We start from the raw sequence: 57,671 nt of genomic DNA, 5'->3' as shown, positions 1-57,671 counted from the left end.
TCGGCTTGGCTCGCGCAGCCGACGATGCTTCAGTGACTCGCACGGGAGTGATCGCAGGCACGCCGCAGTACATGTCACCCGAACAAGCCGACGCTCGGCAGATCGACGCCCGCAGCGATTTGTTCAGTCTCGGTAGCGTGCTTTATGCGATGGCTACTGGCCGCCCACCTTTTCGCGGCGACCACAGCTTTGAAGTGCTCAAACGCATCGTCAACGAGCCTGCACGCCCCATGCGAGAGATCGAAGCGTCAGTTCCCGAATGGTTCGAGCAACTGGTCGCTCGCCTGCACTGCAAATTCCCCAACGACCGTTTTGATTCCGCCGAGCAAGTGGCCGATCTACTCGAAGACTGCCTCGCCCACGTCCAGCAACCAACCACAACCCCGCTCCCCGAAGCCGTCACGAATCCCGTAGCGGAAGTCGTCAAGAGTTTCGGCTCTCGCAGTGCAAACCCCGCATCCGAAAGTCTTGACGACTTCCGCTACCCACCGATCGGCAAACTGATTGCCGCTGCCGCCTTCGGATTCTCGCTGATCTTCGCAGGCGTGTTGATCGTGCTGGAATTGAACAAAGGCACGCTGAAGATCGAGTCGGACGTTGATGACGTGCCGATTCGTATCCTACAGGCTGAGAAAGTCGTGGAAGAACTGACGGTCTCCAAGCAAACACAAACAGTGCGGGTTGCTGCAGGAAAGTACGTCGTCGAGGTTGATGGTGACATTGAGAATATCGAGGTACTCGGTGGAGAAGTCGTTCTCAATCGTCGCGGTGTTGGGACGGTTAAAATCGTCCAATCGCCGAGAAGCAACGAGAATCTATTTATCGGAGATGAATCGCGACTCATCCAACGTTTACAAGGAAAATGGCGTGTGGTTCGAATCGTCGATCCGGAGGGGGCCGATTACCAACCGCAGAAGATATCGGGATGGACGATCGAGGGCCACACGATGACCACCTTTGGCGAACAAATGCAGGTGGAAATTCCATTCAGGTTAGATGAAACTCAATCGCCCGCTCAGTTCGACCTACCAATAGCAGACGAGTCAAATAGTGACATCATCGGACTCATTGACGTTACCGGAGATAGGCTGAAGGTGATCAACTCAGAAAACACAGGCGGCAAATCGGAGCCAATCCGTCCGGTGAAACTCGAACCTGCATTAGGATTTCGCTACGTTGAAATGGAACGGGTCATTGAGGCAATAGATGATGAACCGAAGGTAACGAAAACTTCAAGCAAAGATACAAAGTCAGATACTGTCGTAATGTTGCCAGATGAAGACGGGGTCTATTGGTCCGATCGTACACTCGATGGTTGGCGGGCTGGTGTCAGGGTTGTCCAGTCGCCAACAAGCAAACAACGTACGCTGGTCATTCAACCCATGCTTCGCAATCTGACTGACCAGGAACAGACCGTCAATTTGTCAATCTGCGGTCGAGGCAAACTGTCGTACGAGATCACAACCGACAATCGCCTCCGATCCGATGTTTTGGGTGGTTCGCGAATCGAAGATCATGTTGCAAAGTCGAACGAACATTTACAGCCAGAACGTTGGCAGGCAACGTTTGACTTTACAGGCTTGGAGCCGGGCAATTACTCGCTCTCCCTCGGCTCTCCATTTTCGGTGCCAGTTGAAGGGGAGGTTGGTAGGCGGCGCGGTGTTCCCCTCGGGGTGACTCTACCGGTTCACATACCGGAGGCGCAAATTGCGGATGATCCCCTTGCCAACCTTCCCATACGTTGGGGCAAGCCGGTCAGTGGACTGCGGGTTGGGATTCTGTTTCTGGGCGCGACCGAAGACAATGTAAAATCTTTTCGTCATGGCGATCTTGTCCAAGCTGAGTTGTTTGTTCAGAACATTTCTCGGAAGAACATTCCCTGTCAATTTTTGAAACCACACCCGTTGGATGGCTGGGGACTGAACATCGAAGACAACGATGGTAAAACTCTGCGTCCAAACCAGAAACACATATCGATGTACAGTCCACGGCAATTCTTTAGCGCAGAACTGGCAGCAGGCGAGATTCAACCCATCACCGGCAATCTCACTCGGTTTAAGAGCGAGAACGAAGACGAGAATGGAGCAGATTCCAAACTGGAACACGCTCGGTTTCGCATCGAGGTCAAAACTCCGACAGAGCCGCAGGTTCGTCCGCCGTATACCTATGCTCTGCCCAAAGGTCTCTACAAGACAAGTGCTTTTTTGAATTTCAAGCGAACTGACATACCCGATGCCCTCATCCCAATAACGACCGGTGAGATACAATTTCGTGTGGGAACAGAGAAGGTGGCAGTCACCAAAAGCAATCCTGACCGCAACACGCAAACATCCAAACCGGGCGAACAAAACGTGTCGGACACCTTAAGCCAAGCACAAGGCAGATGGATTGTGGAGACTTTGAACGAAGCAGGCGAAGAATGTCTGGTCAATTCCCCTGAAGAGTTGATTTGCGAAATCGAAGGCAACATCCTGCGATATAAAGTTGGCACCAAGGATTTGCCGGGCCCGATTCTGCTGGTCGATATCAAAGATAGCGATCCGTCACCGACAGAAGCTAACGGGCCAATGCCTGTAGATTTTGTCTATTTTCCTAACGGCGATTCTGAGACAAATCATGGAATCATCGCCTGCGATGACGACACGCTGTCGATTTGCATGGCAACCGAACCAGCAAAATCCAAGGAAGACTTTCGCCCAACATTGTTTGTTGCTGGTTCAAAAGTCACGATGTGGAAGTGCCGTCGCGCACCCTTGGATACGGAAAAAACTAAAGTGTCGGACATCGAAAATCTCGAAGCTAATGTGTTAGGTAACTTCAATCCGAACTCCGTTCCACCGACCACCAAGCCGAAACTACTAAAGACCTGGGAAGAAGTAGAAACTCACATCGCGTCACTGGTTAAAAAGCGGGAAAAGATTGTCAATGCGGACGTCGAGCTGAAACTAAAACATAGTGGCAGCTATGTAAGTCAACGACGTTATCACGTTTGGCTCAATGGAAACAACAGGCGTGCCGATTGCCGTGGCATCTCGAGCGATGGCACCGAACATTACACCCACATCATCACCCCAACGTTTAGCTGGTATGGCGATCATCAGGACAGTGATAACTCGCAGCTAAACCGACGTGATCCGAAAGATCCCGTCGGATGGGGAACGCTTGGTTGCGTGATTGACGTTCGCAAGATCGGACTCGTCAACTGGTCCATCGAATCACTCAGTTCCCACAGGTTCGACGACGATCTGTTGCCCGATGGATACACAAATCCTCGTGTTGAAACTGGCGAGCATGAAGGTAACCCGATCACAATCGTGAAAATGGATCGAGCGAGTGAGAAGACTGCCCGCGCATGGACGGAGTTCTGGCTTTCACCAGCTCACGGAAATTTCCCCGTCTACATTGCCAACGGCTGGACACAAAAAGAGGACTTGGGCAAGAAGTACGTGATCTCCCAGCATACGGACTGGAAGTTGATTGACGGAATCTGGTTTCCGACGCGCGTCAAGCATCGTTACCAGTGCGAGAACAGCAAGATCGACAACACTGGAACGTACGAACTGATCGCGGCCGAATTGGGAGTTGCCCCAGCCCCAGAGGTCTTTGATCCATTGGAGGTGAAACACGCGCCCAACAACCCACCTCCACCCGAGTTCATGGACGCCGAGACCGTTTTTAGTCGCACGAAGCAACAATCGGCGATCTGGTTCCAGTCAGGCGAGCATGTCCATTTCGCCATGTACTACCCAGGCACATTCCAAGACGGGGTCACCTACGAAGAATTTGACGTAGATGACAACCCCGAGACACTCTGGCGATTTGATGGAGTACTACATCTTGGCAACAGCGAAGAAGAGTCCGAAACCTACCAACTGCCTGTCGAGTTCGACTATTTCGCACCGGGATTTCAGTTGAAAATTGATGGCAAGAAATATGACCTGGCAAAGGGCCGCGTGTTCGTACTCGACTTCAAAAACAAAGTACAACAGTTGGAAATCCCTATCCCTTCAATCGGAATCCTAGACAAGAAAGAAGCAGTGGAGCAGCTAAAGAATAGAATCGAGAAAGCAAACGTGTCGGACACCGCAAGCCAAAGCCACTCTGCCTACGACGACTTTCTCCAACTGCTTCCTGCCGATGGCACGGCACTCGTGATGCTCAATGACGACTCCGAAGACAGCGAGCGGATGCGGGAAGTGTTTGATTCGCTGAAAGATGACTCTTCGTTGAAACTGGTGCCGGTGGATGCTGAGCAGTGGAAGTCCGTATTTAATGCGAAGGAGCCTTGTTTCCTGCTGTTCAAAGATCGCGAGCTTGTTGGAACTCGCAAAGGATTGATGACGGAAACGCAATTGCGAGCCTTCGCCAGCGAAGCAAATGACTACCTCACGCCGAAAGTGGCCGGAGTCGATCCACGATCCATCGTGAGAGTCCAGTGCAGTATCGGCTGGCCAAAACCGTATCCGTATGAAGCAGCCGTAGTTGCACAATACGAAGGCCGCACTTTGCTGCTTGGGTCGGCCAACGTGGTCAAGTATATGAAGCAGGGTGCGGCCTGCTTGCTGGCGATTCCGGACCAGGATGGAAAAATTCGTCGGTATCCGTTCGATGTCATCTTTGCGGGCCCGGTAAAAATCACCGATGACGGCGAACCGGTTGAACATGGCATGGCGGTCTACTCGGTTAAAGGTGTCCCAAAACTACCGACTGTTCGCCTGGCGACGATTGATGAAACGCCGAAGGTTGGCGAGACCATTCTCGGCGCCAGCTTTCGAGCTCCGTTTCGTGAACCGCCCTATCCGCTGCGTGATTACCAGCGATCCATCTTCTGGCAGCAACAGCAAGTTACCGCTGTGGACCAGGCGTCCTATGGCCCTAGCGACGACGGACCGCCGCTGATAGATCTGGAAAGGTCTGGCGATCAGATAAGAACGTCTCTGTCGTTCAATGCCCAAGGCAAGTTCGTGGGAAACTATGCACTTGGGCACGAACGCATCGGCACGTCACATCGATACAACTCACATGTTTTTGGCCCCGCAACCATCCGTGCCGTCCTGCAAGCTGCAAAAGAAAAAGTGCATGACAAAGAACTGCTCGCGGAACTTGAGAAAGCATTCGGCCCAGCGAAGGCGTCGGACACTCGGAATGGCACTTCCCCTGAAATCGAATTGGGTGTGATTGATGTACCGGATGGCGAAAAACGCATTCTCGTACGAAAACTTCACACTCCCGCACCGGATAGCTGGCAGTATCGAGTTTACCTGCCACCAGACACGCCCTACGAAATCGAGTTCTATCACAACACTGGATCAAAACCGGCGTTCAACGATGGCGAGGTTCAGATCGAATCGATGGCCGTCGAGTCGGGACAATACACAATCACAGCCTCGGTGGCAGAGTCTATCGTTAAACCGAATGAAACATCGGTCGAGTGTTTTATGGTGAGTTTAACGGACAGGGTAAGAGGTATCTCGTTCCTACGATCGGATGTTCGCTTCCTCGAAAACAGTCTAGGCCACTACCAGAATGCCGGTTTTCGCCTGACCAACTTCCCGCACCACAACGAAGAGGCAGACGCCTACCCACCGGGAGCCAGTATCGATCTCTTGCATGTCAAAGATGAATCGACGCCACCGAAGTTGATCAACGGAAAGCCGCGAGAGATCATTATTCGGTTGGTGCCACGCAATATCAAACCGGATGTTGAGGGAGCTAAGAACACCTCGAACACCCCAATGCGACCTCTACCAGAAGAAAAATCGGACACAATGAATCACGACAGCAACGACAATGACTTGGGCAGTTCCTTCAATACGCTCGGTCCACAAGATCGTCGTGTGTGCGAGTTGATCTACCAACTGCGGAACTACTTTTTCATCGCTCGCGATGAACACTGGCCGGAGGTGGTTGGCGAGCTGATTGAAGCGGGAGAAGCTGCGGTGCCGTGGCTGATTCGTGAGCTGGAGGGTACCGATGAAGTCGCGCACATGAGATCGCTGGGGTTCATTCTGTGTCAAATCAACGATCCACGCAGCGTTCCTGCACTCATTCGCGCCGTTGGCCGACCTCGCCGCTGGCGCGATCAAACAACTGATGGGGAATCTCGTGAGGACAGCAAGATAATCAAAGCGTTTCTCGCTTCCGATGACTTTTGGCATTCGCCAATCCTCTGTCCCACTGGCTGTGGACCGACTCTGCCTGAACCGATTCAGGCCGCGTTGGAACGGATCACCGGACACATGCCGCCCAAACATGCGACGGATCGCACGCGAATTGCCTGGGTTTGGAAGCCTGGCGAGTACACGTACAAGACGGTCGAAGTCGACAAAGCGAAAATGTCAGAGTACCGGAAACGACAACGGCACTGGCAGTCGTGATGGGATAAGCATGGAGCGGAATTCCTATCGTCAGCGGAATTGAGCAAGTGGAACGCGGCGCACCAGCCTGAGCAAACGAATGTACCCGGCATGGACGCAGTCAATCGTGTTGGTGCGGAAGCCGGACTGGCATTTTTTCCCAGCGGACTCGATGTGAAATTGGGGCCGATCCAGACGTTGCAGTGGACGCCCTACCTTGAAAGTCCGGCTGCCGTCGACTTTGATCGCGGACGGACATTGATGCTCAACGAAGGCAAAGAACTGGGCGATTCCCGTGAGGACTGGGCAGATCGCTGGCAGATCGACTTTTTCTTGGATGGAGTAACGCATCGTTTGCGTACTTGGTTCGTCGATAACAGTCGCTGGGATTCGATTGATCAGGATGTCGCCAACCCGAGCCCGATTGAGCTGAACGTCGAAGACGATTGCACCGATCGCTACGGATACCGCGATGTGAAGTCGCAGGAACCGGTGACGTATTTGTTTATCACGAACGAAGGAAACAGGGGCATTCTGCGTATCGATCCACCCACCGACGAGCTTGGCTCAAGGACGTGGCGCTATCGGCTGTGGGACAAAGGGTTGTGGGACAGAGACGCAGTGCTCGACGACCTTCCGCTCCCGAAGCAGACAGTCCCCGCCGAGTACACTTCGCTTCGGTGGGGTGAATCGATCAGCGTGACGCTACAGACTTCCGCTCCAGAGGCAGCTTGCATGGTTAGCCTGGGCGACGCTGAGCCAACCGTATTGCCTGAGAGTGCCATCAGCGATGACTGGGACGACGTCCACGCCAATCAAGAGAATCTGTATTTCTACTACAAGGGCGGGAACTACGGTGAAGGTCACCGAAAATGGAAAAACGACGCCGCGAGAAAGCTGTTTTACGACGCCGACATGGTTGCCGCAAACTTCTTTGTCAGCGAATGGAATGCAGCGCGTTCCAAGTCCGTCTACACGAAGCGTCTTGCACCCGAATTAGTCTTCAACAACATCCACTACGACGCAGACGCCGGAGACGGTCCGATTGCCGGATTCTCGCCGGAGATATTTGACACGATCAGCCCAGCAGAAGCCCTCATGCATCGCGATCGAGAAATTGGCCCAGAGAAAACAAGATTCTCGATCGACGCCAGCCAACCCTGCGTCGTCCTGGTCAAACTCAGCGGCAAGCTGGCGATGGTCCACGTCCAAAAGCTCGATGCCGAAACAAACACGGTCACTCTACGATACAAGATCGCAGAGTGAGCACAGCCGACTTGTTCTCATTTCCAAACCGCTAGAAACACGCCAAAATGACCTGTTCTCACTGGCCCAACCGGAGAAGAACGAGTTCGTCTTTAATAAGGATGCATCATGCGATTTAGGCGATACCTAAGGTTTCGATTGCGAACACTACTCGCTCTCCCGATCGTCTTCAGTCTAGGTTGGTATTGGTGTGATGCACCAAACAGAGCGATCCGTCACTTGCATGACGCGCTGGCAAGTGGTGATTTGCAAGCCGCCAACGCTCTCATCGCGAACGCGAGATTTGTTTGCGACGGCACCATTGTCCGCTTGGAACGCTCACCTTCATGGCCGTGTGACGCGCAGGGGCATTTTGTTGAACCAACACACCTGCCCGTTGACGACTACGAAGAAGCATGGACCGTTGATGCAACGCATTTTAGCGAACTCTGCAACCAGACGCAGGTCGTGGTCGCGTATCGCTCACGATATGATTGGTTGTTGCGTCGGCGTACGGCGATGTTCTACACACCACGACCGCTTTCGCCGGATGACGAAGAATTGATGGCCATGACGCTGACAGGTGCTGCCTTTCACGTTACGGGAAGCCGTATATACATATATCCTCAGTAGTCTGAAACAACGACGAACCATCGGTTGCATCTGAGCCAGGCTTGCAAGCGTTTTGGCAATGGACAATCAACGCTCCCGGCCCGCTAAACCGAACCTTATCCGAACAGGAGCTTCCGTGATGCGATACACCATACGACGTCTCCTTTACTTCATCGCAATCGTTGCTATTACGTTGGCGATCTATCGTTCGATCCTTTTTGACGTGAAGCGATGCAACATGGTGGTTGGTATTTTCGGGCCTTCGTTTGAGCACAAAGGCGTGGTCTACGATCGGGAAGTCCTTCACTCTCAGGTTAAGTCATCGCTCCCGGATATGGAGTACCAGTCTATTCCCAAGCCGGCATGGGCAGAGGGCATAGAAATCAGCGGATCCAATGGCTCGACTCCAGCACGATCCGATTGGTTTGTTATCGAGCGTGCGGGAGTTCGCAACTACCTGCATTTGACTTCGGCACACGACGGGCTCGCGATTGACGTATGGATCAACGAGGGAGTAATGTACCACCAGCGAAAGAAGAACCCGGACCAAGTGTTACCGCGTGAACTGACGCTTTCAAATGAGCTGGTTTCAGTGCTGCACGCGGAGTGGAACCAATGGTGCAACGCACATCGCGAAGATCGGATAACTAAGCGGTGAACCGAAGCCGCCAATCTCGCGTTTTTTGGATGAAGACAAGGTGTCGGACACCTTAGATCACTCCCACCACCTGAAGTATTTGACGCTCAGATTGGTATTCCACGAACGCCCGCCACCCGCTGAACTGAATTCATTATCCGACTGAACCTCTTATGCGCACCAAAAATATTTCACTGCTTGGCCTACTCGCCGTCGTCACTTGCGCCGCGATTGGGATCTCGCATGTCATTACATCGCTTCGACTTTCACGTGCTAATGCAGAACTCGCGACATTGCGTCTGCGGCTTGAACTGATACCCGTTGACGATGCGGCCTTTATTGCCGCGCGGCGTCTCCCTTCATCTGATGAAAACGTTCGCAGATGGTCGGTTCGGTTGCCCGACGCCAGCTCAAAAATGCTTTACGCCAACTGGGGCTCTTCGCCGCTCATTGACATTCGTGACAACAGCTCGCAGTCCACACGCGCCTTCCAGCTTGCCCCAGATCCGGCAACACATGAGACTTCGATTCTTTTTCGTTTTGAACGCAACCCCAATGATCCAAAATGGGGCACACTCAAGATTGAGACTGGAGCAGGTGCGTCAATCATCACGATCGACTCTGACACCACAGCATTACTGATGGGTGACATACCTTCTCGCTCTGAAGCGGTCGGCGACAACCCAGTCACTCGTGGAGCAATGTCGCCAATCACGCTTTTCGCAATCGAGTCGACTGCCAACTCAAAGTTAGCGTTCTGCTTATGGTTGGATCAACCGATCCCACAGGACGGAGGATAAGCGGAGCGCTTAGCGGGGGTCAGACTTGGTGTTCGGTTTTCAGCGAGGCTGCTTTGGGGTGTGACTTGGGTTTCGGGTTTGGTTAGTACCTGAATCCCGCATCTCACGAAGTCTCTCCGCAGTGACTGAACCACGAAACACACGAATGACACGAATATCAACACCTGATCTTTTTCGTGTGATTCGTGTCTTTCGTGGTGAAAATTGAGACTCGGAAAAAGGTTCCAGGACTCGAAAATCAAACTGGGTCCGCGTTCCTTTTCTTTCCCCTCGTATGAATAGCCTTTCGCTTTGAACAGACTATTCGGATTCTCTTGATGGTCCCGAAAAAAACTTGTCCATCGTCGCGTTGGCTAACGGATCGGGGCTCTCAATGGGTTTCGCAGGTCCGCAGAGGCTTGGACGACGGGAACTTCGACTAAAATTTCGGTCGGCGCGCTAGGTTTTGTGGGTGGACTCAGTCTACTTGATAGACGCCACCTCAAAACGAAGTCGAATATGCATCCCAGCCCACCAGAAACACGCGCCAGCTTGATCTTGCGATTGCAGGACGCTGATGACGTGGCTGCGTGGGAAGAATTTGTCAGCATCTATTCGCCAGTCATCTTTCGGGTGGCCGTCAGTCGTGGATTTCAGGCCGCTGACGCACAAGATATTGTGCAGGAAGTCCTGCTCTGTGTCGCTCGCTCGGTTTCGCAATGGCTGGAGCGGACAGATCGTGGCAGCTTTCGAGCCTGGCTGCTGCGAGTCGCCAGAAATCAAGCGTTCGATCTGATCAACGATCGAGCGACGAAATCGCTTGGAACTGGCGGTCAAGAAGCGGAACAGCTGCTTGCCAGCGTACCGGCAAATTCAGACCTGTCTTCCGTGCTGGACCTTGAGTACGAGCGAGCTGTCTTTCAGTGGGCAGCCGATCAAGTCCGAGGCTTGGTGGCCGACCACACATGGCAGGCCTTTTGGCTCACTCGAATCGAAGGCTTGTCGGTCGAGGAAGCGGCGAGCAAGCTGAATCTACGTCCTGGCAACATCTACTTTGCACGGAAATCGGAAAGGTTCCAGGAATCGTTGATCCCGCCGGGGCAAGCCCGAAGCGGAAAACCAAGGATGAACGAGGGAGAGGGACGCGTTGAGTCAGCGATGGTAGCTGCCAGTTGTTTGCTCCGCCGGGGCAAGCCCGGACGGAAGCATTCGCGCTAAGTATCATCGACGCGACAGTAGCCGCCTGCAGCGTTTTCGCTCACACAGCACGTTTGTCGTGCACTTGAACGGGCGACTGAACGCGTCCTTGCGAAGCCGCGGCGGGCAACAGTAGCAGGGGTTGTAGCGACTGCGGGTAGCCTGAACGTCCGGTAACACCAACTATGTAGCGAAGGATTACGGGTAAAGCGGATCGTGTCGATTCCGCTACTGTTTGAAAACCGGTCGCTTCGACGGGGAAAAAAGTCTGGTTTTCATCCAAGCTCATACGACTAACAGCAATCCCCGAAACAGAAGCACTACCGCGATTGAGTTGTGTACTGGAAGGAGCAGGTCACAGGCTTGGCACACTATCTTGTCCCTCCATAAAACGGGCATAACGCCCCAGAAGTCGAGAATCGATCCAGGCTGTATGTTTGGAGTTGGCGATGCGTGGTTGATCAAACGTCAGGCTCAATGAGACTGCAGGTTCTTGCGATTTCACTGTACCGAACCGGTTGAGATTGCCTCCAAAAAACTTTAATCGACACAACCGAACGATGTGATCGTCCCTGCGTGGCAATGCTCTTCGATGGATCACAGCTCGCGACCAAAAAAGCTCTTCTAGATGGACAGAATCTCCAGGTCGCTCGCAAACGCCGCGTCTGCAAGGACCTTCTGGATTGCAAGTAGGCAGTGCTGGACATTGTCGACGCGAATGCGGTTGTCGTAGAAGGTTGTTCGCACCCCCCCAGCAACGCGATGTTTCTGACTGATGTAGAACATATCGGTCGAATTAGAGAATGTAAGCTGTTGCACGCTTCGAAGCCCCAATTTGATCGAACGTAGGTACTTCCAATAGCGTTTCGCGTCTCCTGCCGATCGGGCTAGTTGGCACGCGTCGACCAGGCCTTCAAGATAAACGCCTGTCGCAGAAGCGTGTGGCGGACCGTACCGCTTGTTCGGCGCATAAAACCGACCCACGCAATCGAGAGGAACGTTCTTCTCTTGCTGAACCGTAATCAGCCAGTCATTCATCTCAAACACAAATGCCTGGATGTCGTCGGCCGGGTGCAGCCGAAGATACTGGCAGTATGCTTGTGTGTGCCATGGAACAAACGCCGGGTTGCGATTGGCAAGATGCCAATCACGGTAGTAGGCAAACGATTTCAGAAACCGTTCGCGTAGGGTCGTGCTCGCCACGCAAACTCAAGCAGCCCAACACGTTGCCGCGATCCACGAAACAGAGAACCGGCCCCGAATGAGTTGTGTACAGGGAGGGCGGAACCGAAATACCACGATATCAAAGACAAACTTGACAGTCGCACGAGAAAGCTCAACGAAGCGCTTGTTGAGGGTCAGTTTGACACAGAGAAGATTCAGCAACGAGCGGAGAAAGTGTTGGAATCGGAGAACGAACTGAAGCTTTATCAGGTCCGAGTGCGCGTCAGCCTCCTGTCTGAAGTTACCGCCCAACAGCGTCAGGGGGCAAGAAACTTCGCGAGCGAAAAGCGCGAAGAAGCTCGGTGGCGCGGCGACGTGATGCAAGATGGAGAATTTGACACATTGCTTCCGAAGCCTTTTTGGTTGCGTAGTCGGGCAAGCGAGTTGGGAATAGAAGCGGAAACAAGAAGCCGAATCGAACGAACCTATCAGGCGGCAGAACCGGAGTACCATGAACTGAGACGAAAGGTGAAGCCTCTGGTAGAGCCGCTTCTTGAAGTTCTGCTAGCCGACACGCTTGACGAAGAGAAAATTGTCAAACGCATGGCCGCTTTACTGGAGGCAGAGGCAAAGCTGAAATTATTCCAAGTTCGAGTTCGCACAAGTCTTCTGTCGCAAATGTCAGAGCAACAACGTCAGTTGGCACGATCGCTTGCGAAACAAAAACCAGAAGCCGACTGGCGGAAGGTGATGTCTGAAAAGGTGGAACGCGTTCGCCAGCTCAGCAAACGTATGAGCGATCGCCGATCGGTTTCAGAAATCGAGGAGCGTATGAAGAGCGTCGAAAATGAGATTGGGACAGGCAACATTTTGGAGGCCGCGCGGGCACTTGACCAGGTCATTCGCGAATTGGAAGAGCAATTGCACGAAGCCAACGCGTCACAAGAACCTCCCGAGAGCACGCAGAATGCGGCAGTCAGACTCTCCGAAAAGGAACTTCTACCGCCAACGCACCGCAACGTTTCCTACGGCAGACACCCGCGACACGTTCTTGACTTTTGGCAGGCGCAGTCAGTGGAACCCACCCCGCTGGCCGTCTACTTTCATGGCGGAGGTTTCATCGCCTTCGATAAGGGCAAGATCGTCGAGAAATGGCCGGCGACCGTGAAGGCATTACTGGATGCCAAGATTTCTGTAGCGGCCGTAAACTACCGACTGATTCAGCATGAACCATTGCCGGCAGCGTTTCACGACAGCCGACGCGCGTTGCAGTTCTTGCGCACCAAAGCGAGTGATTGGAACATCGATGATGAGCGAGTTGCCGCTTGGGGTGGATCAGCAGGAGCTCAGATTGCTATGAACCTCGCCTTTCACGATGAAATGGCCGATCCCCAGAGTGACGACCCAATTGAACGGCAATCGACGCGACTCAGTTGCGTGGCAACACGAGACGGGCAAACCAGTCGCGACTACCAGTGGTGGATCGATCACATCCCAGGCTATGACAAACCACATCGTGATTTTCAGGCGATGTTTGGCGTCGACACTCGTGATGCATTCGTCGCGAGGATGCATGACGTTTCTGCACTATCGCAAATCACGAATGACGATCCGCCAATCTACATGGAGTACGAAATGAGTCCCGACGCGCCGGTAGCTCAATTGGCAATGCCGAGAAACGGGAACGCTTTGTCGAGCGCGTCCATGAGTCCCGGTGGGTTGGGAATCACGAGGTTCACATCGTTTTCGTCGACGTTTGAATCCATGGAATCCAAAATGGCTTGGACGGGTTTTTGCATTTCGGGACCTGCTCTTGAGATTGCCTGCGCACCGACGTTTTTGAGCGTGATCAGTTGGCTGTCGAGCACGGTTTCGATTCGGTGCGCGGTTTCTGCATCTTCGCTGCGGAACGAAAGCCACAGCAGCGTGTCGCCCGAAAAATCGACGCCCAATCGAACGACCGATGTTTCCTTGACAATCAGGATGGCAGGGTGGGCCACGACGGAATTCGACATCGCTTCATAGTCGATCAAGTGACGGACACCGTCGAGGTCGAACGCCATTCGGATCGCGGCCGTGGGCATCTGAGGCCAGGCAACGGCTAGCTTATCTTTGACGAACTCTCGATTCGGCGATGTCAAAAAGCCTTGCGTGCCGATCTCGATCGTGTCCTGCGAATAACGATGCACCAACATATTGGTGGGAGCCTTTTGGTTCGGTGGTACCGCGAAGAACTGTTGACCGGCGATCGTCGTGGGAACACCTCGACTCTTCGCTTGCTCGAATGCCTTCTCAGCAAGCTCGGCTGACTTGAACTGAATTTGAATGAACATCTCCATCGGCAACGTCTCTGTTTCTGCCATGTTCTTCAGGCTCTGAAGATCGGTCGGAGCGCTGACCGCACCATGAATTCGGCTGAGTTCGCTAAGCTCGATCTTGCCCGCCGGAATCGTCTTCGTCAGCGCATTCTTGGCGAATCCCTCGGGCTCTTGAAGCATGCCGCTCTCGCGGAGTCGTTCCGGGTCGACTTCAAAGACCAAAACGGCCGCGGGGTTCGCAGGAGCCTGTGCCAGAATCGAAGGCGCGGTGCCCGCTGAAAGTAAACAAACACTAAGCAGCAACAAAACGGATCTGCGCATCTCAATCTCTCGAATTAGAAACGGGTGGAGACAATGCTCCGGCAGGTACGGGACAGCGACCACACACGGACGCTTAGACGATTAGGGCCCGTGCGGTCCAAAACAGAGCGCAGAATCCCCGTATTTCCCGAGAAACCCGCAATTCCCCGCAATCTTTTTCGGGTTAGTCCACCTGCGACACTGAGATCTCACCCGGCGATGGTCTACCGTCAGCCCATGGCGGCGGCATTCAAGCAGCGTTCCTGTGCCGCGAACCCGTCACGAGAATACGTGATCAGGTCAAAGGGACCCAAGTCAAACGAGCCAGCTACGAATGGCACTACTCAGAGTTGTCCTGGGCTGTCCTGGGTTTTGCCGGGTTGTTCAGACTTGTTCTGGCGATTCGATCCTGACGATCCATGGAGGCCTGCAGAGTCGGTATCCTATGCCGTGAATGGATGTCCGACTTCTTCATCACTGCCCTAGCTCATGCCTGCCATCAAAAAACTGCTTGTCGCGAATCGTTCCGAAATTGCCATCCGTGTCTTTCGGAGTGCCAGTGAAATAGGGATCCGCACGGTGGCGATCTATTCGCACGAGGATCGCTACGCGTTGCATCGGTTCAAAGCCGATGAGGCTTACAAGATCGGAAAGCAGGGCGAGCCGATTCGAGCGTACCTGGATATCGAATCCATTGTGCGACTGGCCAAGGAAGTGGGCGTGGATGCCATTCATCCAGGTTACGGATTCCTTTCGGAGCGAGCCGGGTTTGCGAAGGCGTGTGCGGAAGCCGGCATCAAGTTCATTGGTCCGTCCGTCGAGTCTTTGCAGGGGCTCGGTGACAAGACGTCCGCGCGTGCGATTGCGATCCGAGCAGGCGTGCCGATCCTGGGGGGAACCGAAGGTGCGGTAGATGATTTGGCCGAAGCGCAAGCGGCGGCTGAGAAAGTGGGTTTCCCGGTCATGATCAAAGCCTCGCACGGCGGTGGCGGACGCGGCATGCGAGTCGTCCGAAAAGCAGAAGAGTTTGCTCATGCGTTTGAGAGCGCTCGCAATGAAGCACTGACGGCATTCGGCAATGCCGAAGTGTTTATCGAGAAATTCATCGCTCGTGCCAAACACATCGAGGTCCAATTGCTCGGTGATGAACACGGCAACTTGGTGCATCTTTTTGAAAGAGACTGTTCGGTGCAGCGACGGCACCAGAAAGTCATCGAACTGGCACCGGCACCCGACCTTAGCGAACCGCTGCGGCAAGGCATGCTGGAGGCGGCTTTGAAGATCGGCCGCGAGTCGAACTATAGCTGCGCCGGAACGGTTGAGTTCTTGGTCGATGCGGACGAACAGAAGTTCTATTTCATCGAAGTCAATCCGCGAATCCAGGTCGAGCATACGGTCACCGAAGAGGTGACTGGGATCGACATCGTGAAGTCGCAGATCATGGTGGCGCAGGGGAAAAAACTATCGGACCCCGAGATCGACATCCCGTCTCAGGACTCGATCAAACTGAACGGCTTCGCGCTCCAGTGCCGCGTCACGACGGAGGATCCCGAAAACAATTTCATGCCCGATTATGGTCGTGTCGCCCACTACCGTTCCGCCAGCGGCATGGGGGTTCGACTGGACGCGGGCAGCGCGTTTTCCGGAGCGGTCGTCAATCCGTTCTATGATTCGCTGCTGACGAAAGTCACCGCGCGAGGTCGGAACTTTGAAGGTTCCATCGGCATCATGAAGCGGGCGTTGCGTGAATTCCGTATTCGCGGCGTGAAAACCAACATTCCGTTTCTGTTGAAAACGCTGTCGCATCCCACCTTCACGAGCGGCAACTGTACGACGCGTTTCATTGACGAAACTCCTGAATTGTTTCAGTTTGATGCGAGAAAGAACCGCGCCACCAAGGTGCTGACCTACCTGGCCGAGACGATGGTCAACGGATGCGACTTGGTCAAAGATCGGCCGATGGCGATTCGTCGCGAGCCCGCACCGCTGCCAGCGGTAGATCATTCCCAACCGATCCCGAAGGGTTCACGCGACAAGTTCATCGAACTGGGCGCCGACGGTTTCTCGAAATGGATCCGCGACGAAAAGCGACTTCTGATCACGGACACCACTTTCCGCGATGCTCACCAATCGCTGTTGGCGACTCGGATGCGGACGTATGACCTATTGCAAATCGGTGATGCGTACGCGCGCAACTGCAGCGACCTGTTCAGTTTGGAAATGTGGGGCGGTGCGACGTTTGATACGTCGATGCGATTCTTGAAAGAGTGCCCTTGGCAACGACTCGCTGATTTCCGCGCGAAGGTGCCCAACATTCTGACACAGATGTTGTTGCGAGCATCCAGTGCCCTCGGCTACACCAATTACGCTGACAATGTGGTGGCGGCTTGCGTCAAAGAGGCGGCGCAGTGCGGCATGGATCTGTTCCGGGTCTTCGATGCGCTGAACTATGTGCCCAACATGAAGGTCGCGATGGAAGCGGTGATCGAAAGTGGCATGCTTTGCGAGGCGAGCCTGTGCTACAGCGGCGACCTGACCAATCCGCACCGCAACAAGTACGACATGAAGTACTACGTCGGGCTTGCCAAAGAATTGGAAAGCATGGGCGCTCACATTTTGGCCATCAAGGACATGGCCGGTCTGTGCAAACCCGCAGCCGCATCGGCGCTGGTGAAGACGTTGCGGGAAGAAGTCGGAATTCCCGTTCATTTTCACACCCACGACACGGCTGGCATTCAAGCCGCCTCGATCCTGGAAGGTAGCAAGGTCGGGTTGGACATTGCTGATTGTGCGATGGCCCCGATGTCCGGCGGAACCAGTCAGCCCAACCTGAACACCGTGGCTGAAATGTTGCGGTACGGCGATCGCTGCACGGGACTTGATACCGATTCCATCGACGCAGTGGCGGACTACTGGCGGGCGACCCGCGAGTTCTACACTCCGTTTGAGAGTCAGGTGTTGCCTGCGACCGCTGACTTGTACCAGCACGAAATGCCGGGCGGGCAGTACACGAATTTATTCCAGCAGGCTCGTGCGCTTGGCTTGGCGGATCGTTGGGCGGAAGTCTGTAAGGTGTACGCCGGGGTGAACCAGTTGTTTGGCGACATCATTAAGGTGACGCCGACCAGTAAAGCGGTCGGTGACATGGCATTGTTCATGGTCGCCAACGAACTGACCAATGAAGATGTGCTCAATGCCGATCGAGACATCGCGTTTCCGGCCAGCGTGATCGACTTGATTGGCGGCGGAATGGGACAGCCGCCCGGCGGATTCCCTCAGCGGGTCAAAGATCGTGTTCTGCTGGGGAAAAAGGAGTTCGAGGGCCGCCCTGGCGAAACGCTCCCGCCAGCCGACTTTGATGCCGCCCGCACGAAGGTCAAAGAACTCGTTCAGCGTGACCCGTTGGAACGTGAAGTCGTGCAGTGGTTGTTGTACGAGCGGGTGTTCGAAGACTTTGCCGCGCATCAATTGAAGTATGGCGACGTCAGTATTTTGCCAACGCCGAACTTTTTCTACGGCTTGGAACTGGGCGAAGAAATTGCCATCGACATCGAAGAAGGCAAGACGCTGATCATTCGATTCTTAACGATCGGCAATCCGCACGCCGATGGGACTCGAACCGTTTTCTTTGAACTTAATGGCCAGCCGCGCGAAGTCACCATCACGGATCACAGCTTGGAAACGGATATCGTCAAAGCCGCGAAAGCGGACCCGTCGAACAAGAGTCACGTCGGCAGCACGATGCCTGGCATGGTGGTGGCAGTTGCGGTGAAACCAGGCGACGGAGTCAAGAAGGGCCAGAAGCTCCTAACGCTCGAAGCGATGAAGATGGAAACGATGATCAATGCCGAACAAGACGGCACGGTTTCCGAAGTTCTGATCAAGAGCGGAGCTCAAGTAGAGACAGGCGATTTATTAGTTGTGATCGAGTGATCGGTAAACGTTCGAAGCGGTGGTGCAAAGCAAAGGTTGTCCAACTCGACTTGCCAAACCCGTGTGCACGTAGTGATTCACGCCTAACCACGCGGCATTCAGGCCTGACGCCTTTGATTTATCGTTCAGCCGCAACCCGCGGCTCGCTCGGCTAGGAAAGCTCTCGCCAAACAGCCCCCTTTTTCAACAGGCTGTTAATGGGCTCGGTCAATCGAATCGCTACACTGGTGTTCAAGAGCTTTTACCTAAGACGATGATTGGGAGATGTGGAATGCGAGTCGCGTTGATTGCCGTTTCGGTTTTCGGAATGATGCTTTGCCAAAGGGCGCAATCCGAATCGCCAACCGATGTGACGATGCACCGCGACATCGTCTATGCCGCCGTGGATGGTCAGCAACTTAAGCTAGATCTTTGTGTTCCCAACGTGCAGCATGCACCTCCGCTGGTTGTCTGGATTCATGGCGGCGGATGGAGGGCCGGATCCAGAAGTAGCCCTAGGATTGCTGAAATCGTCGAGTCTGGCTTTGCACTGGCAAGCATCAGCTATCGGTTCACCGACAAGGCGATCTTTCCGGCTCAAATCTACGATTGCAAAGCGGCAATTCGATGGCTGCGAGCTCATGCTACACAGTTCGGATACCGCTCAGACTCGATTGCCGTCGCTGGCAGTTCCGCAGGCGGACATCTGGCATTGCTGTTAGGAGTTTCGGGTGACGTTCCCGATTTAGAAGGAGACGTCGGCGAACACATGGACCAAACGTCACGTGTCCAAGCGGTGATCGACTATTTCGGACCCTCCGACTTTGTTCTTCGCGGAAAGACGCAGCCCGAACGTGCCTACACGGAAAAATCAGGCAGTCTCGCTTTGCTAGGCGGACTTCGCGATGGAAAGGTTTCAGAAGAAGTTGAGCGATGGGCCAGTCCCTCGCAATATGTTTCGGCAGACGATCCGCCGTTGCTGATTTTTCATGGTAACGCTGACTCGACAGTGCTGCTCGATCAAAGCGAACGAATCGCATCACTTTACAAAGACGCGGGCTTAGACGGGCGGCTGGTGGTTTTGAAGAACGCCGGCCACGGCGGCACCGCTTTCTTTCGTGGTCGGCATTTTGAAACAGCAAAGCAGTTTTTGTTGCGACACTGCCCAATGCCAACGGAATGATTCGCACCGTGGCTTATGGGTCGAAACGCATCCCGGTCTGGTCTTGCGCTGGGCGAGCATCGATTGCTTGGCGATCAAATCTGGAGTCAACTGTGCAGCGAAGCGGATGGCCGAGTATCCGTTTCCCGACACGGAAGGCCAGCAAGCTCAGCTATTGCTGCTCCCCGGCCGCGCTGTTTTCTCCACGAATGCTTGTCGAAGAGTCTATGACCCAGTCAAACGAGTCGAAGCCGAATACGTTCTATATCGAGGTCACGGGAGCTGGCCTTCCCGAAGTTGACGGGCTCTTTGTTCCGTCCACCGCACCGGCAACCAAGTCGGAATCGGGAACGGTTTCGAGCCTCGGCTATTGGAATGGCAAGATGGCCTGGGACCGCGCCGACGGTAAGTCTGAACGAAGCCCGGCACTTTCTTACTCCAACACTTATCGGTCCTGGCGACTCTGCCGACTGGACGGTCACTTGGCATATGACGCCACGTGCGACGATGAAATGCCGCCCACTGACACGCCCTGGCACGTCTATAAGAAGGGAGTGGCCCCTGCCCCCAAGGTCGTCGTCCATCACTACGATCCAAGACAACCATGTCCTCCGCCCAACGTGGTGTTTGTGCTCGGCGGGCCGGGTGCCGGAAAGGGAACGATGTGCGAATTGGCCGAGTCGCAACTTGGTTGGACTCATTTTTCTACGGGCGAACTGTTGCGTGCCGAACGCCAATTGGCAGGCCCAGCAGCGGCAACGATCGAAGAAATCATTGCGGCAGGGAAATTGGTTCCCAGCGACATCGTCGTGAAGCTACTTCGCGACGCGATGGAAAACGCCACGCGAACCACTGGCAAGAAGAACTTTCTTTTGGACGGATTTCCAAGATCCATTTCGAATATGGAATCTTGGATCGACGTCTTTGGCCAAGACGCCGAGTTACCAAAGATGCTGTTCTTTGAGTGCCCATTTGATGTCCTAGAAGAACGCGTGTTAGCGAGAGCGAAGTACACCGGGCGAGTGGACGACAACATCGAAAGTTTGAAACTACGGTTCGACACTTTTCGAGCGGAGACATTGCCGACGGTCGAGTTCTTCAAGAGCAAGAACAAATGTGTTGAAGTCGATACAGGGCTAGATCGCCAGGCTGTCTACTCGCTCGTCTGCCAACATCTCGATGAGTACACCGATGATACGTTGGCCTCCAGGCCACTCACCGAGAGAGCTGAGATGCTGCTCGGTATCAGACCGTTCCCCAAGTAGGTGCAGCGGTGACCTCAGCCTGAATTCGTTCGTGCTACCATTTTGTTTGCTCTAGCGCTCCCCGCGCGTCTGTCGCCTCTGATCAATCCGACCGACCCGCATTGCTTCATGACCAAGCCAGCCATTCTCTCCCTTTTGGGTTGCCAGCTTTGCTGCTGTGCGGACGCCGATGAAACGGTGGACGAGTAAAGGGGGACGGGCGAGTTTCTAAATCGGCGCCCGTCCACTTTTTTGCCGACCATTTTTTACGTGATCTCGCTGACGGCAGGATGTGCGAGACGTAACCCAACCGCCGTCGATTATGTGTTGCACTTGGATCCATCGTGGAATCAGGTGGTTGAAGAATAGGAAATCGACCGAGCACACCTCTGCCACGGTCACACAAGTACACTCGCTGGCGCTTCGGCGTTTGTGTAGCGAATGTACGATTTTCACCGAACAACTACTGATCGGGCGTTTCTTTTGTGGTGATCTTGCTGACGTCGATGCCGCGGGTTTTCATGCGCTGCCCCCATTTGGTGCGAGCAACTTTTCGCATGTCGACATCCCTGTCTGACTCGTCAACGATCTCGATTCCGACCAGGGTTTCGACGACGTCTTCCAGCGTCACGACGCCCTCCAGTCCGCCGTGCTCATCGACGACCATCAGGATGTGTTCCCGATTATCCAGCAGTTTCTCCAGCACCGTGCTTAAGCGTGTCTTGTCCAGGACCGCATGGAGTTCTCGTTTTGTGAAGTCTTTCAGTTCGGTTTTGCCGTCGTTGCGAATGTCGTCCATCAACAACTCGTTCTTCAAAATGAAGCCGGTGATATGGTCACGACTTTCGGAATAGATCGGGATTCTTGAGAAGTGAAGTTTCTCATGCTTTTGCAACACTTCGTGGGCGGTCATGTTTTCCTGCAGCGCGAACACGACGGTGCTGGGTGTCATGATGTCTTCCACGCACAAATCGGGAAAGCGAAACAGATTTTGCAGAATCCGCGACTCCTTTTCGTCCAGGTGCCCGCCTTCGGCACCGATGCCTGCCATCGCGGTGAACTCGTCCCGATTAAAACCGTGGTGACTGTGACCGCCGGCCAACCATTTCGTGATCAGCTCCGACACAAAGATGAATGGATACAAAATGAAGTTCAGGAACTTGATAAAACTCGCTGAGATCGGCGCGAGTGCTCGCCAGTAGAGTGCACCGATTGTCTTGGGGATAATCTCTGACACAAACAGGATCAGCAGCGTCAGAACGATCATCGCGATGCCAACCGCACCGTCACCCCAGTACTTCGCCGCATAAGCTCCTGCCCCGCCGGAACCGATGGTGTGCGCGATCGTGTTCAATGTCAGGATCGCGGCCAGTGATCGATCGACGTTGGACTTCACGCTCTTGATTTTCGCAGCGCTGGGCTTGCCTTCTTTTTCCAGGTTGGCGACATACGACGGCGAAATACTGAGCAATACCGCTTCTGCCACCGAGCATAACGAAGAAAACAGCAACGCAATCAACGCGAACACTACGCAAAGGAACAGATCCGTAGGGTCGTAACTGCCACCACTGCTACCCATATCTTCACTGGAAAGCAGCCCGTCACCGGTCTGATCAAGAGCCCGAAATGCCTCGGGCATCGCACTGAATTCGGCACCCTCGATTTGTCCGTCGCCATTGGTGTCGTACGTTTGAAACGCGGCGCTGACTGCAGGCGACGCCGAGGGAGCTCCCACGCCGGACGCCAATGCTGAGTTCCCAGCGAAAGCAAGAAAGAAGGCGGATAGGCAAAGAAAAACAGAAATGCGGGTCATGATCGGGAAACAGATATTAGAGATGAAAAGGAGGATCATCGATTCGGACTGCGAGAAAAAATAGGGTCGGGTTTCTGCTCAGTTGTTCAGGAAGAACTCCTTGGAACTTAAACCACCGATGGACGCAGATAAACACAGATTTCAGTTCGGTATCTTATCCGCGTTCATCTGCGTCCATCGGTGGTTAAGAATCAAGCGACTGAAAAACGAGACACATATCTTGCGCTCGATCCTTAGATCCGTTGGGTACCGCGTGATGAATCGAACGAATCGATCGCTGCGACGACATCAGATCGATGGTCGTGAATCTCGAGCAGCTTTCCGTAGGGTTTGTCTGCGGCCAGGTGTTTTAGCAGCGGGTAGACGGGTTTCTCTTCTGTCCAGTACTGAGTGCCCATGAAAACCATCGGACTGACCACGCCGAAGCTGTTGTAATGGTTCTGGCACGCGTCTTGAAAGACTTCTTGAATCGTGCCCGCACTGCCGGGCGTAAAGATGACTCCGCCAGTCGCGATCGCAAGCAAACCTTCCTCCCGAACACTGTTCGCAAAGTACTTCGCGATCGTAAGAGCGAACCGGGCCGGTGGTTCGTGCCCGTACAACCATGTGGGGATCCCCAGGCTCTGGCAGGCATCGCGATCCTTGACGGGGTACTTTTCGACGACGGCAAAGGCGGCGTCCAGCCAGGGACCGATGGGATCGTAGAGCGGAGCGGCTGTGAGGATCTTTACCGCGTCCAACAGATCGTTCTCGCTGCGCGTGGCGAACCAGGCTCCCAGGTGCGCGGCTTCCATTGCACCGGGGCCACCGCCGGTCGTGACAAGATAGCCCTTCTGAGTCAATTCGCGACCGATCAAAGCGACTTGGGTATACATCGGGTCGCTGCGACGCATCGAGTGTCCACCCATGATGGCAACGATCCGCTTGCCGACAATGAACTCTTGCATGGCATCGGTGATTGCCATGTCATGCAGCCGTCGTGTCAGCGCTTCGACAGCGTCGTCGGGATTCGGGCCAGAGCGTTTGAAGTGTTCATAGATTCGGCCGTCAAGGGTCGCTTGGTACGAATCATGATCGCCCGGTCGATAGGCATCTTGCAGTTCCTCGGGCGTGTAAAGCAGTCCGCGATACTTGGCAAAAGGTGTGTTCGGAATATGGGGGAAGATAATCGCCGATGCATCGAACAGCTTGCCCTGCAACGACTCCGGAATCACGCAGCCCAGCAAGACTGCGTCCCGCAGATCAGCTTTGGCCAACCGATCGGCAAACGCAGTCAGGTCAACGCCTTGAAACACTGCATGACGTAGATCAATGTCCTCGGCCAAGTGACGGGCGAGTTTGTCAGCGGTTTCAAATTCTAAACGCATGATGTTCGGTCAGAGGGCAACGTCAGACGCGATCTGCGGCAGCAAGTTCCAACGCAGGATCGATCAATTGTTTCGCCGTCGATCGCGTCGCAACCGAAGGCGGCGAAGGCCGATCGCGGCTATACCGAAAGCCGTGAACGTTAACGCTGTCGAAGGTTCAGGCACCGCAACGGCAGTCAGTGCAATGTTGTCGAACGCGGTTCGGCTTGGACCTGTAACGTGATACCTTGCCCCCAGTCGAACAGCCACGGTGTCGTAACCGCCAGCGCCGAGATCAAATTCGAAGCTGCCGCTCTGCCATTGGTCGGTTTGACTGAGTGAGAAAAATGAGCCGAGTGGCGTGAGGATCGCGCCCGAAATCACAGGCGTGGGAAGAGCCACCTCCGCCTGGGACGTAGATCCAAAGCTTGTAAAACCGCTGGTCGTTGTCCAAGTGCTTCCCTTGATCCCGTAGATGTTGACGCTCGCGATGCTATCCTGAACTGCGATCGACGAACCAATGTCATCGTTGTAGTATTCGAAATTGAACTGGTATGTTCCGCTCGCCGTTGTTGCATCGAGGAATTGGTACGCGACCGAGTGGGCCCGGTCGGGTTGTGCGAAGCCAGAGAACGTACTCGATCTCATAATGATGTTCGTCGTGTTCGCGCCGAATCCGGTGGAGACCTGATTTAAGCCAGACGACTTGAGCCAGTTTCCTACGGTCGCGTCGGTGCTGCTGTTAATCGTTGAGAAATTGGCAAGCGTGCCATCAAACCCACCATTGACGAGTACCAAATCTGCTCGGCAAACGGTGGAGGAATACAACGTGAAAAAAACGACGGATGCGAAAGTGATAAGTGTGCGAAACAATGAAGACACCGAAGGGGAATAGAGGACGTCGAAAGTGATCCCGGCAGGATAGTGCAACGTCGATTTCGGGGAAAGTGTATTCACTGGATCGAGGATGGAAAGTCTGATCGTCGGGTACCAACTCGGCCTTTTCGCGCGAATTGAGGTTGTCACGCCCGGCCTTTGGGGGTGCCGGGAGTGGTCTTTGGGGGTTGTTTGACGCAATGCTTTTCCGCCCGATGTTCGCTAGATCGAATTGGGCAGGTTTCCGCGACTGGGATGAGTTGCGTTGCGACCCACTCGCCCGCGCTTGTTCGCGTTGTCGGACGACCGCAATCGCCACCGGCATCGTGAACAAGTCGATGCGTTTTTATCGCCGATGCGAGAGCCTGATTTGCCGGACTTCGCGGCCAGCAATTCCAAGCCGCGTTCGCGGGCAGTGCGGCGGCCATCGTCGGCAATCAAGTCGTAGGTGTGGCTGATGCGATCGTGCTTAGAGGGTCTTGCTTCGAGTCCGGTTGGTGTTTGATTCGCATGCGGCGATAATTTGTCGTTGCTTGGCGATTGTCTGGGGGCTGATCGGTTGTGTCATCTGAGTCAGCGCGGCTTGGGCGGCCGTTGGGTCCTGCTTACATTGAAGTTGTATGAGAGCCGTTCGCAAGCACGCTTGATTGCAGTATCGCGACCGCCGCGAGACCAGCACTTCTAGCGGATCGAGCGAGTCGATGTGCTTGCCATGTTGTCCCAATAGCTTGACATAACGAGACAGTACTTCGTCACCGATCAAATGAGTGCCCGCGCCCATCCGGATCGAACGATAGGCGGCACTTGCCGTGGACAGTTGATCGTTTTCGATCGCGTTTTGAAACAAATCAATCGCCGATGGTTTTGGTGCAGGTTCCCTATGTCTTACTTCCGTACTCATTTCTGATGAAGCGGCAGTGGGCGCGGGATTCGAAAACGGCGGTGGCGAGACGACCGCAGCATTGAACGCAGGCGGGTTGAAGACGCTCGGGTTCTCTAGAATCTGTCGAAGGGCATCTTGCCCTGCTTCGCGGCTACCGCTGCCATATGCAGTCGCCAACAATGTTGCCTTTTCGCGTTTGTCGTGGCTTTGGAACATTCGCCCCACAATGGCCAGTGGGTTACGAGGCAGTCGCTTCCATCGCGAAACGATGTCCCATCCTTCGCAATCAACCAAGTTGTGTTTCAGCATATAGAACGCAAACGGAAACCCTACCGACATGCCTAGCAAATGCAGCATCGGCGTCGACATCCTTAACCCGCCAAAGGCCAGCGGGAAAAGTTGTAGGATCAGATAAAACGCCGCGAACCCAAAGACTGGCACGTCAATCGATCGAAAATAGTATCCCAGCCCTAGGATACAGTTCATGTCGTTTTCGGGTGCCCAGCACATTGCGATCGCCATCAAAGCAAAGATGACGCCGGATGCTCCCAAGGCACCGCCCAACGAATCGCCGAACATCATGTACATCGGAATTTGAATGATCGCTCCATCGGCAAGACAGATCCCGAAGTAGAGAGCGGAAAATTTCTGCCAGCCGATTTTGCCTTCGACGATCAAGCCAAAGCACCACAAAAAGATCATGTTGCCGACCAAGTGCATCCAACTGGCATGCATGAAGGCGGACGTGATCCATTGAAGGGGATGGATACGATCGAATTCGAGGATCAGCCAACGGAAGTCGGAGGTTGCGTTCCCCATCACCTCGCCCATTCCCGTCAACCAAAACATCACGCAATTCAACGCGATGACCGTGATCGTTCCCACCGGGCGAAAGTAGATGGGCGCGTCGGTACTGTATGGAAAGAGCATCAATGGGTCCGTGTGATCGTAGGGGAACGATTCACAGACTCACGTAAAAGCTTAACCGCGTGTCTGTAAGTATTTAGGCGTGGTTGCGACGAGGCCAGGGCGCGAAAATATCCTGACTGGCCGAATCTGGATCGAACATGCATGGACCACGTCGACTCTTTGCGGCGTGTCGGGCTTGAGGCCCGGGCTGAATTTTCACTCCTAGCCCGTGAACCTATACAAGCACGACGCACAAGCGTTTGAATCTGATCCGCTCGCTCCCGCTTCGTGCTTGTATTGCCCTCGAAATTGAATTGTTCAATGATTTCGCAACCTCTCCGTGCCGGGCGGATGGTCCATGACGGCAGGCCGCAAAATTGTTGACAATGGAATTCAGGTGAGGAGTTTTGACTTCTTGGGTCATGGATGACGGCGTGGCTCGACCACTTGATAGTCACTCACTTTCTCGAAGGAGACCCAATGTGTCCGATCCCGCTGCCCCTGACTGGGGAAAAGTCATCGAAAAACATGCGGAACGCGTCTTTCGTATCGCGTACCGCATCCTCGGATCGGTTCACGACGCCGAAGATGTTAGCCAAGAGGTCTTCACAGAGGCGATGGCCGTTCACCAATCCGGGCCAGTGCGCTCTTGGACGGGTCTGATGGTTCGTTTGGCAACGGTTCGCTCGATCGATCGACTGCGTCGTGACCGCAGACGGCCGGAACCGTTGCCGAGTATGGATGTTGTTTCATCGGCACAGCAACCGGACCAACAACTCATCGCGACCGAGCTTACGACTTGGCTTCGCGCCGCGATTCGAAGTCTGCCCGATCAGCAGGCTGCAATTTTCAGCCTCGCGTACTTCGAACAACTTTCACGAAACGAGATCGCGGCAGCGCTGGACGTTTCACCTGAAACGGTATCCACAACGCTCTACAAGGCTCGCAATAAACTCTCCAGCCAATTGGCTGTCGTTCAAGGAGACCAGTCATGAATCCAAACACCGATAACCCAAAACATCCAGAACTGGACGGGCAACTCGAAACGGCTGTCTGGGCAGTGCTGAGTGATCCTGTTCCTGCCGACGCCATCGAACGCGTGAAGCAACGGGCCCACAGTGCCGCATCAGTTTCAGTGGCAACGACAGGCCCTCCCATCGATTCACGACGGTATCCGGTCGTCTTACGATTCGCGGTCGCGGCGTCCATCTTGGCCGTGATCGTTAGCGGTTTCGCATTGATCGGGATTCCGCTGGGCAACGCTAACGTTTACGCACAGGCAGTCAAACGTCTGGAGTCGCTGAGGTCGATGGTTTGCCAAGTTCAGTTTTCATCCACGGGAAACCTGAACGAATTGGTTAACACGAACGGTAGCCAGAGGGTCACCTATCTCGCTCCGTCGCGGCATCGCGTCGAAGACGACCGATTGCGGACGGTTCAGATCATTGATCGAAAACAGAACCGCATCGTTCTGTTGCAGGAAGAAACCAAACACGCAATCGTCATGGAAGGCCCTTCGGCGATGGTCTTGGATGCTACATCCCCGGCGCGGGTGGTCGAAGCATTGCTGCACCATTTTCGCGTCGACAGAATCGGGGACGGAAGCGTCAAGTCGCTCGGTACGCAAATGCGAGACGGCGTCACACTGGAAGGATACGAATCAACCCTCGGTGGCGAAATCGTCCGAGCATGGTTCGATGTAGCAACGCTCGCACCGGCGCTCGTTGCGGTCCGGTTTGAAATTCCGGCGCACATGAACGATGGCGAATCGGTGCCGATGTGGCGAATCATGTCCGACATCCAAATGAACGTCGATGTCAACGTGGATCAGTTTTCCACCGCCCTGCCCGACGGTTTCGAGTTGCTGGCTGTTGACGACGTGTCGCAACATCTTTCGCCGGCGACGCTCGACGATGTTGTCGAGATGTTGCGACTGTGCGCTCATGCGAACAAATCGAAGTTTCCGCTTTGGTTGTCCATCGATGATTCAACCGGCACACAGTTGGGAATTCTGAGCAAGTTTGCCGCTTCTCTGGAAAATCAGGTGAACAACGGGACGGAATCCGAAAAGGCTGCGGCACTAAAATCGGCTCAGGAATTTGGTACCGCCATCGGGCGGGCGATCGCGTTTCAACTTTCAATGAAACCAGAGAACGACTGGAACTATTTCGGTGGTGGGGAATTGAACCAATCGAATCGCCCACTGCTTTGGTATGCACCCGAAGCAGACGATCAATACATGATCGTTTACGCGGATTTGACAACCGAGCAGGTCTCTCGCGATGAACTTCCCGCTCAGCCAGACGCGGTTGTGCGACCCGAAGTTTCTCGCAATACGGTGCGAGTTTCCACGCCACAGTTCCAGTTACCTGCCGAAGCCATTGATGACTTCGCCAAGTTGCAAGCGATTCGCGATCGAGGTCTACAAGCCGAAGTTGAATACCTGGATTTGGGAAGAATGCCTGAGTTCATCGAGTCGCAGGTAACGTTTGTGCCAGGCGAAGAAATCGTCATGCAGGTGGTGGAACCAAACTGGAAGCCGGATCGCGACGGAAGCTCCTCGCGATTGGCGTTCTTAAAAGAGTTCACCCACTTGAAAGGACTCAACTTGATGCACCTGTATCTGACGCAAAGCGATCTCGACACGATCGGCAGTCTCGCCAGCCTGCAACGGCTTTCGCTAAGCGGCGTCTATATCTACGATTCATCATCGCGACGAATGATCGGGGATGACCTCGCAAAGCTATCGTCACTCAAGAATCTGGAACTGCTTGATGTAAGTCAGTCGAACTTTGCCGGTGGTTTGAAGCACCTGCAGGGATTGCCCAGATTCCACACGCTGTACCTTAGTTCGTTCGAGCATCTTAATGATGCGTCGGTCGGCGAGCTGAGCGTGTTGCCAAATTTGGAAACTTTGGTCCTCGCGCCGGTCTACGCAACGAACCCGAAGACCACGGTGACCGATGCCGGGCTGGAGAGTCTGAAAGCCCTGTCGCGTTTGAAGACGTTGTATGTTGGCTATCACGGCAAATGGACACTGCCGGTCGACCAGTTGCGAGAACTTCTTCCTGGCGTCGACGTGTGGTCACCAACCGAAGGTGTATCACCGGCGCGATAGCAGCCTCGAGCTACCAGTTTGTTCGTCTTAAGGATCGCCCCATCCAGTGCGACTTGCCACAAAATTCCTCGAAGTGCAACTGTATTCTCTACACTACCCTTCTCCAATTTTCCAACCGACACTCCATCGACCAAACTTGCCACGTCTTATGCTTTCTGGACCGCAACTACTCGCCGACTTGGCATGGGCGATTAACAGTCCAGCGCTGGCATCGGTACAGACCGAACCACTGCCGGTGGAGCACGCTGTGCCGGCGGAAGCATTGGCGACGGAGGGCCTGGTCATTGTGCCGAGCAAAATTGACGTCGATCACTTGGTCGAGTTTTTCCGGTACCAACCGCCGCGCAAAGTCGGTCACTATTTTGAACGATTGATGCACTATTGGTTGGCTCATGTGCGGGGCGTCGAAATTGTCGCTGCCAGCGAGCAAATTCGGCGTGGTAACGATACGCTTGGCGAGGTTGACTTTGTTTTTCGTGATGAAGCGGGGCGACTGAACCACTTGGAAGTCGCCGTGAAGTTTTATCTGTATCAACACGATCAAACGATCCTGGGCAGCCACTTCATTGGTCCCAATCTCCGCGACACGTTCCAGCGGAAGATCGACCGAATCGAGCAGCATCAGTTGCCGATCAGTCGTGGGCCATATTCAGGGATCGAGATTCGGCAGGCGATTGTCAAAGGGGTGGTCTTTTACGAATCGTCCCAGTTTCCGCCGTCGACGCTGCCGGATCGAATGCTGGCGGATCACTTGCGAGGCACCATCATTCGGTCATCTGATTTGGATATTATCCGCCACGATGCCCAGTTCCGATATCGCGTGCTCAATAAGCCGTTTTGGCTTTCGGCTATTGCTGAGGGCGCCGGCACATGGAACTCGCTTTCGACCGGCGAGCAAGTTGTCCATCGAATCGGCCAGAGCGACGCCCGATTCGGTTCACCGGTGCTGCTGGCCAGATTTCAGCTTGATGGAGATCGGGTCCAAGAAGCAGATCGGATTTTCGTGGTCGACGACTGCTGGCCAAACTGACCCCGTCGCCCGACTGCGACGAAGACTCCCGCGATCGCAATCGCGTCACCTTTCGGACGAACGGAATTGTCTATTGCAGCGGCGTAACAGGATCCCACCACTCGCGAACACTATCGGGAACGGTTGCATCCGGTGATGGTTGACCTTCGACGCCAAGTTCAATCAAAACCTTGGTTCCCTCTTGCGTGGGCGCGAAGTGAACTTGGCTGACCGTTGACTTGTCTCCGACCGTCAACTTCATGGTCCCAGACTGGAGTTGGTCCTGGATCGCGATGTCGACGTTCGACAGAATCTTCAATCGCGAAATGATCGCCGCCAACATACGTCGTGGGATCCTCTCGCGTTCCACGGCGACGCCGTCGACCACATAGTGAACGACCACCGCCTCGGTGCGTGGACTTAGGATCACGTGAGTCGCTCGCAATTGAATCGCTTCGGCGATCAATAGGTTGACCAACCGAATCACGGGCGAGTCATTCAGCTGGGGCGCAGGTTTGGGTTGCGACGCCCTTCGTTTGCGCATCGGCGGTTCGATCCAATCATTCGTTGGCTGGATCATGCCGTAAACTTCGTCATCGCTTTGCAGACGTCCCGCAACGATATCGTCTGCCAAGCCGAAGCAGGCATCGGAATCGCCATCCATCATGTCGTCATCATCGGCGGTTTCGGTGAAGTCGATGGCCGTGTCCGTGAACTCTTGCAGCATCGAATCGGCCGATTCACCCTCGACTTGTCCATAGTGCAAATTGATGCTTTGCATGATCGCTTCGGGGGATGCGACCATGACTTGGATGTTTCGATTGAGGATGAATCGCAGCTTTTCGATCGTTTCCAAGTCGGACGGATTGCTGATCAGGACCGTCAACGAATTTCCTGACTGGCTCAGCGGCATCACACCGTTTTCTCTGGCGACCGATTCGGGAATCAGCTCAACGACATTCAATGGAATCGACGTGTGTCGCAGATTCACGTACGGCATCTTGAACGACTCAGCGGTCACTCGGGCGACTTCTTCGCTTGTCGCATACTGCAGACGAACCAACGCGTTGCCGACGTTCGTTGCGGTTGACTTGGCCAGTGCTTCGGCTTCACTGAATTGATCCAAGCTGACGATTCCCTTTTGGACGATCAGGTCATCGAACTGTTTGGGTAACGCAAAGCCGCTCGTGGATGGGCCCTTCGATACGTAGGATCCCGTGGACGGTTGTCGGACAGTCGCAGGCTTCGGGAACGCGACCAAGCGGTTGCGGGCAATCGGCGCCGCGGCGGATGATTGCCATCCTTCGGGTGATTCAACGGGTTGGGTGATCGAATGCGGATGTCGGTTGGCGTTCACGCGCTCGGTATCGTCGACGGCCACGAACGCAGTGAAGCGAGAGAGAACGTTCGTTTCAAGCGAACATCGGGTGATTGCATTTTGTAGCAAGCGGTCCGGTGCAGCGGACGCGGCAAATTGGTCTTCGAGTTCTCGTAGACGGGCTCGTCCCCAAAGCGAATGCAAGACGCTGGTTTCGTTGCCGCCCGTGGTGACTGGCATGGGATCGAGAATCTGACTCCACGGTTGGCCATTGGTCTGCGTCCCGTGGATGGCGATGCGAGGCGATCCAGATCCGGTCGTTCGGCCATAGAATGAAACGGGGCGCCCGGAGTACAGAACGTCCTGGCCGTTGGGCGTCAGTTGAGAAATATCGCCGTCGATCGCTTCGAAACGCAAGTCTGTGATCGATGGAGATCCCATTTCGAGTCCGAATCGTTGCAGGATTTCGTCCAGTCGTTTTTCCGATTCGACCAGCTCGTAGGTTCCGTTGGTGAACTTTGTCAAACGTTTCAAGACGCCGCCATTGACTGCCCGGTCGACGCCAAGGCAATAAATTCGTGGACATCGTTGCTTGGGGATTTGCCCAAGCAAACGCAAAACAGAGTCCTCGCCCGTGATCTGTCCGTCCGTCACCAGAACCAAAGCTGCGGACCGTGGGTTGGAATCAAATTCATTCGACGGAGAAGCGAACGGCTGAATCGCTTGTTCCATCGCCCACCCCATTTCTGTTCCGCCCCGAGCTTCTATTTTCGCAAGCCAACGCACTGCTCGATATCGGTTGGCGTCGGTGGCCGGTTGCAGTTGAATCGGCGTTCCTGCAAGTGGCGTCTCGATCCGATTGTCAAACGCCAGTACCTGAAATCGATCTTGCGGCGACAGTGTGTCGATCAGGCGACTGATGCCTCGTCGGGCGGCGTCCATTTTCCAGCCCGACATGCTGCCGCTGCGATCTAACAGGAACACGATGTCACGTGGCGATGATGACGCTTTCGCGGGCGGCGAGACTTGAACCGCGAACGTCGCGTTGGATTCGTCATGCATCAACGAAGCGGTCGTTTGCGACGTGTTCAACGAACCGCGAAGGATGAAATCACGGTCCACCTTTTCGCCAGGCTGGATTCTTAGGCTTGCCGATCGTGCGGTGCCCCCGTCATCGGATTGTGTTTGGACGGCAACAGCATGCAGGCTGCTTCGCAGTCGCGTCGGCCAATCGGGAGCATCCGAAAGAGCACCCAAATCGATGTCGACGGAGAGTGACAAATCCACGGGGCTAGGAAAACCGGGCAACCAAGTTGGTGGCGTCACGGTCGACGCATCGGGCACTTGGTCGGTATCCGCCGCGACGCCGGAGCCCACGCTGCGGCCCGGCATCGGAAAGCCGGATGTGTAGCGAGGTGCCACGACAAGGGGTAACCGCAAGGTCCATTCGCCATGAGCAACGGTTAGGTTTCCGATCGTTTCGATGCGAACCTGGATCGCTTCGCCGGGCGGAATGTTTCCAACCTTCATCGAGAAGGTTTCACCGCGATTTTGTTCAAGCAAGGCGGCGCGGTAACCATCGTGGATCGCACGTCGGTAATCGGATCTCGCTTGACCTCGCTCCTTCAATTGCGCACGCACCAAACGGTCGGCGACCCAGATCTCGCAACCGACAACGGCTTGGTCGCCCTCGATCGGAAAGATGTACGTGGCTTCGATGCACTCGTCGAACGGGTTATAAAAGGTTTGCTTGATCGTTGTGGCGGCACCCATGCCGACCACGCGAGTGTGATAGCCGAGTTGCTTAAGCGGCATGTTTCCGATGTCCGTCTTTAGCGAGCCGAAACCCAAGGGTGTATCGGCTTCGTCAGCTTGGTCGATTCGCGGCAGTGTGAAGGTAGTCATGGCAGAAGCCTCCAAAGAAAAGAAACGGACCTAGGACCGTGTGTCTCGCGTCGATGTGGAATGTGTGTCGATCAAACCCTGGCGAACCAGTTCGCGAATTAGCGAATCGGCGGCCGCTCGTAATCGTTGCAGACTCGCAGGACCGATCTGTTTGGCACTGGTGGATGTGGTGATGGTCAGTTGTGCATCGGGGTGCAATGCGATCTGCAGCGACTGTGAAATTCGACAACCGGAAACTTCGCCGGCCGCGCCAGTCGGATCCGACGGCGCCGCCGCGGGGCGGATCCAAAACTCGTCACCGTCCGCGGTTTCGTTCTGGGACGCTTCGATCTTTGACGTGGGGGCCGCGGGTGATGTCGGCAACTGGTCGAGGTAGCGTTTCGCTTGCTTCCAGAAGCCGGCGGGCAATGCGGCAGTGGATTGCAGCTTTTTTGTCGTCATCCCGGCGAGTCGCTGTTGGATATCTGACAGTGTCAGGCTATCGGCCTGCAATCGCTTGATGGCGACCAACTGCAACACATGCCGCGATCCGTAAAACGCCGTCCGACCACGCATCTCGGTGGGGCGATCGATCAGCCCCAGCGACGTGTAGTAGCGGATCGTGCGAGTATCGGGCACATCACGGACGCGCGCCGAAGCAGCCGGGACATAGTCCGCGTCTTGCAGCGCCCGGGCCGCGATCGTTCGCAATTCGGAAATGGAGAATAAACGTTCCATGCCTGAATCGTAACACTGTCATATGACAGTGGCAAGGTCGCGGTTCCACTCAATCCTTGCTTTTTTGTGTTCTGCGGAGCCTCGTGAAGACCCACTGCGATTCTTCCAATCCGTCCAAGGGCAAATTGAAACTCATCTTGTACGAATTCGTAGCTGCATCGAAGTCCGTCTGCCAGAAGTCATGGCCGTGAACGGACTGTTCCAGTTCGATGCGTTTGCCATCGGCAACGCGATGCAAACTGTAGCCTTGATTGGAAGTCAAACCTTCAAACCGAATCGGAACAGCACCGACGCCTCCCTTGATGACAACGGTGACCTCTGGCTCCTGGGCCTGGATAACCAGAGGATAATTTCGAAGCATCGTGCCACCGGAAACCGAGACGATCAGATCGTTGCCTCTGGCCTCGCGGTGAGTGGTTTTCCAAGAATTGGCGTTGGCTGTGAGATGTTTACGAAAGGATTCATTGGGGCCGTAATAGTCATCGGCCACGCGAGGTAGAGTGATCAGTTCTAGGTCCAGTTCAATGCGATCGCCTCTGCTGAATTTCCGAATACCCGAGGGCGGAAGCAATTCGATATCAACGTTGTTAGGTGTGGCTGAATGGACTGGGGCGCTGATGGTTGGCTGGGTAAATGTTTTTCCACCGACCAAGGCTTCGTACCGACGAACAATCAAGGCACGGTAGCCATTGGGTTTTCCCCGTGGGTTCGCAGTTTCCGATGCCCCGGCAAAGGCAACCCAATGAGGACCCGAACCTGACAACTCGACCGGTTCCAAGAACAACGTGCCCGGCTTTAGGTCATCAGGAACCTCTCGCTTTTTGAGAAGGCCGTCACGATTGCCGTAGGCAACCGTCGGTGTGTTGTAGTTGTTGGTGCGTCCCAGTTTGTAAAGCGAGATGTCCTTCGCCGAGACATCACTGGTAAACGTGTAGCTTAATTTTTGGAAAGTGCGGGCGTAGTCATCCGTCCGCGTGGTTTGAATCTGAGCTCTAAAATCAACCTCGCCATTGATGCCATAGAAGCCATCGTATTTGACATCCGTTAGGCAAGGGCCGTGCGCCAGGTAAGCGGTTTTGAGATCGGTCCAAAAAAACTTCTTCTGGTTGGCATCTTCGATGTTGAGCCAATCGCCTCCCCAGCCGGCTTCGGTCCATTGCCATTTTTGCCCGCTCAGTCCGTTGCGGGACATCAGCATGCGAATATCAGTGATCGCAACATCGACAAGACTCATGTCCATATCGAAGCAGATCGTTTCGCCCCAGCAGCCAATGGCCAGCTGATCCCAGCGACCGTTGCCTGCCTTGGCATTCACGTAGCCCAGTAGGCTCAACTGGGCATGGCTTGCGGATGGAAGTGTTCCGTAAAAACCATAGGCCACGCGAAGGAGATAGGTGCGAGTCTTGTCGGCTGGCAAAAGGGTATAGGGCATGAAGTAGGCGCCCATCGAATCGTTGTGCCAGTTCTTACTCAGCTGCACGGGGATGCCGATCGGTCGCCCCTCTTCGTCACACAGCATCGGACAGAGTCCGGTCACGTTCGCAGGCGGTCGCATATCCAGCATGAACGGCAAGGTGGCTTGCGAAGCGGATTCTTTGACCGTGATCTTGAACTCATCATAATTTCGGATGTCGGTGTAGCCCGTTTTCCAGCTCCGTCTCAGATTCTTCACAGACGCCACGTAGCAATTCTTCTGTGGATCGAAACGTACCGGAAAAGACGTTCCATCCGGCGTCTCAACGGCAATTGCCTGGGCTTCCTCCATGATCCCACTCGAAGCAAGCGGGCAAGTCAACGTCACGCTCTTTTGCTGTCCACCGTTCCAGCCATTTTCGACCAACAGCTCTTCGTTCCAGTTCCCCGCCTTGCTGTTGAGTCCCAGTCGCAGAGATGCCTTCTCATAGGACTGGTTTACCGCCACGTTGGCCGTCAACGTCAAGCTCCCAGGCCAGGCCACCAGATCCAGGACTGCATCACAGGCCAGTGTTTCATTCTTCGCATTGCGAAAAACAAGTCCCTGGAAATCGTAGTGCTGAACGAAGCGTCCCGATTCCCACAGACGAGCCGCATAAAGATGCGTCGGACCGTCGCCCTGTCCTGCCTGAGAAGCCTTGGCCCGATAGGGTTGGCCATCCAATTCCAATTCGATCAACAGTTCAGCGCTGGGTAGTGTCTTTAGCTTCTCGGCTTTCTGATTCAGTGCCTGTTCATAGCCGATCGGATTGTCAAGCAACCCGAGTCCGACCTTTGTGAAATCTGCGACGTCTAGCGTAAATCCGTAAGCGTTGGTTTCAATACCGAAGATGTCCGCACTTCCATCGTTCGCATTCTTTCGCCAGCCATTGAGCCAGCAACTGAAGGTGTAATCATTGACGACTGATTCCTTATCTTTGAAACCAGGCTCAGCTTTTGCATCAAGATTGCTCAGGAGAGTGAATGTGCAAATCAAAAACAACGATATCGCTTTTGTCATTTTGGTCCGTTTCGTTGAAAGTCACAGAATCTTCATCCATGATCGGCCGGAGCTTGTTCTCGGTCGCGTCGGTGACGCCGATGTCTTGGAAGCTTGCTGTGTTAGTCCGTCAGTTTCGATTCGCAGTACTTCAAGTTGTTTTTGAATTTGTACGCGTTGGGCAGCATCTCAATTGGCATTGGCTTGTCGAAGAAAGGTGGCAAAACGGCGCGCCTCGGAGACTGAGATCTTTGGTCGGCTTCGGTGGCGTTTTCTGCCCACCGTTGTGTAGATCGCAAGCCGGATGGAACCGGCGCGTTTCACCGAGAGTCCGACGCGGATGCTTCCCGTTCCAAGCTTGCGGACAAAGATACCACTGATTTCCCCCACGTCTCCGTCAACGACGGGCGTACTCGATGCATTGTCGGCGCCTTGCTCTAGCAGTGCTGCAAAATGGAACGCGGCTTGTACCGGCAACCGCAAGAATTCAAAGGTTCCAAGTATGGTTCGTTGATCCACGACGACATCTTCGCTACCCGGATTCGATTGCAGTTGCAGGTAAATCGGCAGGAAGAAGTATTCCAGTCGAATTTCGTTCACAAGCGACTCTCGTTTGTTCAAATTTCGGATTTGTGCGTCGTCACACGTGACCTATCGCGGTCGCCCAACCAGGAAGTCTATCGCCCGCCGACGTTTGTCGTGGGTGGACCCGGCCGCCGAATCCACATAGCAGGGATACAATCCAAGGCGAGGAGGCCGGGTTAGGCGGTTACGCAACGGGAACTCGCAATGGATTTCGACTTTGAGGAGGAAATTTCGCTGGAGCCTGCTTGTTTTTGCTAATTGGGAAAGTCGGTGAATGCGGCCTATGTCCCCAGAGTTGCGGTGGCGGTATATGCCTGCTCCTTGCTGGGCGTTTTAGTAATCGAAATGAGTACCTCTCAGCATCAGTCGGTGTTGCCCCAAGTGGTACCTCTCAACCCGAAGGTGAGTCCATGCGTCGAAGAATTCAACGTCATTGCAGTGTTTTGTTTCTGACGGCCCTTGCGTTCTCTGTCGGTTTCGCGACAACGAACCAAGCATTTGCTGGTGTGATCTTCAACTTTAACTTTCTTGATGCCGTGGACGTTGGATTCAATGCCAATGGCCAAGTCGTTGCCGATCGACGAGCTGGCTTGCAACGCGCCGGCGACTACGTGTCGTCGGTTCTTGGGCCAAGCTATTCGGCCAGCATCGACTTGGATGTGAAAGGGGATACGACCGACAGCAGTCTGTTGGCGAGCGCGGGCTCTAACTTCAGTGGAGCGAGACCAGCTTCGAATGGTTTTTCTGGCCGCGGCGACGTGATGACAAAGATTCTTGGCGGCGCGGACCCTAGTCCTGGTGCAGACGGTAGCGTCAGTTGGGACTTCCAAAACTTCGATTGGGCTCCTCTGGACGTCATTGGTCCGGGCCAGCTCGATCTAATTTCCACCGCGATTCACGAACTCACCCACGCAATTGGATTTGCAAGCGATATCAACCAGAACGGTAGCAGCGGTTATGGCGATATGCCGGGAACCGCGTCCGTTTGGTCGCCATTCGATGAGTTCGTTGCGGACATGAACGGTAACTCGATCATCGACTTTGCGGGCGTTCTTGATGGTGGCCGATGGGACGCAGCGTCCCTTGGCGGCGCGGGTATGGCAGGGTTGCAATTCAACGGTGCAAACGCTGTCGCCGCCGCCGGCGGTCCCGTTTATCTGTATTCGCCGAATGCGTGGAGAGCCGGCAGCTCAGGCTCCCACTTGGACACGGATTTCTATAATCCGGCGGACGGAAAGATCGAAAGCATGATGAACCACTCATCGACGTTCGGCGCAGGTCAGTTCGACATTCGAACTTACTCGCCCATTGAGATCGGAATTCTCAAAGACATCGGCTACGCGAACATCGGCGCTGCCGCTGTTCCGGAGCCCACTTCTTTGGCCGTTTTCGCGGCGTTGGGTGCTGTCATGTTTGTTCGCCAACGCAAAAATCGCATCGCGAGATCGAACGTTTGATTTCGCTATCGAAAGTTCGGGCATTCGCTCGGCTCCTGCTTCGTTCGGGAGCCGGCGGGTTCTGCCGTCCATTGTGAACGCTGGTTGACTAATGAGACGGCATCCGATCGCGGTTTTGGCATGGTCGCTCGATGAAAATTGCATCTTGCCCCCCCTTTCGGATTTTCGGTACGGTTTCCGGTAGCGTCCCATGTGTGGAAACCGGAAAATCCGAATCAGGAAGCGAGCCCGATGTTTTGTGTCCATTGCGGAGCCGACGGAGCGGCAAGATTTTGTGCCGCTTGCGGAAAGAACCAAACAGATTTGGCGGGCCCTTTTGATACGCCCGAAGTCGTTGATCTTGACGTCGCGTTGACGCATTCGATTGAAACCAGCGATGCGATCGTGGATGCGATTCTGGTCGACGACGCGTCCGATTGGACGAAGTCGATTCAATATCAGACCGTTCTGAATCATCCGGTCGCGAGAAACCGGATCACTGCATCGGCAAAGAAATCGCAACCGGGCGTGACCGGCGAAGACCTGTTGGAAGTGTTCGATGCGGTCTCGCCGATCGGCTTTTCGCTGGCGAAGTTTACCAAGGCGATTCTGCCAATCTACGACAAACTTGGTATCAAGACGGACCGCCAGGCTCAAAGCATTTTCGATGCGGTGCCGGGGCGTTTGATGCTGGCCACGCTTTGCACAATCGCATCCAAAGCGTTGGTGATCGATCAGGTCCATCAAGGGCCGGACCAATGTTCGCTCAGTGCTGAGCTACCGTCCGGATTGATTACCAATCGAGGGCGAATTCACATCTTGATCGAAGTGTGTGAAGGGTATAGCCGGATCACGTTGAACACGACCATTTCGGGCCAGCTTTATGACTGGGGTAAGTCAACGCGATTGATGACGGACATGCTTGCCGAGATTCATTCGGATCTGACGGATCAACTGTCCGGCCACAGTCCGCGATACCGACGCATCGCTTAGCGATTAAAGGAAGATTTCGAACATCGCACGCACGGTTGCGGCATCGTCGGTGCCCAGCATTGCCGAACCATTGGCTGCTCGTTCGATCTTTGCGATTCGCGAGATATAGGTGGCCGAGGTTGTAAACCCGACCAGCCACTTGCCCAGATTTGCTCGGGTCGTATACGACGCCTCGACCGTCCCCGAGTTGCGGCTGATCTTGTCGCTTCCGGATCCAGCGACCGAGCCACCCGCAAAGTGATAGTCGGCGTCCATATCGTAGTAGCCGAAGATCAGGTCCAGATTGCTGGCACGACCCAGGACGAAACCGTCCCAACCAACGAACGCCTTGCCACCGACAAAGTCTGAGTCGAGCGATTCCTTGAACAAGCGGGCTCCGCCGTATTCGACATTAAAGTCTTGGTCGAACGCCATGTAAGAGAATCCGCAACCGGCGGACAAACCACCGAAACGCGTTTGCCAAGTATCTCGAAGCGCGAAGTCATATCCATAGTGATCGACGTCCGCATCCAAATGACTGCGTCCACCCGAAAAGGCGCTGTTGGCACCGCTTAGCGGATTGGGAACATCGACATCGATCGTGTCCGCGTTGGAGTTTGCTCGCGCAAGTCCGTAGAACGCTTCGGTTTCAAAGCTTGTTCGCGTTCCAAGAAAACGTCGTACCGCTTTCAATTCCCACAGTGCGCCCAGTGTGTCGCCGTCGTCTTGAAAAGCGTTGCCACCATTGGCGTCGGTGCCGACTTTGTATTCGGGCAGCATGACACCCCAGAACGCTTTTCCAAACGTGAGCTCGAGTGGATTATCAGAGATCGTGCTTTGGCCATGGCATGGCCGCACAGCGAGGATCGCTGTGGTGATGAATGCAGTGAGAATGAGTTGACGCATGGAAGTTACCATCGAGCTTGACGGGGGGAGGTGTCACAACTCGTATCGAACATCGGGTCCGCTACCCTCAAGTGTCACAGGACCAAAAAACACATTCCCTCAAAATCGACGAACGAGCGTATTCGTTAACCGGAAGTCATCAATTCGCCGGATCGGTCGGGTTGTGATGACTGGGCAAGTTTTTATCCCATCGGTTCAACGCATTGGAGGCCTTCGTTTCGCGCGTTGTTCACGAAACGTGTCACCGGCATCATCCTCAATTGATCCGAGTCCGCGGGCACCAGCATGGATTGCAAAGCGTGCGAATTCGTGAAAGCGGGGTCCAGCCAAGCTTGATAGTCTTTCTGGTCCAGCATCACTGGCATACGGTCGTGCACGTCCGCCGTTTGGTCGTTGGCCGTCGTCGTTATAATCGTGCAAGTCCGAATCGGTGTTCCGTCCGGCGATGCTTTCGTGTTCGTTTCCCACAACCCCGCCATCGCGATGACGGTTCCCGGTGGCCCGACGGACTCGATCAGATACGGCTGTTTTCCGGCGTCCGTCTTTTTCCATTCATAGTAGCCGTCGACAACAACCAAGCATCGTTGGTGAGTGAATGCTTTTCGAAACGACGGCTTTTCGGCGACGGTTTCGCAGCGAGCGTTGATCATGCGACTGCCGATCCCCAGTTCGTCCGCCCAGGGCGGAACCAGACCCCAGCGGATCATTTCGACCGACCACCCATTGCCGTCGGATGTTGTCGTCGCGGCCGGCAAGACGCAGGTCACCGACTGGGTGGGGGCGATGTTGTAACGGGCGGTAAAGTCCAGGTCGAAAGCCGAAGGATCGATTTGCGGCAGGAACTGTTGGCACCACTGGGTGGGCGGAGTCCTCATTGTCATTCGGCCACACATGCGTTTGCCTTGGGCGTTGGAGTTTTTTGTTCATGATATGCCCTTGGGCCCGGAGGTTCACGAACGGTTGGCATTTGAGGGGACCAAGCCGGTTTGGCGGGCTGAGGGGGAGTCGGGCTGGGGAAATCGGGCCAGCTAACAGACTAACCCGGTTGACGTTAAACTCACGACCCAGAACCGTCGCGTTGGTTGCCATCTCTGTCTCTTTCCCCTGCCGAAATCCTTGAATTTCCCGCTACTCTTTCGCGTCCTCGGCTCGATTTGTTTGTTGATCGGCGGATCGATGGCTTTCAGTCTGCCGTTCGCGATTCCCGCACTGGCCAAACGCACCTATCTGCCGGCGGCCGACGGTTTCGAGGTCGCCGGTGCACGTGGACTTCTGTTGAGCATGGCGATCTGCATGTTCATCGGCGTGGTGTTTCGAGCCATCGGCCGCAAGCATCGCGGCGGGCATCTGTTTCAAAAAGAAGCGATGGCCGTGGTCGGGCTCAGCTGGGTTTTGGCAACCGTGTTGGGGGCGCTTCCGTTCTATTTGTCGGGCACGCAAATCAGTGAAGGATCGCCGATCACGTTCATCGAAGCGATGTTCGAATCGCAGTCCGGATTCAGTACCACCGGCGCGACCGTTTTGACGGATCTTGAGTCGCCCGGTTTGGTGCCTCACTGCATCCTGTTCTGGAGATCGTGGACGCACTTCCTGGGTGGGCTGGGCATCGTCGTTTTGTTTGTCGCGATTCTGGGTCAAGGATCGGCGGGCAAGGCGATGATGAGGGCTGAGATGCCGGGGCCGACCAAAGAAGGCAGTATGCCGCGGATGCAAGCAACGGCTTTGGCATTTGCCGCGATCTACGTCGGGCTGAATATTATTTTGACGATCACCTACGTGTTGGAAGGCATGACATGCTTCGACGGGTTGTGTCATGCGTTCGGGACGATGGCGACCGGCGGCTTTAGCACATACAACGCCAGCCACGGACAGTTCACAAGCAGCCTGATCGACTACACCACGATCGGGTTCATGATCTTGGCCGGTTCGAACTTCACGCTGTTGTACTTAACGCTGTTGGACGGACCCAAGCGGTTGTTTCGCGATGTCGAGTTTCGAACATTCATCGGCATCATTGCAGTCGTGACCGCTGGTGTGGTCGTGTTTGGAATGCGATCGGGCGACGCAGGCTTCGCGACGTTCAGCGATTCGCTTCGCAACGGCATGTTCCAGGTCGTCTCGGTGTTGACGACGACGGGTTACGGGACGGCCGACTTTGATCGTTGGAACAACTTCGGTCGCGGCATTCTGTTGTTGCTGATGTTTGTGGGCGGTTGCGCGGGCAGCACGGGCGGTGGAATGAAGGTGATTCGCCACATCCTGTTCTACAAAATATTGAGGCAAGAAATCGAAAAGTCGCATCGCCCGCGAGTCATTCGCCGGCTCCGCATTGGCGGAATGACGATCGACGATCCCAACCTGGCGCACGGAATCGTCGTTTATTTCGCCATGATCTTGGCCATCTTTGTCGTTTCGTGGTTTTTGTTGGTCACGTTCGAGCCCAGCAGCACTTGGGGTGTTGCCGAAGCAGAGACCGCCGGGTCGGTCGAATCGAGCGGTGACCCGACGAAGCAATTGATCCGCAAAAACACGTTGGACGAGAAGCTGTTGGATTCGGCAAGCGCCGTCGCGGCGACGCTGAACAACATTGGTCCCGGCCTGGGTGTGGTGGGCCCGACGAAGAACTATGCCGGATTCAGCCAAGGTGCGAAATTGCTCTTCGTTTGGCTGATGATGCTGGGGCGAGTCGAGGTCTACAGTGTTTTAGTGTTGATTTTTCCGACTTTTTGGCGCCGCATCTGATTCGTTTTCGTTCCCAGAAGATCACTGGATACAATGAACGCAAAACGGACCCTTTTTGCGAGCTTCGATGACTGGAATCAATATGGCTAGCCGAACACTACTCTATTGGCTGATGCTGGCGATGGTTGGCGTCATGATGCCGGTTCCCGCACTGTCGCAAGTGTTCAAGAGCGAACCGAGTTCCCGGCGCAGGGCCGTGATCATCGAGCTGCACGAAGATCTGAACCCGCTCAGCGGCTCGATCCTGAAACGAAAATTCGAGCAAGCGGTCGCATCGGGCGTCGACGTTGTTATCTTCGATATCAACAGCCCCGGCGGCCGCGTCGACGTGACGTTCGAGTTGATGGACATGCTGTTGGAAGCCGACAACGTCGAAACCGTCGCGATGATCCAGCGCGATGCGATCAGCGGCGCCGCGCTGTTCGCACTGGCTTGCGACAAGATTATCATGAAACCAGGTGCCCGGATGGGTGACGCCGGTGTGATCGTCTTGGGGATGAGCGGCGAGTTCCGTTATGCCGAAGCGAAGAGTCGCAGCATGGTGGCCCAAAAGGCTCGCGACACGGCCGCGGCGACGGGACGTCCACCGGTGCTGGCCGAAAAGATGACGGACAAAGATATGATCGTCTTCACCGCGACGAACAAAGAGTCAGGGGAAGAACGCTTCTTTTCGGACAAAGAATGGGAAGCGTTTGAAGAAGCCGAAAACTGGGATCGCGGTAAACCCATCCGCGAAGGCGGAAAAGAAATGTTCTTCATCGCCAACGGAAAACGTTTGGTCGAAATGGGAGTCGCGGATCAAACGTTCGATAGCAGCGACCAGCTCGGCGAAATTTTGGACGTCGATATGCCGATCGAAGTGCTTTCGCCGACATGGGCCGAAGGGATCGCGAGATTCTTGAACACCGGTTGGATGACGTTCTTTTTGATCGTGATCGGCTTGATCGCGTTAGTCGTCGAGCTGACGGCGCCGGGTATTAGCGTCGGCGGATTGATGTCGCTGCTGTGTTTCAGTTTGTTTTTCTGGAGCCGGTTTGCGGCCGGTACGTCGGGTTGGTTGGAAGTCATTTTGTTCGCACTCGGGTTGGTCTTTATCGCTTGCGAGCTGTTCGTGATTCCCGGCTTCGGCATCGCGGGATTGGGAGGCATCGGGCTGGTCTTGGGATCTTTGGTGATGGCGTCGCGACGCGTTTTGATTCCCGAGAACTCGGAACAACTGGGCACGCTTGGGTACGACGTGTTGACCGTCGTGGGAGCGTTTACAATTTTCTTGGTCGCCCTGTTTTTCTTGTCACAGTACATCGGCGAGATTCCGGGGCTGAGCCGATTGACGTTGCAGCCGCCCGTGGTCGCTGGCGTCGACGGTGCCGTGGACGATTCCGCCGATCTGTCAGCCTTGCCCGGATGGCAACGGGTCCAGATCGGCGACGTTGGCGAAGCCGTTTCGCCGCTGCGTCCGAGTGGGCGAATCCAAGTCGGTGATGTTTTGGTGGATGTCGCGACCGAAGGCGATTTCGTCGACAGCGGCACGCAGGTCCGTGTGATCGGCAAACAGGGTGCGCGGGTCGTTGTTCGCGCCATCACCTGACTTTGCAGTACTAACGATGCGGTGGCGTCGCAAGCTCGCCGCGTCGAATGCCGCGGTCCGGTTGTGCCGGTTGCAACCATTGAAGCGTCAGGCTCATTTGCTAGCAAATCCGGTTGTTCGGGTTTTGCTGGCAGGCACGGTCGGTGCTAGCCGAACCACTGGAGTGTGTCTACAACGTCCACCGCACCGTCGAACGCTCGCAAACTTGCCTTCGCAGGGCCAAGTCGCGTCGCCGCATGGCTGGGCGACCAAGTCGTCGGACGATTCAGCACGCTGGCGTCGATTCTGGCAATCTTGTGGGGCACATTCATTCTGGCGATTCGCCCGACGTCGTGGACGCGACCGGTCCGATCTGTTCTGGCTCGCCAACTGTTATTCACGTGCGTGGACGCGACTTCCGTCGCTATCCGATTCGGCGCGGCGGTTGGGATCCTGATCATCGTTCAGGCGGCACTTTGGATCGACACACTTGGCGTCACCACGGACGTGATCGCGCCGATTCTTTGGAAGGCGATCGTGCGTGAGTTGGCGCCGTTGTTGGCATGCTTGGTGGTGATCGGACGCAGCGGGATCGCCATCGCTACCGAGTTGGCGACCATGGTGGTCGGCGGCGAAGTTGAAGTGCTGGACGCCCAGGGGATTGATCCGATGACGTTCCTGGTCATGCCTCGCATTCTAAGCATGGTCGTCAGCGTCTTTTGTTTGGCCATCATCATTGCTACGTCGATGGTGGTCACCGGCTATGTGATCGGCTGGGTCATGGGTGTGATCCATGAGACGTGGATGACGTTCCTGGACGGGATCATCAGCGAATTCAGTTCGATGGATCTGCTGTTCTTCGTGCCAAAGACGATCATCGCGGGCGCGTTCGCTGGCGCCATTTGTTGCATCGACGGTATCAGCGTCCGAGGCACAATGACCGACGTGCCACGTGTTTCCAGTCGCAGCGGCATCCGCGCGTTGACGGCCGTATTCGCCGTCTCGGCCGTTCTCTCGGTTCTGATTTACGGACGCTTGCTCGTCTTCAAGATTCTTTAGGCGAGGACCACAATGAAAGAATCCGAAACATCTACTGTGATCGTAAACAAGCCAAGACCCAAGGTGTTGGAATTGCGTAGTGTGACCCTGTCGGGAAAGACAGAACGAACAGGCGGACTGTTGGACGTCAGCTTGCTGCTACGCGAAGGCGAGATGGCGATGATCCATATGGAACGATCTCAAAGTTCCCGCGCAGCCGCGTCGATGATCCAGGGTTTGACCAAGCCTTACCGCGGTGACGTTTTGTTTCAGGACTCGGACTGGCAGGGCAACGATTTCAGTCGTCACTTCCGCATGCGCTCGCGAATCGGTCGTGTCTTTGACGGGCAGGCTTGGATCGCAAACTTGAATATCAACGATAACTTGACGTTGGCGGGCGAACATCATGGGCGCGACCACAAGTCGATGCATCACGAGATCGCTCTTTGGTCGAAACAGTTCTCGGTCGATCCGGCATCTCGCGAGCGACCGGCCTTTGTCGAGCCGTCTCGATTGCAAATCTTTCAGTGGGTTCGCGCGTTGTCTTGTCATCCATCGCTATTGATTTTGGAGCGGCCCATGCGGTCGGTCGCAACGACTTGGTTACCGGCTTTGGTCCGCGCGGTCGAAAAGCTTCGCCGCCGAGGCACGGCGGTGGTTTGGTTTGCGGGTAGCGCGGCCGAAGCGAGTGACGATCTTTCGAAGCCGGTGCTGCATTTTCGGTGGGTCGACGAGCGACTCCATCCGATTGCCGACCTGACCCGATCGCCTTCGCGATCGGATGTCGACGACATGCCGGAGGACGACTGATGAACGAACCCTATCGTCTTCGCTACACCAACCAAATCGTTGGTGCGTTCCTGTTGGTCCTACTTCTGCTGTTGATCTTGCTGGCGCTGATGCTGTTGCGAGCCAGTGACTATTTTGCCGAGAAGAAAACGTACTGGTTCGAGATCGCCCAGGACCAGGTTCAGGATATGCATCCCGGCGTCGAAGTGGTGATCCTGGGCCGCCGAGCCGGCGCCGTCGAAGCCATCGAATACATCGCAGACAGCGACCGCATCCGCGTCAACGTCAGCATCGACCCCGAGATGAGCAATCTCGTGTTCGATAACTCCTTCATCGTGCCGTCACGAAAGTATGGTGTCGGCACGCCGGTGCTGAATATTCGCCGCGGAAGAACGGCGCCGCAATCCGCCGTACCGCTTCCGACGGGCAGCAAGATCGAAGCCTTCCAAAGCGAGGATGACCGCATCGAACGAATGGCGCGTGAAGTTGAGTCGGTCAGCGAATCGGTCCGCATGATCGAAGAACGATTGAAACCCACTTTGGCGACCATCGAATCGGCAGGTAAAAATTTCGATCAATCGATGTCCGAGACGATTCGGCCGACGTTCGAAGAGACTCGCACAGCGTCGGCGTCGTTCTTAAAAACAAACGAACAACTGCGACCCGAAACCTCCCAAACGCTTAGTGTGATCCGACAAGCGACGATCGATTTGCAATCCCAGGTCGGCGCGTTGACGACGAAAATCGAAGCGATGGTCGACCATGATATGCGAATCACCCTCGCCGACGTTCGTGAATCCACCGACGCGATCAGCGCGGCCGCAAAATCGGCCGAGGCGACATCGACGGAAGTCAACGAAAGCGTTGCCGATACGCTGGTCAAACTGCAACAGGCCGCTGAGCAGGTTCGTCTACTGGCGTTGGAGACTCGCGACGTCGTTCGTATCGTTCGGCGCGAAGCGGACGATCTTCCCGGAACCACCGAGCGTGTTAATGATACCGTCAGCGAGACGCAAGACTTGGTTGGCGAGATCCGTGGCCACTGGCTACTTCGCCGTTCGGGCAGTCGGCCGACATCGTCCCAACAGGTTTCGCCGACGATGGTGGGCGGAGGATCGGTGCGATGAAATGTTTGGATCGCCAAACCCCGTTCATCGTCGCCTTGATGATGGCAATCATCGTTGGCGTGACGGGATGCCGAACCGCGCCCAAGGCGGAACCGAAACTCGATTCACGAGTCCGGCGGTTGGCCGATGACGGGCATGAACGTTACGCCGAGGGCGACGTCGATGCGGCAATGAAGAAGTTCCGGTCGGCCGTGCTTCGTGCCTGGGCGATGGACGATCCCGTCGAATCAGGCAACGGTGCATACAATTTGGCGGCATGCATGATCAGCGACGGGCAAACGGCGTTGGCGCGAGACTGGTTGGCGGATGCTCGATCCGAATTGCATCGAGGTCGACGATCGGTGGGCAACGTTTGGTTGGTCGAAGCAAAGATTGCGACCGAGGATGCACGCTTTGCCGACGCAACCGAATTTTTAAACAGGGCCGCGTGCGGCGAACCGCCCTGCGACGCGGCAGATCGAGCATGTGGATGTCCGACGGTCGAGGGGTGTCGCGATTGTCCACTATCATGTTTGCCGTGCGTCGGCAGCAAAATCGAAGCGAAAGAGGCCACGAAAGACTGTGTTGATGGCTTTGAAGCCCAGGTGCATTTGGCGCGGGCACGCTTGGCCGCTGAGCAGTTTGATCTCGCGACCGCAACGAAGCACTTCGCCTGTGCATGCGAATTGATTCACGACATTTGTTCACACGAACTTCACGCGGAACTGCAACACGTCGCCGCAGCGATTCACCTTGCCAAGGACGAGACGTTGCAGGCGGCGGCGCACTTCGATCTGGAAGCCGAGCGGTTGCGGTCGGCGGGCAACTATCGCGAGATTCCGAGGGCGCTGGACTTGGCCGCCGCGGCCTACCAGCAATCCGGTCTGCCTCGCCAAGCAGCGGAACGTTGGAACCGCGTCGCTCGCATTTGGACCGGTCGAGGCGAGCCCCGGAAGGCATGGGACTATGTCCGCCTTGCAAGCGAAGCCGTCGATGGGGCGGCGATCGACAGCGATGACTGCATTCGCATACGACTATCGCTTGTCGCTCGTGAAATCGAAGTCCTGTTAAAGCAAGGTGTTGCACCGGAGTCCGCTGTTACGATTGGCGATTGATTTCGTCCAATTGCTCGTTCAGCGTGAACGCGTCATAGACGTAGCCGATGCCGAACAGCCCACCCGTCAACAGATACAGCACTCCTGTGCCGATCTTGCCCATATAGAATCGATGAACGCCGAACAGACCGAGGAACGTCAATAGGACCCAGGTGACGGTGTAGTCGGTCTCGCCGGGTTGAAAGCGGCGATTCGCTTCATCGGCCATTGCGGGAATCAGAAACAGGTCCACGATCCATCCGATCAAGAACAGGCCGCCTGTCAGGAACCACAGCGCCCCGGTTAACGGTTTACCGAAATAGAATCGGTGAGCGCCAACGACGCCAAGGATCCAGAACAGGTATCCCACAATCGCTGGGTGTGTCGGCGCGACCGCCAATCCATCCCGTGCGGCGGAGGAATGGGTTGTGGCGTGGGGCGGCGAGTAGGCGGTATCCATGATTGACTGCATCGTGAGCAAAGTGGCCGGGCGTCAAGGTTGTTCGTCGGGAAGTTGCAAACCTTGGGCCGAGAAAATCAAATCGTCATGATTTTTTCGGTGTCCGACACTGCCTGTTCCATCTTTCGCCAACGTTACTTCATGGGGACGCCGGGAAGCCTCTTGCCGTTGGTGGTCAGGATTTGGAAATGGTGGATTCCTACTTTCTGGCCATCCCGATGCGTCCAAACGACTTTTTTGTCGCGTGTGATCTCGAACAGTTTGGGTGCTTTCGGGTTCTTGTTGCCGCCGGCATAGCATGCAATCACGACGTTTCCGTTGGCCAACACTTGGCCGCCACAGGGATCCTGTAGCCACGGGCCGGGCAAGTCGTCATTGGTCAGGTGCCAATCCAGTTTCCCATTGGCGTCGAAATCCATCACCCGATTTCCGTTGGTACAGCAGACCAGCGTCCGTCCGTCGTCGTGCCGAATTGCCGTGAACGGCCACGAGTGGATTGCGTGCGCTTCATCGCCGGGCACCGTCGTGTCCAGTTCAGCGATCACGTTCCCGCTGGCGTCGTAGTTCTTCACGCGGAAATCGAGCAGATGGGGAACCAAGTAAGTTCCATCGGCAAGCTTCCTCGCCATGCGAGTTTGCAAGTGGTGGTTTTCAATCTGGCACTTCAGCGGAAATTCGATCAGCACCTGTCCACTTCGATCGAGTTCCAAAAGGCGCGGTTTGGGCCCCGCTTCGGTGATGACAAATGTACCGGCGTCGGTGGGATGGACGCTATTGACTTCGGATTGGGTGCCTTTCCAGATCATCGTTTCGGAACCGTCGACCGCGATCTCGATGACGGCGCCGCCGGGAAACCGTTTTCCTTTACTGAGTGCCAGGATGATGCGGCCGTCGGCCAGCTGGTATCCATCGCGAGTGGATTCGGGAAAGCTCCACGTCTTCGTTCCTTCACCATCCACGAGATACGTTTGTTTGCCGAACGCCATAAAGCTATGGCGCACCTTGGCGGTCGCGGCCTCGTCGCTGGTTTTCTTAACGGGCACTTGCAGCTTTCGGGGGCCGTCGTCAAACAGTCTTGCACCGTTTCCGATTTGATCGATGTCGCCAAGTTCGGCGCGCGCGATTTCGATTCGCTTCATCAGTTCGCCGACGACATTCGCGTTGGCGTTCGCGACGTTGGTTGTTTCGCCCGGATCGCTTGCAAGGTCAAACAGCATGGTTTCGGGGACAGCTTCGATCATGCGTCCCCACCAACCGGTTCCCGAAGGATTCTTCGCGCGTGTGAGAACGAGTTTCCAATTGCCACGGCGCACGCCCGTCAGCAAGCATCCCGAATAGTACAAGTATTCATCGCGAGGGCTCGTTGTTGTTTGACGCGTCAAAAACGCCGTCGCATCGCTTCCGTCCAACGCGGCATCGGGCAGGGTCGCACCGGCGATCGTTGCGAATGTCGGTAGCAGATCCATCGTGCTCAGTAGCTCGTTGGAGTCCCAGCCCGCGGGGATGTTGCCGGGCCAACGGGCGATGAAGGGAACGCGGCATCCACCTTCCCAAGCGGACATCTTCCAACCACGCAGCGGGTCGGTGTTGCCCGAATGATCTCGCGGAATGAAAGCCTTGCCATTTGGATCCATCCCTCGTGTGGTCTCGACCCACGGGCCGTTGTCGGAAGTAAAGACAACCAACGTGTTGTCGTCGATACTCAAATCCTTCAACGTCTTCATGATCTGGCCGCACGACCAATCAATCTCTTCGATCGCATCGCCGTAGGGTCCGCCATCGGACTTGCCTTTGAAGTTCGCCGACGCGCCAAGCGGAATGTGCGGCATGTTGTGGGAAAGGTACAAGAAGAACGGTTTGTGTTCTGTACTCTTTGCCGTGATCCACTCGATCGCTTCGTGAGTGTAATCCGATGTGATGTTGTCCCAGCTCTGGACACCATCCACTTCGACATTTCCGTTTCGAAGCAGGGGCACACGCATTTTTACGTCGTCGACATACACGGTGTGGCCGTTGTAGATCGGTGTTCCATAGAAGTGGTCAAAGCCTTGAGCGTTGGGGGCGGTCGCCGGATCGATTCCCCCGGTCGCGTCGGCCCGCGCGAGACCCAAGTGCCACTTCCCAATGATGCCCGTCGCGTACCCGGCCGATTTCAAGACTTCCGCCATCGTCGTTTCTTTGGGATGCGGAACCGTGTGAAGACGCTTGATGTTCCCCGGTTCGGCAACGCGAATCGGATAGGAACCCGTCATCAGCGCCGCCCTGGAAACTCCGCAGACTGGTTGCGCATAAAAATCGGTCAGCCGAACGCCCTCGGCCGCCATTCGATCAAGGTTGGGTGTCTTGATCGTTTCGGATCCGAAACAGCCCAGGTCCTGATAGCCTTGGTCATCGGTGAAAATCAAAATGATGTTCGGCTTTGTCGTTGCCTCCACCGCATTCGAAATGCAGGCCATGCCGAAAAGGGCCAGCAAAGGCGAAATCCATCGGAACATTTGATGATGATTCATGGCTTCAAGTCGCTGCGTCATGAGTTGGGGAGATCTTGCGTGTCGCCGCTTGAGTGACGTCGTGCCGTTATCTTTCACTTCATCGCGAAGTTGGATGTGAAGCAATCCCTTCGCGTTTCAAGGTAAGAGCCTATCCGATAACGCACCCGGCCGATGAGCAGTTCGGCTTCGCCCTAAGTTTATTCTTCGACGATGCACGAGTGTCATATGCAGCTTTCGGCCTGGCCTCGCTGATCTCGCCAGGATTCGTCAGTAGCCGTATCGACGATAGCGGTGTCCGCATCAGGATCCGGGCAGCGTCGAGCCGAGCGGATGCGAGCGGCCGGCCAGGCGCTGTCCGGGAACGCGGCCCGACCTTGGATCGAACCATGGCGCTCTTTCGCCGAACAGACCGGCCAAAAAAAGCCCGCCGAACTTTGGGTTCAGCGGGCTTTCGTTAGGTTCACATTCAAACGTGGGTCGGACTAGCGATCGCTACGGCCACCGCCGCCTCCGCCATCTCGGCTGCGACCACCGCCGCCGCCGCCGCCGCCGCCGCCGCCACTGCGGCCACGTCCGCCGCCTCCGCCACCACCACCGCCGCTTCCACCGCGGCGACGTCGTGGACGGTCATCATCCGAGCCTTCGCCGCCACGATCGCGATCGCCACCTTCACCGGCATTGGCTTCGACCAGTGCGGCCAATTCGTCTTCGATGCCCAGTTCTTCCAGGGCGCGACGACGACTCAGCTTGACGCGGTCATGTTCATCGACGTCGATGACCAAGACTTTCATGGCATCGCCGACGTTGACCAGCTTGTCCATGCTGCTGACATAGCCGCTGCTGATTTCGCTGATGTGGCAAAGGCCGTCACGGCCGGGCATGATTTCGACGAACGCGCCGAATTCTTTGATGCTGCTGACGATGCCGTCATAGATCTTGCCGATCTGGACGGTCGCAGTGCAGGCTTCAACGGCTCGCAGTGCTTCTTCGGCCGTTTCTTTGTTGCTGCTGGCGATCAAGACGGTACCGTCGTCATCGACTTCGATGATTGCACCGGTGCGTTCTTGGATGCCGCGGATGTTTTTGCCGCCGGGGCCGATCAGGGCACCGATCTTGTCCGAGGCAATCTTGGTGCGGAGCAATCGTGGTGCCGTTGCAGCGATTTCGCGGCGAGGACGCGAGATCGTGGTCAACATCTTGCGAAGGATTTCGATACGAGCTTCGCGTGATTGCTTCAGCGTCGCACGGATGATGTCTTCGCTGATGCCGGTGACCTTCAGGTCCAACTGGATACCGGTGATACCGTTTTGCGTTCCGGCGATCTTAAAGTCCATGTCACCGAAGTGATCTTCGGTGCCAAGGATATCGGTCAACAAGCACCATTCCGATTCGCTGCTGCGAACCAAGCCGATCGAGATACCGGCGACTGGGTTGCTGATCGGAACGCCCGAAGCCATCAAGGCCAGGGTCGCACCGCAAACCGATGCCATCGACGACGAACCGTTGGATTCCAGAATGTCGCTGATCACGCGGATCGTATAGGGGAAGTCGTCGGCGGCTGGTAATACCGGTGCAACGCTTCGCTCGGCCAAGCATCCGTGACCGATTTCACGACGACCCGGGCCACGAATCGGGCGACATTCGCCGACTGAGAACGACGGGAAGTTGTAATCGAGCATGAACTTCTTGCTGTACTCGGCGGCCAAGCCGTCGACGCGTTGTTCGTCACGCGATGTGCCCAAGGCGATCGTAACCAGGGCTTGCGTTTCGCCGCGTTGGAACAATGCCGAACCGTGAACACGTGGCAACAAGTCGGTTTCGCAGTAAATCGCACGCAGCGATTGATTGTCGCGTCCGTCGGGTCGGGTGCCGGCAACGATCAAGTCGCGAACGACCTTTTCTTCCAAGTCGTGCCAAACCGATTTCAGTCGTTTGATGTCGACGGCATCGGCAGCCTTGGGGTCGGGGATAATGTCGGCGATCGCTTGATCGCGGACGGCGCTGCAGGCTTCGTTGCGAGCGGCTTTGCCCGAGGTTTGCATCGCGGCGCGGAATTTATCGTAGTAGCCGTCGTTGAGACGCTTGAACATGCCGTCGTCTTGTGGCGCGATCCATTCCTTCTTGGTCGGGCTGACCTTGCGGTACAGTTCTTCCATCAGGTCGATGACGTCGCGGATCGTCGCATGAGCGAACTTGATCGCTTCCATCATTTCGTCTTCGGGCATTTCGTTAGCGAAGCCCTCGATCATGGCGACTTGCTCACGCGAGCCGCTGACGATCATGTCCAGTTCGCTTTGCTCGAGATCGTCGTGAGTCGGGAAAGCCACCAACTTGCCATCGATCTTGCCGACGCGGACCGAAGCGATCGGGCCTTGGAACGGCAGTTCGCTGATGTGCAACGCGGCGCTGGCGCCGTTCATTGCCAGAACGTCACCGTCGTTCTGCATATCGCTGGCGATGACACAGGCTTGGACTTGGACCTCGTCTTTGAAACCGGTCGGCCAGAGCGGGCGGATCGGGCGATCCATCAAGCGCGAGCTGAGGATTTCTTTGGTGCTGGGGCGGCCTTCGCGTTTCAGGAAACCACCGGGGAACTTACCGGCCGCAGCCAATCGTTCGCGGTAATCACACGTCAACGGAAAGAAGTCCAGACCCGGGCGTGGGTCACTGCTGGCCGTGGCGACCAGAACAACGGTTTCACCGTACTGGACCAAGACCGCACCGGCGGCTTGTTTGGCCAATTGGCCGGTCTCGAACGACAGTGTGTGTTGTCCGATTTGCTTTTCGACTCGAATTTTCTTTTCAGTCACTTTTTTCTTCCTTCAACCTACAAAAACAACATGGGTTAGCATCCGCAAGTTGGGCTCGATGGCGCAAGGTTGCGGACAAAATGGCATGCGAACGACAACCATTTCGAAATGGGTGCCGCGCAAGAAGAGACGTTCCACCCAAAGGCAAGCCCGATGAATCAGGCAAGCCGACGGAGGTGGAAACGCAGCCGACTAGGTACACAGAAGAGGCGCGCCGGCGAATGATTCGCCGGCACCGCGTCCGAACGGGCCGCTTAGATGCAGAGATGGAAAAGGGCCGAGCCGCCCGTTACAGGCGAGTGGGCTGTTGCCATCTTCGCTTGGTCGCGGCTCGGACGGGCTACTTACGGATGCCCAGTTTTCCAATGATGTCGAGGTATCGCTGGGGATCCTCGCCACGCACGTAGTCGAGCAAACGCCGGCGACGGCTGACCAGACCCAGCAGGCCACGCCGCGAGGCGAAGTCCTTGCGATGAGTCCGCATATGTTCGGTCAACCCGTTAATCCGCTCGGTCAAGATGGCAATTTGCACCTCAGGCGAGCCGGTATCAGCATCCGATTTGCGGTGTTCGCTGATAGCCTCGGTTTTTCGCTCTTTCGAGATCGTCATTCGTTTTTTTGTCTGTTACGTCGTTCTTACTCACACATGAATGGGGCGTAGTTTACCGACGCCGCACGTTTTGGCAACCGCAAACAGAAATAGTTTTTGCGGAGCCGGGATCGGGCACCCCTAGTGGCGCTGCGACGCCGCTCGGGAGGATCGAACTGCGAGGCAGTTCGGGACCCTGTCACGGCATGCCCGGGGGACAAAGGGTCGCGTCCTTATGCGAAAAAACCGCGTTTTCGAAGGGTTTCCAGCACTTCGGCGGCTTGCTGGGCGGGGGTTCGTCCGTCGCCGCCGTCGAGCCGGATCTCGGGGGACGTCGGTGCTTCGTAGGGGTCGCTGATTCCGGTGAAGTTCTTGATCAGCCCCGCTCGAGCTTTTTTGTACAGGCCTTTGGGGTCTCGTGTCTCACAGATTTCTAGTGGCGTGTCCACGAAAACTTCGACAAAGTCCCCTGTTCTGCCCGCTTCGACGATTCGCCGCACTCGATCGCGGTCTCGGCGATAGGGGCTGACGAAGGCCGTCAGCGTGATCAGGCCGGCCGACGCCATCAGCGATGCCAGCGATCCGATTCGGCGAATGTTCTCTTCGCGATCGGTTTCGCCAAACCCCAGCCCGAATCGGTCGGCAAATTCTTGCGTGTGTTCTTCGGCCAATCGTTCGGGCGGCGCGCACAAACCGTGTCGGATGTTGTCGCCGTCCAGCAGCATCGTGGCGCGGCCCAATTCCGCAAGTTGGCGATCGAGTTCATTGGCGATTGTGCTTTTGCCGCAACCGCTGAGGCCGGTGAACCAAACGACCGCGCCTTTTTGAGACAGGCGATCTTCGCGGGATTCGCGCGTCACGACGTGTTGGTGCCAAACGATGTCAGACTTGACCATGGAGGATCAACCGCGAGGGAATCGAAATGGGTGTACCCGGACTAATGGGTGTGATGGGCTCGAAAGCCTAACCTACGATTCCGCGTTGGGCGAGCGATCAGACCAGCGCGGGTTGATCGGTGTAGAGTTCCAAAATTTGGCTTTGCACTTTGATCGCCCGCATCAAGACCCACAACTGGTCGGGCGAGAACTCGATCGGGCCGTCGCCGCACAGGGCTTCCAATTCTTCGGCCACCGCGGCGTGTTGATCGGAAGTGGATTCCAGCCGGAAGCTGGCGTTCTTCCAAGCCTTGATCAACGTATCGTCATCGTCCAAATCCGCCGGATCGGTGGACTGGTTCAGGATCATCAGCGTCAATCGTGCAACGTCTGTCGGCGACAACGACGGTTGCAGCTCTAGAAGACGTTGGGCGAGTTGATGGCAGGTCATGACGGGCCATGTGGCAACGGAAAAGAAACGATTCTGTTTCAAACTCTAGGTTGCAAACTAACCCGAATCAAAAAACCGCCAAAAACAATTCACTCGACATCCTCTGCTGCCCGCGGGTCGACCTGCAGACTGGCCAGATATGCCACCAAATCGCGTAATTCACGGGGCGTCATGAACTTGGTCAAGTCGTCCGGCATCGAACTTTTACCCTTTCGGCGGGCGACAATTTCGTCGACGAAGACCTGGACCTGGCTGCCATCGTTCTGGATCAGTTCCACAAAATCGTCATTTTCGGACTTCAGAATGCCCGAAAAAACCTGTCCCGAATCATTCGCGATGACCGCCGTTTCAAACCCTTCGGCGATCTTCGCGTCCGGCAAACAGATCGATTCGAGCAGGTAGCGGCGATCGCGAGTCTTGCCGATCACCGTCAAATTCGGACCCACTTCCCCGCCCGCCCGATCCACTTTATGGCATCGCAGGCACG

39 protein-coding genes and 1 pseudogene (2 of these 40 running past the window's edge) are annotated in these 57,671 nt (G+C 55.5%); 21 read left to right on the top strand and 19 right to left on the bottom strand.

Annotated features, from left to right (window positions below; all coding sequences use genetic code 11):
* The 6 genes from Poly51_RS12750 to Poly51_RS12725 form a co-directional block, all read left to right on the top strand.
* A protein-coding gene (locus Poly51_RS12750; RefSeq protein WP_146458033.1) for a protein kinase domain-containing protein crosses the window boundary here: on the top strand, nt 1–6,377 show its 3' portion. The gene continues 784 nt to the left of window position 1, outside the view; 6,377 of the gene's 7,161 nt are visible here — the last part of the coding sequence; the start codon falls outside the window, past its left edge; it ends in the stop codon at nt 6,375–6,377.
* A gap of 90 nt (nt 6,378–6,467) precedes the next feature.
* Nucleotides 6,468–7,622, top strand: coding sequence for a hypothetical protein (locus Poly51_RS12745; protein WP_222435842.1), 1,155 nt, complete (start codon nt 6,468–6,470; stop codon nt 7,620–7,622).
* Nucleotides 7,623–7,730: 108 nt separating this feature from the next.
* Nucleotides 7,731–8,234 carry a hypothetical protein gene (locus Poly51_RS12740; protein WP_146458028.1) on the top strand — a complete coding sequence of 168 codons (504 nt, stop codon included), beginning with the start codon at nt 7,731–7,733 and terminating at the stop codon, nt 8,232–8,234.
* Nucleotides 8,235–8,352: 118 nt separating this feature from the next.
* Nucleotides 8,353–8,871 (top strand): hypothetical protein, encoded by a 519-nt coding sequence (locus tag Poly51_RS12735; protein WP_146458026.1) that lies wholly within the window; start codon nt 8,353–8,355, stop codon nt 8,869–8,871.
* A gap of 395 nt (nt 8,872–9,266) precedes the next feature.
* Complete coding sequence (locus Poly51_RS12730) at nt 9,267–9,650, top strand: hypothetical protein (protein ID WP_146458024.1); 384 nt, start codon at nt 9,267–9,269, stop codon at nt 9,648–9,650.
* A 498-nt stretch (nt 9,651–10,148) separates the two neighbouring features.
* Nucleotides 10,149–10,847, top strand: a complete 699-nt coding sequence (locus tag Poly51_RS12725) for an RNA polymerase sigma factor (RefSeq protein WP_146458022.1) — start codon at nt 10,149–10,151, stop codon at nt 10,845–10,847.
* A gap of 603 nt (nt 10,848–11,450) precedes the next feature.
* On the opposite strand, the gene Poly51_RS12720 is transcribed toward Poly51_RS12725, so the two are convergent.
* Nucleotides 11,451–12,029 carry a hypothetical protein gene (locus tag Poly51_RS12720; RefSeq protein ID WP_146458020.1) on the bottom strand — a complete coding sequence of 193 codons (579 nt, stop codon included), beginning with the start codon at nt 12,027–12,029 and terminating at the stop codon, nt 11,451–11,453.
* Nucleotides 12,030–12,368: 339 nt separating this feature from the next.
* On the opposite strand from Poly51_RS12720, the pseudogene Poly51_RS31780 reads away from it, so the two are divergent.
* Nucleotides 12,369–13,601: pseudogene (locus Poly51_RS31780) on the top strand (alpha/beta hydrolase); the annotation flags it as partial.
* 47 nt (nt 13,602–13,648) lie between these two features.
* Here the strand turns inward: Poly51_RS31780 and Poly51_RS31275 are convergent.
* Entirely contained in the window at nt 13,649–14,629 is a 981-nt protein-coding gene (locus tag Poly51_RS31275) for a hypothetical protein (RefSeq protein WP_246114457.1), read from the bottom strand.
* A 468-nt stretch (nt 14,630–15,097) separates the two neighbouring features.
* On the opposite strand from Poly51_RS31275, the gene Poly51_RS12710 reads away from it, so the two are divergent.
* From Poly51_RS12710 to Poly51_RS12700, 3 genes are all read left to right on the top strand, one after another.
* Complete coding sequence (locus Poly51_RS12710) at nt 15,098–18,541, top strand: pyruvate carboxylase (protein ID WP_146458016.1); 3,444 nt, start codon at nt 15,098–15,100, stop codon at nt 18,539–18,541.
* A gap of 253 nt (nt 18,542–18,794) precedes the next feature.
* Complete coding sequence (locus Poly51_RS12705; protein WP_146458014.1) at nt 18,795–19,703, top strand: alpha/beta hydrolase; 909 nt, start codon at nt 18,795–18,797, stop codon at nt 19,701–19,703.
* Nucleotides 19,704–19,909: 206 nt separating this feature from the next.
* The gene (locus Poly51_RS12700) at nt 19,910–20,947 is read left to right on the top strand and encodes a nucleoside monophosphate kinase (protein ID WP_146458012.1); all 1,038 of its coding nucleotides are present in this window, start codon (nt 19,910–19,912) and stop codon (nt 20,945–20,947) included.
* A gap of 442 nt (nt 20,948–21,389) precedes the next feature.
* Here the strand turns inward: Poly51_RS12700 and Poly51_RS12695 are convergent, their stop codons facing one another.
* From Poly51_RS12695 to Poly51_RS12680, 4 genes are all read right to left on the bottom strand, one after another.
* The gene (locus Poly51_RS12695; RefSeq protein ID WP_186775514.1) at nt 21,390–22,739 is read right to left on the bottom strand and encodes a hemolysin family protein; all 1,350 of its coding nucleotides are present in this window, start codon (nt 22,737–22,739) and stop codon (nt 21,390–21,392) included.
* Nucleotides 22,740–22,972: 233 nt separating this feature from the next.
* Complete coding sequence (locus Poly51_RS12690; RefSeq protein WP_146458008.1) at nt 22,973–24,106, bottom strand: LOG family protein; 1,134 nt, start codon at nt 24,104–24,106, stop codon at nt 22,973–22,975.
* 63 nt (nt 24,107–24,169) lie between these two features.
* Nucleotides 24,170–24,733: a PEP-CTERM sorting domain-containing protein gene (locus Poly51_RS12685; RefSeq protein WP_146458006.1), complete on the bottom strand. Its 564-nt coding sequence runs from the start codon at nt 24,731–24,733 to the stop codon at nt 24,170–24,172.
* Nucleotides 24,734–25,430: 697 nt separating this feature from the next.
* A complete protein-coding gene (locus tag Poly51_RS12680; protein WP_146458004.1) occupies nt 25,431–26,774 on the bottom strand; it encodes a rhomboid family intramembrane serine protease in 1,344 nt (447 codons plus the stop codon).
* A 461-nt stretch (nt 26,775–27,235) separates the two neighbouring features.
* Between Poly51_RS12680 and Poly51_RS12675 the strand changes: the two genes are divergently transcribed.
* The 3 genes from Poly51_RS12675 to Poly51_RS12665 all read left to right on the top strand — a co-directional run bounded on the left by Poly51_RS12675 (nt 27,236) and on the right by Poly51_RS12665 (nt 30,901).
* A complete protein-coding gene (locus Poly51_RS12675) occupies nt 27,236–27,748 on the top strand; it encodes an RNA polymerase sigma factor (RefSeq protein ID WP_186775513.1) in 513 nt (170 codons plus the stop codon).
* A complete protein-coding gene (locus tag Poly51_RS12670) occupies nt 27,745–29,871 on the top strand; it encodes a hypothetical protein (protein WP_146458000.1) in 2,127 nt (708 codons plus the stop codon). The genes Poly51_RS12675 and Poly51_RS12670 overlap by 4 nt, the downstream gene beginning before the upstream one ends.
* A gap of 148 nt (nt 29,872–30,019) precedes the next feature.
* The gene (locus Poly51_RS12665; RefSeq protein ID WP_146457998.1) at nt 30,020–30,901 is read left to right on the top strand and encodes a DUF1853 family protein; all 882 of its coding nucleotides are present in this window, start codon (nt 30,020–30,022) and stop codon (nt 30,899–30,901) included.
* A gap of 70 nt (nt 30,902–30,971) precedes the next feature.
* Here the strand turns inward: Poly51_RS12665 and Poly51_RS12660 are convergent, their stop codons facing one another.
* From Poly51_RS12660 to Poly51_RS12645, 4 genes are all read right to left on the bottom strand, one after another.
* Entirely contained in the window at nt 30,972–34,103 is a 3,132-nt protein-coding gene (locus Poly51_RS12660; RefSeq protein WP_146457996.1) for an ATPase, T2SS/T4P/T4SS family, read from the bottom strand.
* A gap of 30 nt (nt 34,104–34,133) precedes the next feature.
* Nucleotides 34,134–34,820, bottom strand: coding sequence for a helix-turn-helix domain-containing protein (locus tag Poly51_RS12655; RefSeq protein ID WP_146457993.1), 687 nt, complete (start codon nt 34,818–34,820; stop codon nt 34,134–34,136).
* A 49-nt stretch (nt 34,821–34,869) separates the two neighbouring features.
* Nucleotides 34,870–37,293, bottom strand: coding sequence for a hypothetical protein (locus Poly51_RS12650; RefSeq protein WP_146457991.1), 2,424 nt, complete (start codon nt 37,291–37,293; stop codon nt 34,870–34,872).
* Between the two features lie 168 nt (nt 37,294–37,461).
* Nucleotides 37,462–37,872: a hypothetical protein gene (locus Poly51_RS12645; RefSeq protein WP_146457989.1), complete on the bottom strand. Its 411-nt coding sequence runs from the start codon at nt 37,870–37,872 to the stop codon at nt 37,462–37,464.
* A gap of 395 nt (nt 37,873–38,267) precedes the next feature.
* On the opposite strand from Poly51_RS12645, the gene Poly51_RS12640 reads away from it, so the two are divergent.
* Both Poly51_RS12640 and Poly51_RS12635 read left to right on the top strand, forming a co-directional pair.
* Complete coding sequence (locus tag Poly51_RS12640) at nt 38,268–39,314, top strand: PEP-CTERM sorting domain-containing protein (protein WP_146457987.1); 1,047 nt, start codon at nt 38,268–38,270, stop codon at nt 39,312–39,314.
* A 231-nt stretch (nt 39,315–39,545) separates the two neighbouring features.
* The gene (locus tag Poly51_RS12635) at nt 39,546–40,286 is read left to right on the top strand and encodes a hypothetical protein (RefSeq protein ID WP_146457986.1); all 741 of its coding nucleotides are present in this window, start codon (nt 39,546–39,548) and stop codon (nt 40,284–40,286) included.
* A 3-nt stretch (nt 40,287–40,289) separates the two neighbouring features.
* Here the strand turns inward: Poly51_RS12635 and Poly51_RS12630 are convergent, their stop codons facing one another.
* Together Poly51_RS12630 and Poly51_RS12625 are read right to left on the bottom strand one after the other, a co-directional pair.
* Nucleotides 40,290–41,171 (bottom strand): hypothetical protein, encoded by an 882-nt coding sequence (locus tag Poly51_RS12630; protein ID WP_146457984.1) that lies wholly within the window; start codon nt 41,169–41,171, stop codon nt 40,290–40,292.
* 182 nt (nt 41,172–41,353) lie between these two features.
* Nucleotides 41,354–42,052 carry an SOS response-associated peptidase gene (locus Poly51_RS12625; protein ID WP_186775512.1) on the bottom strand — a complete coding sequence of 233 codons (699 nt, stop codon included), beginning with the start codon at nt 42,050–42,052 and terminating at the stop codon, nt 41,354–41,356.
* A gap of 295 nt (nt 42,053–42,347) precedes the next feature.
* Between Poly51_RS12625 and Poly51_RS12620 the strand changes: the two genes are divergently transcribed.
* From Poly51_RS12620 to Poly51_RS12595, 6 genes are all read left to right on the top strand, one after another.
* Nucleotides 42,348–43,913 carry a TrkH family potassium uptake protein gene (locus tag Poly51_RS12620; RefSeq protein ID WP_186775560.1) on the top strand — a complete coding sequence of 522 codons (1,566 nt, stop codon included), beginning with the start codon at nt 42,348–42,350 and terminating at the stop codon, nt 43,911–43,913.
* A 67-nt stretch (nt 43,914–43,980) separates the two neighbouring features.
* Nucleotides 43,981–45,501 (top strand): NfeD family protein, encoded by a 1,521-nt coding sequence (locus Poly51_RS12615; protein WP_146457978.1) that lies wholly within the window; start codon nt 43,981–43,983, stop codon nt 45,499–45,501.
* A 165-nt stretch (nt 45,502–45,666) separates the two neighbouring features.
* On the top strand, nt 45,667–46,539 hold the full coding sequence (locus Poly51_RS12610; RefSeq protein ID WP_146457976.1) for an MlaE family ABC transporter permease: 873 nt from the start codon (nt 45,667–45,669) through the stop codon (nt 46,537–46,539).
* A gap of 12 nt (nt 46,540–46,551) precedes the next feature.
* Nucleotides 46,552–47,328: a hypothetical protein gene (locus Poly51_RS12605; RefSeq protein ID WP_146457974.1), complete on the top strand. Its 777-nt coding sequence runs from the start codon at nt 46,552–46,554 to the stop codon at nt 47,326–47,328.
* Nucleotides 47,328–48,434, top strand: a complete 1,107-nt coding sequence (locus Poly51_RS12600; protein ID WP_146457972.1) for a hypothetical protein — start codon at nt 47,328–47,330, stop codon at nt 48,432–48,434. The genes Poly51_RS12605 and Poly51_RS12600 overlap by 1 nt, the downstream gene beginning before the upstream one ends.
* A complete protein-coding gene (locus tag Poly51_RS12595) occupies nt 48,431–49,528 on the top strand; it encodes a hypothetical protein (protein ID WP_146457970.1) in 1,098 nt (365 codons plus the stop codon). The genes Poly51_RS12600 and Poly51_RS12595 overlap by 4 nt, the downstream gene beginning before the upstream one ends.
* On the opposite strand, the gene Poly51_RS12590 is transcribed toward Poly51_RS12595, so the two are convergent.
* The 7 genes from Poly51_RS12590 to Poly51_RS12560 form a co-directional block, all read right to left on the bottom strand.
* Nucleotides 49,512–49,979 (bottom strand): NINE protein, encoded by a 468-nt coding sequence (locus Poly51_RS12590; RefSeq protein ID WP_222435840.1) that lies wholly within the window; start codon nt 49,977–49,979, stop codon nt 49,512–49,514. The genes Poly51_RS12595 and Poly51_RS12590 overlap by 17 nt on opposite strands.
* A gap of 122 nt (nt 49,980–50,101) precedes the next feature.
* The gene (locus Poly51_RS31690) at nt 50,102–52,477 is read right to left on the bottom strand and encodes a sulfatase family protein (RefSeq protein WP_186775511.1); all 2,376 of its coding nucleotides are present in this window, start codon (nt 52,475–52,477) and stop codon (nt 50,102–50,104) included.
* Between the two features lie 464 nt (nt 52,478–52,941).
* Entirely contained in the window at nt 52,942–55,269 is a 2,328-nt protein-coding gene (gene pnp, locus Poly51_RS12580; RefSeq protein WP_146457966.1) for a polyribonucleotide nucleotidyltransferase, read from the bottom strand.
* A 340-nt stretch (nt 55,270–55,609) separates the two neighbouring features.
* Entirely contained in the window at nt 55,610–55,879 is a 270-nt protein-coding gene (gene rpsO, locus Poly51_RS12575) for a 30S ribosomal protein S15 (protein ID WP_146457964.1), read from the bottom strand.
* 212 nt (nt 55,880–56,091) lie between these two features.
* The gene (cysC, locus tag Poly51_RS12570) at nt 56,092–56,754 is read right to left on the bottom strand and encodes an adenylyl-sulfate kinase (protein ID WP_146457962.1); all 663 of its coding nucleotides are present in this window, start codon (nt 56,752–56,754) and stop codon (nt 56,092–56,094) included.
* 97 nt (nt 56,755–56,851) lie between these two features.
* Nucleotides 56,852–57,184: a hypothetical protein gene (locus Poly51_RS12565; RefSeq protein WP_146457960.1), complete on the bottom strand. Its 333-nt coding sequence runs from the start codon at nt 57,182–57,184 to the stop codon at nt 56,852–56,854.
* An 89-nt stretch (nt 57,185–57,273) separates the two neighbouring features.
* Nucleotides 57,274–57,671, bottom strand: the 3' end of a protein-coding gene (locus Poly51_RS12560; protein ID WP_146457958.1) for a PVC-type heme-binding CxxCH protein. It continues 3,115 nt past the right edge of the window; 398 of the gene's 3,513 nt are visible here — the last part of the coding sequence; its start codon lies off the right edge, out of view — the gene reads right to left on this strand; the stop codon is at nt 57,274–57,276.

It is taken from the genome of Rubripirellula tenax (assembly GCF_007860125.1).
GTDB lineage: Bacteria > Planctomycetota > Planctomycetia > Pirellulales > Pirellulaceae > Rubripirellula > Rubripirellula tenax.
This window is presented reverse-complemented; position numbering and strand designations above follow the sequence as displayed.

What these genes read in the sequence shown, in the direction of transcription:
- Poly51_RS12745 (WP_222435842.1), top strand. Translation starts at nt 6,468, where the DNA reads ATGGACGCAGTCAATCGTGTTGGTGCGGAAGCCGGACTGGCATTTTTT.
- Poly51_RS12740 (WP_146458028.1), top strand. Translation starts at nt 7,731, where the DNA reads ATGCGATTTAGGCGATACCTAAGGTTTCGATTGCGAACACTACTCGCT.
- Poly51_RS12735 (WP_146458026.1), top strand. Translation starts at nt 8,353, where the DNA reads ATGCGATACACCATACGACGTCTCCTTTACTTCATCGCAATCGTTGCT.
- Poly51_RS12730 (WP_146458024.1), top strand. Translation starts at nt 9,267, where the DNA reads ATGCTTTACGCCAACTGGGGCTCTTCGCCGCTCATTGACATTCGTGAC.
- Poly51_RS12725 (WP_146458022.1), top strand. Translation starts at nt 10,149, where the DNA reads ATGCATCCCAGCCCACCAGAAACACGCGCCAGCTTGATCTTGCGATTG.
- Poly51_RS31275 (WP_246114457.1), bottom strand. Translation starts at nt 14,629, where the DNA reads ATGCGCAGATCCGTTTTGTTGCTGCTTAGTGTTTGTTTACTTTCAGCG.
- Poly51_RS12710 (WP_146458016.1), top strand. Translation starts at nt 15,098, where the DNA reads ATGCCTGCCATCAAAAAACTGCTTGTCGCGAATCGTTCCGAAATTGCC.
- Poly51_RS12705 (WP_146458014.1), top strand. Translation starts at nt 18,795, where the DNA reads ATGATTGGGAGATGTGGAATGCGAGTCGCGTTGATTGCCGTTTCGGTT.
- Poly51_RS12700 (WP_146458012.1), top strand. Translation starts at nt 19,910, where the DNA reads ATGACCCAGTCAAACGAGTCGAAGCCGAATACGTTCTATATCGAGGTC.
- Poly51_RS12695 (WP_186775514.1), bottom strand. Translation starts at nt 22,739, where the DNA reads ATGACCCGCATTTCTGTTTTTCTTTGCCTATCCGCCTTCTTTCTTGCT.
- Poly51_RS12690 (WP_146458008.1), bottom strand. Translation starts at nt 24,106, where the DNA reads ATGCGTTTAGAATTTGAAACCGCTGACAAACTCGCCCGTCACTTGGCC.
- Poly51_RS12685 (WP_146458006.1), bottom strand. Translation starts at nt 24,733, where the DNA reads ATGAGATCGAGTACGTTCTCTGGCTTCGCACAACCCGACCGGGCCCAC.
- Poly51_RS12680 (WP_146458004.1), bottom strand. Translation starts at nt 26,774, where the DNA reads ATGCTCTTTCCATACAGTACCGACGCGCCCATCTACTTTCGCCCGGTG.
- Poly51_RS12670 (WP_146458000.1), top strand. Translation starts at nt 27,745, where the DNA reads ATGAATCCAAACACCGATAACCCAAAACATCCAGAACTGGACGGGCAA.
- Poly51_RS12665 (WP_146457998.1), top strand. Translation starts at nt 30,020, where the DNA reads ATGCTTTCTGGACCGCAACTACTCGCCGACTTGGCATGGGCGATTAAC.
- Poly51_RS12660 (WP_146457996.1), bottom strand. Translation starts at nt 34,103, where the DNA reads ATGACTACCTTCACACTGCCGCGAATCGACCAAGCTGACGAAGCCGAT.
- Poly51_RS12655 (WP_146457993.1), bottom strand. Translation starts at nt 34,820, where the DNA reads ATGGAACGTTTATTCTCCATTTCCGAATTGCGAACGATCGCGGCCCGG.
- Poly51_RS12650 (WP_146457991.1), bottom strand. Translation starts at nt 37,293, where the DNA reads ATGACAAAAGCGATATCGTTGTTTTTGATTTGCACATTCACTCTCCTG.
- Poly51_RS12640 (WP_146457987.1), top strand. Translation starts at nt 38,268, where the DNA reads ATGCGTCGAAGAATTCAACGTCATTGCAGTGTTTTGTTTCTGACGGCC.
- Poly51_RS12635 (WP_146457986.1), top strand. Translation starts at nt 39,546, where the DNA reads ATGTTTTGTGTCCATTGCGGAGCCGACGGAGCGGCAAGATTTTGTGCC.
- Poly51_RS12630 (WP_146457984.1), bottom strand. Translation starts at nt 41,171, where the DNA reads ATGCGTCAACTCATTCTCACTGCATTCATCACCACAGCGATCCTCGCT.
- Poly51_RS12625 (WP_186775512.1), bottom strand. Translation starts at nt 42,052, where the DNA reads ATGACAATGAGGACTCCGCCCACCCAGTGGTGCCAACAGTTCCTGCCG.
- Poly51_RS12620 (WP_186775560.1), top strand. Translation starts at nt 42,348, where the DNA reads ATGGCTTTCAGTCTGCCGTTCGCGATTCCCGCACTGGCCAAACGCACC.
- Poly51_RS12615 (WP_146457978.1), top strand. Translation starts at nt 43,981, where the DNA reads ATGACTGGAATCAATATGGCTAGCCGAACACTACTCTATTGGCTGATG.
- Poly51_RS12605 (WP_146457974.1), top strand. Translation starts at nt 46,552, where the DNA reads ATGAAAGAATCCGAAACATCTACTGTGATCGTAAACAAGCCAAGACCC.
- Poly51_RS12600 (WP_146457972.1), top strand. Translation starts at nt 47,328, where the DNA reads ATGAACGAACCCTATCGTCTTCGCTACACCAACCAAATCGTTGGTGCG.
- Poly51_RS12595 (WP_146457970.1), top strand. Translation starts at nt 48,431, where the DNA reads ATGAAATGTTTGGATCGCCAAACCCCGTTCATCGTCGCCTTGATGATG.
- Poly51_RS12590 (WP_222435840.1), bottom strand. Translation starts at nt 49,979, where the DNA reads ATGCAGTCAATCATGGATACCGCCTACTCGCCGCCCCACGCCACAACC.
- Poly51_RS31690 (WP_186775511.1), bottom strand. Translation starts at nt 52,477, where the DNA reads ATGAATCATCATCAAATGTTCCGATGGATTTCGCCTTTGCTGGCCCTT.
- rpsO (WP_146457964.1), bottom strand. Translation starts at nt 55,879, where the DNA reads ATGACGATCTCGAAAGAGCGAAAAACCGAGGCTATCAGCGAACACCGC.
- cysC (WP_146457962.1), bottom strand. Translation starts at nt 56,754, where the DNA reads ATGGTCAAGTCTGACATCGTTTGGCACCAACACGTCGTGACGCGCGAA.
- Poly51_RS12565 (WP_146457960.1), bottom strand. Translation starts at nt 57,184, where the DNA reads ATGACCTGCCATCAACTCGCCCAACGTCTTCTAGAGCTGCAACCGTCG.